Annotated in this window: 49 protein-coding genes and 1 tRNA gene (1 of these 50 running past the window's edge); 26 read left to right on the top strand and 24 right to left on the bottom strand. The window is 63.1% G+C overall.

The genetic code is table 11. The annotated features are described in order from the left end of the window. The 6 genes from NTZ43_04400 to NTZ43_04375 all read left to right on the top strand — a co-directional run. On the top strand, positions 1-72 hold the 3' portion of the coding sequence (locus NTZ43_04400; protein MCX5766452.1) for a molybdopterin-dependent oxidoreductase. It extends 1,860 nt beyond the left edge of the window; only the last 72 of its 1,932 coding nucleotides appear in the window; its start codon lies off the left edge, out of view; it ends in the stop codon at positions 70-72. Then, on the top strand, positions 72-1,952 hold the full coding sequence (locus NTZ43_04395; GenBank protein ID MCX5766451.1) for an NAD(P)H-dependent oxidoreductase subunit E: 1,881 nt from the start codon (positions 72-74) through the stop codon (positions 1,950-1,952). The genes NTZ43_04400 and NTZ43_04395 overlap by 1 nt, the downstream gene beginning before the upstream one ends. Then, positions 1,949-2,929, top strand: coding sequence for a 2Fe-2S iron-sulfur cluster-binding protein (locus NTZ43_04390; protein MCX5766450.1), 981 nt, complete (start codon positions 1,949-1,951; stop codon positions 2,927-2,929). The genes NTZ43_04395 and NTZ43_04390 overlap by 4 nt, the downstream gene beginning before the upstream one ends. Next, a complete protein-coding gene (gene fdhD, locus NTZ43_04385) occupies positions 2,922-3,764 on the top strand; it encodes a formate dehydrogenase accessory sulfurtransferase FdhD (protein ID MCX5766449.1) in 843 nt (280 codons plus the stop codon). Before NTZ43_04390 ends, fdhD begins: the two co-directional genes overlap by 8 nt. Positions 3,765-3,774: 10 nt before the next feature. Beyond that, positions 3,775-5,448, top strand: a complete 1,674-nt coding sequence (locus tag NTZ43_04380) for a formate--tetrahydrofolate ligase (protein ID MCX5766448.1) — start codon at positions 3,775-3,777, stop codon at positions 5,446-5,448. 172 nt (positions 5,449-5,620) lie between these two features. Next, positions 5,621-6,061: an energy transducer TonB gene (locus NTZ43_04375; GenBank protein ID MCX5766447.1), complete on the top strand. Its 441-nt coding sequence runs from the start codon at positions 5,621-5,623 to the stop codon at positions 6,059-6,061. A gap of 117 nt (positions 6,062-6,178) precedes the next feature. Here NTZ43_04375 and NTZ43_04370 read toward each other — a convergent pair whose 3' ends face one another. Beyond that, a complete protein-coding gene (locus NTZ43_04370) occupies positions 6,179-8,920 on the bottom strand; it encodes a prolyl oligopeptidase family serine peptidase (GenBank protein ID MCX5766446.1) in 2,742 nt (913 codons plus the stop codon). A 243-nt stretch (positions 8,921-9,163) separates the two neighbouring features. Between NTZ43_04370 and NTZ43_04365 the strand changes: the two genes are divergently transcribed. Next, positions 9,164-12,226, top strand: coding sequence for a M14 family zinc carboxypeptidase (locus NTZ43_04365; GenBank protein MCX5766445.1), 3,063 nt, complete (start codon positions 9,164-9,166; stop codon positions 12,224-12,226). Between the two features lie 204 nt (positions 12,227-12,430). Further along, the gene (locus NTZ43_04360; protein ID MCX5766444.1) at positions 12,431-12,973 is read left to right on the top strand and encodes a fasciclin domain-containing protein; all 543 of its coding nucleotides are present in this window, start codon (positions 12,431-12,433) and stop codon (positions 12,971-12,973) included. 107 nt (positions 12,974-13,080) lie between these two features. Here the strand turns inward: NTZ43_04360 and NTZ43_04355 are convergent, their stop codons facing one another. After that, on the bottom strand, positions 13,081-16,020 hold the full coding sequence (locus NTZ43_04355) for a M14 family zinc carboxypeptidase (GenBank protein ID MCX5766443.1): 2,940 nt from the start codon (positions 16,018-16,020) through the stop codon (positions 13,081-13,083). 311 nt (positions 16,021-16,331) lie between these two features. Between NTZ43_04355 and NTZ43_04350 the strand changes: the two genes are divergently transcribed. The 3 genes from NTZ43_04350 to NTZ43_04340 all read left to right on the top strand — a co-directional run bounded on the left by NTZ43_04350 (position 16,332) and on the right by NTZ43_04340 (position 19,771). Continuing rightward, positions 16,332-16,967 carry a DUF305 domain-containing protein gene (locus NTZ43_04350; GenBank protein MCX5766442.1) on the top strand — a complete coding sequence of 212 codons (636 nt, stop codon included), beginning with the start codon at positions 16,332-16,334 and terminating at the stop codon, positions 16,965-16,967. A 53-nt stretch (positions 16,968-17,020) separates the two neighbouring features. Continuing rightward, the gene (locus tag NTZ43_04345; protein MCX5766441.1) at positions 17,021-18,952 is read left to right on the top strand and encodes a hypothetical protein; all 1,932 of its coding nucleotides are present in this window, start codon (positions 17,021-17,023) and stop codon (positions 18,950-18,952) included. Positions 18,953-19,141: 189 nt separating this feature from the next. Beyond that, complete coding sequence (locus NTZ43_04340) at positions 19,142-19,771, top strand: outer membrane beta-barrel protein (GenBank protein ID MCX5766440.1); 630 nt, start codon at positions 19,142-19,144, stop codon at positions 19,769-19,771. 64 nt (positions 19,772-19,835) lie between these two features. Here NTZ43_04340 and NTZ43_04335 read toward each other — a convergent pair. The 5 genes from NTZ43_04335 to NTZ43_04315 form a co-directional block, all read right to left on the bottom strand. Next, positions 19,836-19,919 (bottom strand) — tRNA-Leu (locus tag NTZ43_04335). Positions 19,920-20,020: 101 nt separating this feature from the next. Then, positions 20,021-20,989, bottom strand: coding sequence for a hypothetical protein (locus NTZ43_04330; GenBank protein MCX5766439.1), 969 nt, complete (start codon positions 20,987-20,989; stop codon positions 20,021-20,023). Between the two features lie 146 nt (positions 20,990-21,135). After that, positions 21,136-21,627: a hypothetical protein gene (locus NTZ43_04325; GenBank protein ID MCX5766438.1), complete on the bottom strand. Its 492-nt coding sequence runs from the start codon at positions 21,625-21,627 to the stop codon at positions 21,136-21,138. Continuing rightward, entirely contained in the window at positions 21,624-22,232 is a 609-nt protein-coding gene (locus NTZ43_04320) for a zf-HC2 domain-containing protein (GenBank protein MCX5766437.1), read from the bottom strand. Before NTZ43_04320 ends, NTZ43_04325 begins: the two co-directional genes overlap by 4 nt. Continuing rightward, entirely contained in the window at positions 22,222-22,779 is a 558-nt protein-coding gene (locus NTZ43_04315; GenBank protein MCX5766436.1) for an RNA polymerase sigma factor, read from the bottom strand. Before NTZ43_04315 ends, NTZ43_04320 begins: the two co-directional genes overlap by 11 nt. Positions 22,780-22,865: 86 nt before the next feature. On the opposite strand from NTZ43_04315, the gene NTZ43_04310 reads away from it, so the two are divergent. Next, on the top strand, positions 22,866-23,555 hold the full coding sequence (locus NTZ43_04310) for a glycerophosphodiester phosphodiesterase (GenBank protein MCX5766435.1): 690 nt from the start codon (positions 22,866-22,868) through the stop codon (positions 23,553-23,555). A gap of 24 nt (positions 23,556-23,579) precedes the next feature. On the opposite strand, the gene NTZ43_04305 is transcribed toward NTZ43_04310, so the two are convergent. From NTZ43_04305 to rplU, 4 genes are all read right to left on the bottom strand, one after another. Then, a complete protein-coding gene (locus NTZ43_04305; protein MCX5766434.1) occupies positions 23,580-24,098 on the bottom strand; it encodes a hypothetical protein in 519 nt (172 codons plus the stop codon). Between the two features lie 109 nt (positions 24,099-24,207). Next, positions 24,208-24,561, bottom strand: a complete 354-nt coding sequence (locus NTZ43_04300) for a hypothetical protein (protein MCX5766433.1) — start codon at positions 24,559-24,561, stop codon at positions 24,208-24,210. A 156-nt stretch (positions 24,562-24,717) separates the two neighbouring features. Beyond that, positions 24,718-25,002, bottom strand: coding sequence for a 50S ribosomal protein L27 (rpmA, locus tag NTZ43_04295; GenBank protein MCX5766432.1), 285 nt, complete (start codon positions 25,000-25,002; stop codon positions 24,718-24,720). A gap of 26 nt (positions 25,003-25,028) precedes the next feature. Beyond that, the gene (rplU, locus tag NTZ43_04290) at positions 25,029-25,346 is read right to left on the bottom strand and encodes a 50S ribosomal protein L21 (GenBank protein ID MCX5766431.1); all 318 of its coding nucleotides are present in this window, start codon (positions 25,344-25,346) and stop codon (positions 25,029-25,031) included. 188 nt (positions 25,347-25,534) lie between these two features. On the opposite strand from rplU, the gene NTZ43_04285 reads away from it, so the two are divergent. Next, a complete protein-coding gene (locus tag NTZ43_04285; GenBank protein ID MCX5766430.1) occupies positions 25,535-26,296 on the top strand; it encodes a hypothetical protein in 762 nt (253 codons plus the stop codon). A gap of 45 nt (positions 26,297-26,341) precedes the next feature. After that, complete coding sequence (locus tag NTZ43_04280; GenBank protein ID MCX5766429.1) at positions 26,342-27,613, top strand: hypothetical protein; 1,272 nt, start codon at positions 26,342-26,344, stop codon at positions 27,611-27,613. A 109-nt stretch (positions 27,614-27,722) separates the two neighbouring features. Here NTZ43_04280 and NTZ43_04275 read toward each other — a convergent pair whose 3' ends face one another. The 3 genes from NTZ43_04275 to NTZ43_04265 all read right to left on the bottom strand — a co-directional run bounded on the left by NTZ43_04275 (position 27,723) and on the right by NTZ43_04265 (position 33,229). Continuing rightward, a complete protein-coding gene (locus NTZ43_04275) occupies positions 27,723-29,360 on the bottom strand; it encodes an Rne/Rng family ribonuclease (GenBank protein ID MCX5766428.1) in 1,638 nt (545 codons plus the stop codon). 533 nt (positions 29,361-29,893) lie between these two features. Next, positions 29,894-31,117 carry an acyl-CoA dehydrogenase gene (locus tag NTZ43_04270; GenBank protein ID MCX5766427.1) on the bottom strand — a complete coding sequence of 408 codons (1,224 nt, stop codon included), beginning with the start codon at positions 31,115-31,117 and terminating at the stop codon, positions 29,894-29,896. Between the two features lie 72 nt (positions 31,118-31,189). Next, positions 31,190-33,229: an ATP-dependent DNA helicase gene (locus NTZ43_04265; protein ID MCX5766426.1), complete on the bottom strand. Its 2,040-nt coding sequence runs from the start codon at positions 33,227-33,229 to the stop codon at positions 31,190-31,192. A 164-nt stretch (positions 33,230-33,393) separates the two neighbouring features. Here NTZ43_04265 and NTZ43_04260 point away from each other — a divergent pair, with 164 nt between their 5' ends. Beyond that, complete coding sequence (locus NTZ43_04260) at positions 33,394-35,955, top strand: PAS domain S-box protein (protein ID MCX5766425.1); 2,562 nt, start codon at positions 33,394-33,396, stop codon at positions 35,953-35,955. On the opposite strand, the gene NTZ43_04255 is transcribed toward NTZ43_04260, so the two are convergent. Continuing rightward, entirely contained in the window at positions 35,924-38,422 is a 2,499-nt protein-coding gene (locus NTZ43_04255; GenBank protein MCX5766424.1) for a DUF3656 domain-containing protein, read from the bottom strand. The two genes, NTZ43_04260 and NTZ43_04255, sit on opposite strands and share 32 nt — an antisense overlap. Positions 38,423-38,464: 42 nt before the next feature. Continuing rightward, positions 38,465-38,998: a DinB family protein gene (locus tag NTZ43_04250; protein MCX5766423.1), complete on the bottom strand. Its 534-nt coding sequence runs from the start codon at positions 38,996-38,998 to the stop codon at positions 38,465-38,467. A gap of 86 nt (positions 38,999-39,084) precedes the next feature. On the opposite strand from NTZ43_04250, the gene NTZ43_04245 reads away from it, so the two are divergent. The 3 genes from NTZ43_04245 (at position 39,085) to NTZ43_04235 (ending at position 41,181) form a co-directional block, all read left to right on the top strand. Further along, positions 39,085-39,396 carry a hypothetical protein gene (locus NTZ43_04245; protein ID MCX5766422.1) on the top strand — a complete coding sequence of 104 codons (312 nt, stop codon included), beginning with the start codon at positions 39,085-39,087 and terminating at the stop codon, positions 39,394-39,396. Between the two features lie 194 nt (positions 39,397-39,590). Beyond that, positions 39,591-40,298 (top strand): TonB-dependent receptor plug domain-containing protein, encoded by a 708-nt coding sequence (locus NTZ43_04240; GenBank protein ID MCX5766421.1) that lies wholly within the window; start codon positions 39,591-39,593, stop codon positions 40,296-40,298. A gap of 76 nt (positions 40,299-40,374) precedes the next feature. Beyond that, positions 40,375-41,181, top strand: a complete 807-nt coding sequence (locus tag NTZ43_04235) for a carboxypeptidase regulatory-like domain-containing protein (GenBank protein MCX5766420.1) — start codon at positions 40,375-40,377, stop codon at positions 41,179-41,181. A gap of 67 nt (positions 41,182-41,248) precedes the next feature. On the opposite strand, the gene NTZ43_04230 is transcribed toward NTZ43_04235, so the two are convergent. From NTZ43_04230 to NTZ43_04195, 8 genes are all read right to left on the bottom strand, one after another. Next, a complete protein-coding gene (locus NTZ43_04230) occupies positions 41,249-41,425 on the bottom strand; it encodes a hypothetical protein (GenBank protein ID MCX5766419.1) in 177 nt (58 codons plus the stop codon). Beyond that, positions 41,422-42,495, bottom strand: a complete 1,074-nt coding sequence (locus tag NTZ43_04225) for a saccharopine dehydrogenase NADP-binding domain-containing protein (protein MCX5766418.1) — start codon at positions 42,493-42,495, stop codon at positions 41,422-41,424. The genes NTZ43_04230 and NTZ43_04225 overlap by 4 nt, the downstream gene beginning before the upstream one ends. After that, on the bottom strand, positions 42,492-42,851 hold the full coding sequence (locus tag NTZ43_04220; GenBank protein MCX5766417.1) for a hypothetical protein: 360 nt from the start codon (positions 42,849-42,851) through the stop codon (positions 42,492-42,494). The genes NTZ43_04225 and NTZ43_04220 overlap by 4 nt, the downstream gene beginning before the upstream one ends. Continuing rightward, positions 42,848-44,221 (bottom strand): DUF1446 domain-containing protein, encoded by a 1,374-nt coding sequence (locus NTZ43_04215; GenBank protein MCX5766416.1) that lies wholly within the window; start codon positions 44,219-44,221, stop codon positions 42,848-42,850. Before NTZ43_04215 ends, NTZ43_04220 begins: the two co-directional genes overlap by 4 nt. After that, the gene (locus NTZ43_04210; GenBank protein MCX5766415.1) at positions 44,218-45,843 is read right to left on the bottom strand and encodes an acyl-CoA carboxylase subunit beta; all 1,626 of its coding nucleotides are present in this window, start codon (positions 45,841-45,843) and stop codon (positions 44,218-44,220) included. The genes NTZ43_04215 and NTZ43_04210 overlap by 4 nt, the downstream gene beginning before the upstream one ends. Then, the gene (locus NTZ43_04205) at positions 45,840-46,250 is read right to left on the bottom strand and encodes a cobalamin B12-binding domain-containing protein (GenBank protein MCX5766414.1); all 411 of its coding nucleotides are present in this window, start codon (positions 46,248-46,250) and stop codon (positions 45,840-45,842) included. Before NTZ43_04205 ends, NTZ43_04210 begins: the two co-directional genes overlap by 4 nt. Before the next feature lie 78 nt (positions 46,251-46,328). Then, on the bottom strand, positions 46,329-47,693 hold the full coding sequence (locus NTZ43_04200; GenBank protein MCX5766413.1) for a sigma-54 dependent transcriptional regulator: 1,365 nt from the start codon (positions 47,691-47,693) through the stop codon (positions 46,329-46,331). Beyond that, complete coding sequence (locus tag NTZ43_04195; GenBank protein MCX5766412.1) at positions 47,690-49,567, bottom strand: ATP-binding protein; 1,878 nt, start codon at positions 49,565-49,567, stop codon at positions 47,690-47,692. Before NTZ43_04195 ends, NTZ43_04200 begins: the two co-directional genes overlap by 4 nt. 357 nt (positions 49,568-49,924) lie before the next feature. Here NTZ43_04195 and NTZ43_04190 point away from each other — a divergent pair, with 357 nt between their 5' ends. The 8 genes from NTZ43_04190 to nrfD all read left to right on the top strand — a co-directional run bounded on the left by NTZ43_04190 (position 49,925) and on the right by nrfD (position 57,534). Next, positions 49,925-50,491, top strand: a complete 567-nt coding sequence (locus NTZ43_04190; GenBank protein ID MCX5766411.1) for a ubiquinol-cytochrome c reductase iron-sulfur subunit — start codon at positions 49,925-49,927, stop codon at positions 50,489-50,491. 2 nt (positions 50,492-50,493) lie between these two features. Next, positions 50,494-51,978 carry a cytochrome b N-terminal domain-containing protein gene (locus tag NTZ43_04185; protein ID MCX5766410.1) on the top strand — a complete coding sequence of 495 codons (1,485 nt, stop codon included), beginning with the start codon at positions 50,494-50,496 and terminating at the stop codon, positions 51,976-51,978. A 3-nt stretch (positions 51,979-51,981) separates the two neighbouring features. Further along, positions 51,982-52,314, top strand: coding sequence for a c-type cytochrome (locus NTZ43_04180; protein MCX5766409.1), 333 nt, complete (start codon positions 51,982-51,984; stop codon positions 52,312-52,314). A 60-nt stretch (positions 52,315-52,374) separates the two neighbouring features. Further along, complete coding sequence (locus tag NTZ43_04175) at positions 52,375-53,298, top strand: DmsE family decaheme c-type cytochrome (protein MCX5766408.1); 924 nt, start codon at positions 52,375-52,377, stop codon at positions 53,296-53,298. Between the two features lie 24 nt (positions 53,299-53,322). Then, positions 53,323-55,644 carry an MtrB/PioB family outer membrane beta-barrel protein gene (locus NTZ43_04170; protein MCX5766407.1) on the top strand — a complete coding sequence of 774 codons (2,322 nt, stop codon included), beginning with the start codon at positions 53,323-53,325 and terminating at the stop codon, positions 55,642-55,644. A gap of 101 nt (positions 55,645-55,745) precedes the next feature. Continuing rightward, positions 55,746-56,264, top strand: coding sequence for a hypothetical protein (locus NTZ43_04165; GenBank protein ID MCX5766406.1), 519 nt, complete (start codon positions 55,746-55,748; stop codon positions 56,262-56,264). Next, positions 56,261-57,085, top strand: a complete 825-nt coding sequence (locus NTZ43_04160; protein ID MCX5766405.1) for a 4Fe-4S dicluster domain-containing protein — start codon at positions 56,261-56,263, stop codon at positions 57,083-57,085. Before NTZ43_04165 ends, NTZ43_04160 begins: the two co-directional genes overlap by 4 nt. A 2-nt stretch (positions 57,086-57,087) precedes the next feature. Further along, positions 57,088-57,534 carry a polysulfide reductase NrfD gene (nrfD, locus tag NTZ43_04155; protein ID MCX5766404.1) on the top strand — a complete coding sequence of 149 codons (447 nt, stop codon included), beginning with the start codon at positions 57,088-57,090 and terminating at the stop codon, positions 57,532-57,534. Positions 57,535-57,671 lie beyond the last annotated feature (137 nt).

Here is a 57,671-nt window from a genome sequence, read left to right as displayed (position 1 = left end):
TCTGGCACGGCGGAATTTAAAGCCTGTGCGGTTCGCATTGAATCGCTCGTCGTTGCGGCCGGGGCGCGCTGATGGATATCCGACTGCTGGACGCCGTGCCCTCCGAAGCGGAACGCGCTGCCGTTGATGCGGTGCTCGGAGCTCCAGCCTCGGGCTGGGATGGCGGAGCTCGCGTCACGGCGCGAGACTCGCACCTCGCCTACGGTGGGCGTGCCATGCGTGAACGCCGCCACGAACTCGTGCCGGCGCTGCAGGCGCTCCAGGCGCGCGTGGGGTGGATCAGCGAGGGTGGCTTGGGTTATGTGTGCGAGCGACTGCAGGTGCCACCCGCTGAGGCGTGGGGCGTTGCGACGTTCTACGCGTTGCTCGCCACGTCACCGCGCCCTCGGCGCGTAGTGCACATGTGCGACGACGTCGGTTGCCGAGACAAAGGAGGGCGCGAAGTAGAAGCTGCCTTGCTGGCTGCCGGTGGTTCTGCGGTGGCGCATGAGCCGTCGGGTACGCACATGAACCTCGACGCCAACACGCCCGCGTGGATGCATTCTCCGTGCCTTGGTCTGTGCGATCGTGCTCCGGCGGTGCTCGTCACAGACGCTGGTGATCCTGCGGTCGAGCGATTGCTAGGGCACGTGACGCCTGATGTGGCCCGCGCCTTGCTCGCCGGTGCCGCACCTGGCGCAGACGCGCTGGCGAACACGGTGGTACCGCAGGTGGGAGATCCCTCGCTTGTACTGCTCCGGCGTGTTGGGGTCGTAGACCCGACGTCGCTCGATGCGTACCGCGACGCTGGCGGCTACACGGCCCTCGCGCGCGCGCTGCAACTCGGCGCAGAGGGCGTCATCGCTGAGGTGACCGCGTCCAAGCTGGTGGGCCGTGGAGGCGCCGCATTTCCAACGGGACGAAAGTGGGAGGCGGTACGAACGCAGAGCGCGACCCCGCACTATCTGATCTGCAACGCTGATGAGAGTGAGCCGGGCACCTTCAAAGATCGCGTGCTGCTCACGGGCGATCCGTTTGCGATTGTTGAAGCCATGACCATCGCGGCATTCGCCACGGGTTGCGAGCACGGATTCGTCTATCTGCGCGCAGAGTACCCACTGGCCAACGAACGGCTACAGGGAGCGATCGATCACGCGCGGGCGGCAGGCCTGCTCGGCGAGAGTGTTCTCGGTGGCGAATTCCGATTTGACATCGAGATTCGTCGCGGCGCGGGCGCGTACATCTGCGGCGAAGAGACCGCGTTGTTTGAGTCGATTGAAGGCAAGCGCGGCGAGCCGCGGAGCAAACCACCCTTCCCTGTGCAATCCGGTGTATTTGGAAAACCGACGCTGGTCAACAACGTCGAAACACTCGCGAATGTGCTGCCGATTGTGTTACACGGTGGCGCCGCATTTGCTGCTACTGGCACCGAGCAATCCACGGGAACGAGACTCTTTTGCTTGAGCGGAGCCGTGGAGCGGCCGGGCGTGTACGAGGCACCATTTGGAACTTCACTGAAGGCGCTGCTCCACACAGCAGGAGCGTCGCCGCGGATGCGTGCCGTGCTCCTCGGTGGCGCCGCGGGCACATTCCTACCGGCCGCGGATACCGATATTCCGCTGTCGCTTGAAGGCGCTCGAGCGGCAGAGACCACACTCGGTTCCGGTGTGGTGATGGTGTTTGATGACTCGCAGGACCTCGAAGCGGCCGTGCTCCGTATTGCCGCGTTCTTCCGAGATGAATCGTGCGGCCAGTGCGTGCCCTGCCGCGTTGGAACCGTCCGCCAAGAAGAGGCGCTGCACCGTTTGGCGCGCGGCAAGACGCGCGGCGGGACGGAAGCAGAGTTTGCCTTGCTTGAAGAGATCGGCGTGGCCATGCGCGACGCCTCTATTTGCGGCCTCGGCCAGACGGCGTACGCCGCCGTGGAGTCGGCGGTCAAGCGCCTGCATCTGTTTCAGGGAGGCACCGCATGACGACGACGCTGATTTCCATCGAGCGGCCCGCACGAGCGCCCAAGAAACCGGTGGCGTTCACGATCGATGGTCGTTCGGTCACGGTGGAAGAAGGTACCACGATTCTCGCCGCCTGCCGCACGATCGGCATTGAGATTCCGACCCTGTGCTTTCTCGAGACGCTGCGTCCGGTAAACGTTTGCCGACTGTGCGTAGTAGAGGTAGAAGGTGCGCGGGTGTTGGCGCCGAGTTGTTCGCGCGCCGCAGAAGCCGGTATGGTGGTGTACACGAAATCAGCGCGAGTCATCCACGCGCGCCGTCTCGTGCTTGAGTTTCTTGCCTCGAGTGTGGACCTCTCCACGACGCCGGGAATGGCGGAGTTGCTTGCGGAGTACGACTGCAAGCCAGAGCGCTACGGGCCGCCCAAGCCACATGCGCTCTCAGGCGAACGTGATGCCGCGATCGCCGGACACCACGCGGCTCCTGATCCCGACTTCGCAGCCACCGTTGGCCAACCGGTGAAGGTGGACAACGATCTCTATGTGCGCGACTACGCAAAGTGCGTCCTCTGCTACAAGTGCGTAGAGGCCTGTGGCACGGACCACCAAAACACCTTTGCCATTGCGGTGGCGGGGCGCGGTTTCAACGCGCGCATCTCCACCGAGATGGCGGTGTCGCTTCCCGACTCCGCGTGCGTGTACTGCGGCAACTGTATTGCGGTGTGCCCGACCGGTGCGTTGATGGCCAAGCCGGAGTTCGATATGCGCGCGGCGGGTACGTGGAACGCCGACGCGCAAACGACAACCGACACCATCTGCCCGTACTGCGGCGTTGGTTGCACGCTCAGCTTGCATGTGCAGGACAACACGATCGTCAAGGCAACCTCGCCGCTCGAGAACACCATCACACTCGGCAACTTGTGCGTCAAAGGCCGGTTCGGCTGGCAGTACGTGCAGCCTGGCCCGAGCGCGGACAGCGCAACGACGCGTGATGGCTGACGAAATCGCTCTCGGCGCTGACCCTGGCGTGGGCTACGGGGCTCCGACGAGTGCTCGTGCATTCGTGCATGTGGCTAGTGGAGTGAAGCACGATCACCAGGCGACGCTCGCCGAGGAAGTGCCCGTGGCCTTTGTCTATGCGGGGCATTCGCACGCTGTGATGATGTGTACGCCAAGCGACTTAGAAGATTTGGCGATTGGCTTCACGCTCTCGGAAGGGATCGTTGCAACGCGCGAGGAGATTGGCGAGGTGACGGTCACGCGCCACAGCCGCGGCATCGAACTCGGTATCGCTGTCGCGGAATCCGTGCGGAATCAACTCACGGCGCGATCGCGCTCGTTGACCGGTCGCACCGGTTGTGGACTGTGCGGCGTCGAAGCAATTGACGACGCCGTGCGTGCCGTGCCCACCGTGACCGGCACGCAACGGGTGACGGACGCCGCACTCTACCGAGCGGGCGCGTCGCTGGGCGCCTCGCAAACACTGAATCGAGACACGCACAGTGTGCACGCGGCAGCTTGGGTGTCAGCCGACGGCGAGCTGCTCGTGGTGCGGGAGGACGTGGGCCGGCACAACGCGCTCGACAAAGTGCTCGGCGCTCTATGGCGCGCAGACACCGACACCGCGAGCGGCTTCTTGTTGCTCACCAGTCGTCTGAGTTACGAACTCATCCAGAAAGCCGCGGTCGCCGGCGTCTCCATTGTCGCGGCCATCTCACGACCCACCGGACTCGCCGTACGGCTCGGCGACGGCGCCGGCATCACGCTCGTTGGCCTCCTGCGCGGGGAGTCGGCGAATGTGTATTGTCATCCTTCCCGCATTCTCACTTCCTAAACACCACACCATGACGTTCCCGACCGACATTGAAATCGCCCAGGCCGCCAAGCCGCGTCCCATCACGGAAGTCGCCGCTGATCTCGGGCTGACGCCCGACGACATTGACCAGTACGGCAAGTTCAAGGCGAAGCTTCCCCTGGAGTTGTCGCAACGTCCGGCCAAGGGGCGCTTGGTGCTGGTCACCGCCATCAGCCCAACGCCAGCTGGCGAAGGCAAGAGCACCGTCAGCGTTGGTCTCGCGCAGGCGATGCGCCGGATTGGCACCAACGCCGTACTCTGCATTCGCGAGCCATCACTCGGCCCGGTGTTCGGCGTGAAGGGCGGTGCCGCAGGGGGTGGCTACTCGCAGGTGATTCCAATGGAGGATATCAATCTCCATTTCACGGGCGACTTTCACGCGATCTCAAGCGCGCATGCACTGTTGTCGGCGATGATGGACAATCATCTGCAGCAAGGGAACGAGACGAACCTCGACCCGCGACGCATCACCTGGCCGCGCACCATCGACATGAATGATCGCGCGCTCCGGAACGCCGTGATCGGACTCGGCGGTGTGGGCGACGGCGTGGTGCGTGAAGAGCATTGGGTGATCATCCCCGCGAGCGAAGTCATGGCGATCCTGTCGCTGTCGTCGAGCCGCGAGGATCTTGAGGAACGTTTGGGCCGCATTATCATTGGCGCGACGGCGGGCAAGGATCGCAAACCCGTACGTGCGCGCGACATCAAAGCGTCTGGCGCGATGGCGATGTTGCTCAAGGATGCGATTCGCCCGAACCTCGTGCAGACACTCGAAGGAGGCCCTGCCCTCGTTCACGCTGGGCCGTTCGGTAACATTGCGCACGGCTGCAACTCGATCATCGCGACCAAGACCGCATTGGCCCTCGGCGATGTCGTGGTCACGGAAGCCGGGTTTGGCAGCGATCTTGGCGCCGAGAAATTCTTTGACATCAAGTGCCGCTTCGGCGGGTTGAATCCCGAAGCTGCCGTGCTGGTCGCCACGATTCGATCGCTCAAGATGCAGGGCGGACTCGACAAGAAGAATCTGAAGACCGAAGACTTGGGTGCGCTTGAACGCGGCCTGCCGCACCTCGCCCACCATGTGAAAAATGTGCAACAGTTCGGCGTGCCAGTTGTGGTGGCACTCAACCGCATCCTGAGCGACACCGACGCGGAACTCAAGATGGTGCAAGACTACGCCGCCAAGCTCGGCGTGAAGGTGATTCTGACGGAGGTGTGGGCTAAGGGCGGTGCCGGTGGCGAGGAACTGGCCAAGGAAGTGCTGGCGATGCTCGCCGCCAAGACTGGACACTACGCCCCGTTGTACGATGCCAAGTTGCCCATCAAACAGAAGATTGAGACGATCGTGCAGAAGGTGTACGGCGGCGATGGCGTGGACTACGCGCCCGCGGCTGAACGCGCCATCGAATACCTGACCTCCATTGGACTCGGCGAAACGCCGGTGTGCATTGCCAAGACGCAGTACTCGCTCACGGACGAGCCGGCGCGGCTCTGCGTGCCCAAGGGCTTCCGGATCACGATCAATGAGGTGTACGGGTCGGCTGGGGCTGGCTTCGTGGTCGCGAAGGCCGGTGACATCATGACCATGCCTGGGCTCCCCAAGGTGCCGGCGGCAGAGGGGATGTCGATCGACGCCGATGGGGACATCGTCGGGCTCAGCTAGGCTCGTCGGGGAACGGTGGGGCTAGAGCCCCGATTGGCTTCCGGATTACCGGACGCCGATCGGGGCTTTTCACCGACTGAACGCCCGTGAGTAACTAGTGATACTGTTGGCAGGCGGGTATCTGCCTGGATGTATTCCTCACGGTTCTTTCCCATTTGGAGATCGATTCACCATGCGTGTCTGGCACGTGTTCCCCCTCATCGCTGTTCTGGCCACCGCTGCCCGCGCTCAAGCGCCCGCCCTGGCCTCCAGCGACAAGGTGTACGCCGAAGCTCAGGTTGATCGCCCGGCCATGAAGAAGCCGGGGACTCTCTTTCCGCAGTATCCCGAGGCACTCAAGGCCGCCGGTATTCAAGGCGAGGTGTTAGCGCAGTTTGTGGTTGATGTGGACGGCACGCCGATCCTCGACACCTTCAAGGTGATCAAGACGACCAACGTCGAGTTCGCGAATGCCGTCAAGGCGGCATTGCCCGAGATGCGTTTTGCCCCCGCTGAACTCAAGGGACAGAAGGTGCGCCAGTTGTATCAGACCCCATTCGTGTTTGCGATGCCGTCCAAGGCGGCGCCGCACGGCCCGAAGGGCATTCAGAGTGGAACGCCGCGCCACCAGTAAACACGCGTAGCCACACCTCAGCACACCTTGCCCGCTCCAAAGCGAGCGGTACGGAAACGAGAAGCGGCGACGGTCACCTGACCGTCGCCGCTTCTGTCTTACAGGGTTGCTTCGCGCTTACGGAATGATCGGCGTTGCCGGAGCGGCCGGCGGTGCCTTCTTGAGCGCCGGATCGCCCGCGTGCTTCACGTACGTATCGAGCCAAGCGGTCCAACGAGCCCACTGGTCGAGCATGGTCTCCTTGGTGGCCGGCCCGTGATCTTCATATGGATACATGTACAGCGACGCCGTCTTTCCATTGGCGCGCAGCGCCTGCATCATGCGAATCGAGCTCACCGGATCGGTGCCGACGTTCTGATCCTCGAGCGAGTGATACATAAGGATTGCGCCCTGCATTTTGTCGGCGACCAGCATCGGCGACATCTCGAGATACGTCTTCTGGCCGCTCCACAGATCGCGCCGTTCGCTCTGGAACCCCGTCGGTGTCAGCGTGCGGTTGTACATACCGTCACCCGCGATGCCCGCCTTAAAGAACGGCGTGTGGGTCATGGCGTTCATGGTGCTGAAGGCGCCGTACGAATGGCCACCGATGCCGAGTCGCGCCCGATCGATGAATCCCTGCTTGTCGAGTTCGTCGATCACCGCCGAGAGGTTCATCACCAAATCGGAGATGTAGTTGTCGTTCATTCGCCCCGCTTCACCCATGATTGGCGGATCGAAATTCGCGACGGCATAGCCCTGCGTCGCGAGAAATTCAATCGTGCGAGGGCCTGCCACTGGGAAACGGTTCACGTTCTCGGTGCGAAGCGTCCGCTCGTAGCCGGCCTGATCCGTGTACTCATACGGATAGAACCAGAACATCCCCGGAAGCCGTGTGCCGGCCTGATAGTTCGCGGGCAACGTGAGCTTGACGATGAAATGGATGCCATCCGGGCGCGTCACGGTCACGCGCTTGCGCACGAGGTTAGTGAACTCGGGCGAGTAATCCACGTTGTTCGTGAGCTTGGTTCCGGTCCCCGCCTTGACGTCGCGCACATACGCGTCGGCAACAGCGGTCGCGGTTTCACGGGTCACAATGATCTTGGAGAAGTCATCATCGAGCGCCGCACCAACCGCTTCGTAGGCATCCTTGGCCCCTTCGAAAATGCGCGTCTTCGTGCCGGTCTTGATGTCGACCTTGTCGACGAACTCACGCGGTGCACTCGCGAGGTAATCGCGGAAGTACTGCGTGCCCTGCAGGAACACCGCACCGTCCGAGGAGACCATCGCCACGGAGCCGCCCAGTGTGCCGCGGCGGGTAATCATCGCGCCAGGATTCGTAAAGAAGGAAAGCGAGTCGTCGCCTGCGCCGCCGCGCCCACCGGCCGGAGCACCGCCGCCACGTCCACCGCGCCCGCTCAGGAACGACGGCGTAAAGCCACGCTGGCGAATCAGCGAATATTTCTTGGTCGGCTCAGCAAGGTTTACGGCGTACAAATCGCCCGTACCGTTACTGGTCGCGGCGACGAACAGCATTTTTGCGTCGTCCGTGAAACTGAGGTTGGTGATCGGGCCATCGGCCGTGTACATCACTTTGGTGTCCGCCGTGCCGAACGGCGCCGTCCACTGCACCACGCGATCCGGTCGCGCTGCGGCACCCGCCCCCGCTCCACCGCGCCCACCACCGGCGGCACCACGTCCCGCGCCAGCGCCAGCGCCATTTGCCGAATCACCGCGTGCGGCCGGAACACTTTCAATGAAGTAGAGCCCAGGACCGGCGGGCATCCACGCCAACCCGCGCTTGCTCTCGCCGCCCCGTCCGCCGCGACCACCGGCGCCACCGCCCGTTGTGTCGCTGCCGAGGCGGAGCGGGCGCTTCTGAATGGTAGCGAGCAGCTTGCCGCTCGCATCCCAGAGCTCTTCGTTGGTGCCAAAGCTCGTGTACTGCGTCACGTACGAGAACGGCTTCTGCATCGTGGTGACGCGGAAGACCGAGCCGTCCGGCGAGGCGTCGATCGCCGAGATCATCGCCGGTGCGCCGATTTTGCGTGAGGTCTTGGTCTTCACGTCGAGTAACGCAAGCTGACCAGTCGTGTAGTACTCGAGCAGCTCCTGCTCATACGGATCCTGAAGCAGGCTCCAGAAGTTCCGCTCGGGATCCTTGTTGCCATCGGTCCACGTGCGCACGAGCGGGCCCGTCGCAATCTCCGGGCGCTTTGGCTCAGCCTTTCGTCCGTCCGGAAGCTGCACGACGGTAATGCCCTTGCCGTCGGCCGTCCAATCCACGGCGGTCACCAACGTGGCGAGCAGTGGCGTTTTGGAGATCTGTACGGACTTGCCGGTGGTAACGTCAGCGACGAAGACCTGCGTGGCGTCATCAAAGTTCGCGAGGAACGCGATCTGCTTGGAATCCGGTGCCCAGACGGCACCACTCAGCGATGCGCCTTTGGGTGCCGCGATGTCGATGGTCTTTCCCGTGGCCGGATCCACCAGTTGCAAACCCGTGGCGCCGCGGTTGGTGAGGGAGCGATTGCGATTGGCCTTGCCGTCCACCTGTAAGCCGCCAAGGTAATAGTGCTGCTTTCCGAACGTGGTCACGCTCGGCATCCCTTCGCTCTGCTCCTTGAGGAATAGCTTGCGGTTCGGGCTCGCCAACGTCAGCGACACGTTCAGGTGCCGGGGCGCCGTCACGAGCTTGGAAATCAGGTCCGTGGGCGCGGCGTAGGATTCCTTCCCGAGCTGCGCACGATTGGCGGCAAGCCACGCGGGGGTGTTCTGCGCACTATCGCGAGTGGTGGAGGCCTGCGCCCCCAGCGAAGCGGTCAACGTCAACATCGCCAAACCAGCCAGTACGACGACAGGAACAAAACGGTTCCGCATCAGATGATTCCTCGAATCAGAAGACGAATACAGTGCGCTCGGGCGCCATCTATACCATACGTCACAGGCGGCTGATCCGCTGGCGGCCAGCCGGGCGCCACCGCGACGCCCCGCCCCCACCCCGTGGCTGGGCCTCGGAATCCGGACGCCGACCGCGATGGCCGCCGCCATCCGATTTGCCCCCGTCGGATTTCGGCGTAGAATACCAGCACGTTGTTCTTCCGTCTCCCACTGAGGTGCCCTATGCGGCGTCACGCCGTTTCCGCGTTCGCTCTTGCCCTGCTCGTGGCGATGCCTGCTTTCGCCGCTCGCGGCCAGTCCGGCGATCCCGCCGCCGCCAAACCGGGGCGCGCACCGAACCAAGCGATTGACGAGGAGTACACGAAGAAGATCCTCGAGTACACCACCGAGAAGTTCTTTCTCTCTCCGCTCGTGGACTATCTCCCCGCGTCCAAGACCGTCCCCACCCCAAAGGCCGTGCTCGGCGACATCGCCGGCTCGCCCACCAAGCTCCCGTACTCGCATGAGGTGTACGCCTACATGCGGCTGCTCGCCAAGTCGAGTCCGCGTGTGAAGGTGGTTTCCATCGGCACGTCGGAAGAAGGGCGCGAGATGATTGCCGTGGCAATCGCGTCCGAAAAACTCATCAATAATCTTGACGCCAATCGGGCCAAGCTCGCCAAACTTGCCGATCCGCGCACGATCGGCATGAACGACGCCGAGGCGGAAAAGATCGCGAGCGACGCCACGCCGATCTATTACATCACCGGCACGATTCACTCGACGGAAGCCGGCGCACCGACGGCCTTGATGGAACTGGCGTACCGTCTCGCAGTGGACGAGAGCCCGTACGTCCGCAACATCCGCGATCACGTGATCACGCTCATTACGCCCGTGGTCGAGGTCGATGGCCGCGACCGCATGGTGGACTTGTACAACTGGCACGTCAAACATCCGGGTGAGACCGCGCCCGAGCTTGCGTACTGGGGACACTACGTCCGCCACGATAACAATCGCGACGCGATGGGGATGACGCTCAAGCTCACCCAGAACGTGCTGAACACCTACGTGGATTGGAAGGCGCAGGTGCTCCACGATCTGCACGAGTCCGTGGCCTTCCTCTACGACAACACCGTTGGCGACGGCCCGTTCAATGCGTGGGTCGACCCGCTCCTCACCAACGAATGGCAAATGATGGGCTGGAACAACGTGCAGGAGATGACGCGGCTTGGTATGCCCGGCGTGTTCGCGCACGGCACGTTCGACACCTGGTCGCCCGGCTATTTGATGTTCATTGCCGCAACGCACAACGGCATCAGCCGCCTCTACGAGACGTACGGCAACGGCGGCACCGCCGAGACCGTGGATCGCACGCTCTCGTCGAACGAAACCGAACGCACCTGGTACCGGCAGAATCCGCCGTTGCCGCGCGTCAAATGGTCGCTACGGAATAACAACAACTACGAGCAGACGGGGCTCCTTGTCTCGCTGCAGTACTTTGCCAACAATCGTCACCTGTTCCTCACGAACTTCTACGAAAAGAGCAAGCGCTCCATCCTGAAGGCGCGCACCGAAGGCCCGGGCGCGTACGTCTTTTCCGCCAATGATCCGCGCCTCGGCGCACAGGCGGAACTGCTTCGCCTTATGCAGAAGCAGAAAGTGGAGATTTCTCGCGCGACGGCCGCTTTTAGCGTCACCCTGCCGGTGAAGCGTGCCGCGGCGGCGGCTGGCGGCGGTCGCGGTGGCCGCGGTGCGGCGGCCGGCGGCGACACACCAGCCGCTCCGGCTGGCCCCGCGACGGAGACACGGCAGTTCCCCGCCGGATCGTACATCATCCGCATGGATCAACCGTATTCGCGCATCGCGGACGCGCTCCTCGACTACCAGTTTTGGAGCCCGACCGACCCGCAGAAGCGCCCGTACGACGACACCGGCTGGACCTTCCCCGAAGGATTCAACGTGCAGGCCGTGCGCGTCACCGACGCCAAGGTGCTCGATACGCCCATGGAGCGCGTGACGGGAGAGGTGCGTTCGCCAGGTGGAGTAACCGGAACGGGCGGCGTCTACGCGATCAACAACAACAGCGACAACGCGCTCACCACGCTCCGGTATCGGCTCAAGACGGCCGACTTCCAGAGTGCCGAAGAACCGTTCGAAGCGGGCGGTGCAAAGTACGCTCGCGGGTCATACCTCGTACGCGGTGTGGAGCGGAGCGAACTCGAGAAGGCCGCCGTCGACTTGGGTGTCAAGGTGACCGCGCTGTCGGCGGCTCCGAGCGTCAAGACACATCCGGCGCGCGCCGCACGCATTGCCGTCTTGCACGCCTGGTCGAGCAGCACGCAGACGGAGGGCTGGTGGCGTTTTGCGCTCGACTTCAATCAGATTCCGTTTGAGTACATCAGCACGCAGGATGTTGCGAAGGACGCCAACCTCAACGCCAAGTACGACGTCATTCTCTTTCCGCCGACCGCGAGCGGGGCGATCGTCGAAGGCTTGCCGATGTGGCGCAACCCGATGCCGTGGAAGAACACGCCGGAAACGCCAAACATCGGCACGTGGGCCCAGACGGACGACACGCGTCCTGGTCTCGGCTTGACCGGACTCGCCAACCTGCGTGGGTTCGCGGCACGCGGTGGCGTGCTGGTGACGTCGCTCGGCACCTCCGACTTTGCCTTGCAGAATGGCTTTGCCGCTGGCGTCGGAGCGGTATCGCTTCCGCGCGGCAAGGTGGTCGGCTCGCTGCTCAAGTCGCACGTCGTCGATGATGCCAGCCCGCTCACGTACGGCATCAACGACAATCTGGCCGTGTATAGCGACGCCGGCGAAGCGTTCACGGTGAGTAACACCAGCGGCGGCGGCGGTGGTCGCGGCGGCGCTGGCGGTGGTGGCCCTCGTGCGACCGGACGCGGCACCGCCGACGATCCGGACGAAGTGCAAGGACGCCCCGCGCTCGACGCGCGCTTTCAGGCACTGCCCCGGGTGCCGGTGCAGCCGTGGCAAGCCGCGCCGATCACCGACGATCAGCTGCGCAATCCGCTCAACGTCATTCCCCCGGACCAGCGTCCACGCGTGGCGTTCCGGTTCTCGGAGCAGCGTGATTTGTTGGTCAGCGGCCTGCTCGACGGCGGCACCGAAATCGCGCAGCGTCCGATTGTCGTGGATGTGCCAATGCAAAAGGGGCACATCGTGATGTTCGCCATCAATCCGGTGTGGCGCGGCGAGACCATCGGCAGCTACGCAATGGTGTTCAACGCGATCCTCCACTTCGACAACCTGAACGCGGGCCGGAAGCTCGATTCGAAGTAATGTTCACCGCTCTCTCCCTCGTACGAAGCCTGACATAGTTCGTCGGTCCAAACGGGGCGAATGTAGTAACCGGACGCTCGGTTCCTTTTGGAACCGGGCGTCCGGTGTTTCCTGACTGCGGAGCGCCGTCTGATGCCCCATTGTTGCAGGTGACATACCACATTATGCCCCCATCCACCGCACTTCGGAGCCTCCATGTTCCACATGTCATTGTCTCGCGTTTCGCTCTCTCTCGCTGTGCTGGCCGCAGTCGCCTGCACCGCCGCCCCAGCCGACCAAGGAGCCGCCGCTGCCGCTCCCGTGGGCCAGGCGTCCGTGCAGGACAATGAATCCACGCCGGACGTCGTGAAGGTCGCCGTCGGTTCCAAGGATCACACCACGCTCGTGGCAGCACTTCAGGCGGGCGACCTGGTGAACGCGCTCGCTAACGCTGGCCCGTTTACGGTGTTTGCCCCGACGAACGCCGCATTCGAGAAACTCCCGAAGGGCACCGTCGATGATCTGCTCAAGCCAGCCAACAAAGAAACGCTGAAGCTCGTGCTGCAGCACCATGTCACGACGTCGGCGCTCTCTGTGGACGCGCTCTCCGACGGTCAGGTGCTCGGCATGGCCGACAACACCTCCGCGACGATCACCAAGAAAGGCAACGACACGTTCATTGACGGCGCCAAGATTATCGCTTCGGTGAAAGCGTCGAACGGCATGGTCCATGTTGTGGACGCCGTGATCGCTCGCCCGAAGCAGTAAGGATCGCCTTCGTTCATCCGGCCCACCCGCCGGCAACGAAGCCCCCCCAATGCAAAGCGGCCCGCACCAAGTTTCGGTGCGGGCCGCTTTGTATTCCTACTCGAAGATTAGTTACCGCCGGGCGCTGGCGTTGCTGCCTTGCCAGCGTCCAAATCGTTCCAGTTAAGGATGGCGTTGAAGCCGAGGGCGTAGGTACCCTGCGTCTGCCAGCGCCAGAACGGACGAATCGCAAACATCACCACATGTCCCTTTCCGATCGGCGAATCCACCACCTGCGCGCGATTCGCGAGGCCATCGGAGTTGGCGAGCGTTCCAGAGAGTAACATGTCCGCGCTCGTGGACGGGAACTGCAGAATGATGCGCGGCCGATCGCCGAGTGCACCACCTGCCCCGCCGCGTCCGCCGCCACCACCACCACCTGCGCCACGACCGCCGCGTCCGCCAGCAGCGGCACCGGCCGCGGCAGCAGGTTCCGCAGTCGCATCGAACGGAGACAACCGCAGCGGCGTGGCATTCGGCGTCACGTTCTGACTAATCCCCGGCGCGCCGCGGGCACCGCCTCCGAAGCCACCGAGGTCACCACCACCGCCGGCATTCAGCACCGGCGCTTGGCTGAAATACACGGGCAGCGAACGATCCGTGTAGCCGTACGCGATGGGGCTCTTGGCGTCGTTGAACACACCGCGCAGAATCGTGCCGCGCGCAAACAACCCGGCCGGCGTTTCCACCGTCACGCCAGGCGTGAGGTTGTATTCGGGGAACAGCGTGGCCGTCGCCCCTTCCGTGATCAGCGTGCCGCCGTCCTGGACGAACTTGTACAGGTTCATCAACCCTTCCATCCCCATGCCGCCACGAACGTCGGAGGTGGAATCGGGATAGCCCAGCGACGGGAACTTCTCTGAGCGTTGGTACGGGATAGCAGGCCCCGACGTCATAGGCACACCGCTCACCATCGACGCGGCATTGCCGCTCACGTGCGGATAGATGACCACATCGTACTTCGCCTTAAGATTGGTCATCCCCTTCAGTTCTTTGTCACCGACATAGGTGTACGGAACGCCGTAGGTGTCGAACGCCGCACGCACCCAGCCTTCGTCTTGCGTGCGGTTCCAGCTGTGCAGGTACAGAATGCGCGGAATGTCGAGGTCGTGCGCCTTCACCGTCGGCATTGCCGACACGGCCCACGCCGAGAGGCCAGCATCCTTGATGGCGGCATCGAGCTTTGCGCGGTCACCGTTGGCGATGATGAACGCACCCGCCGCAAACTTGTGGCCGCCCGCCTCAAACGCTTCCTCGGCCGCCGCCATCTTCACATCCTTGAACTGATAGCGGAAGCCCGTGAGGGCATTGTCAGCGGCGTTCTCCACGATGATCACACTCCCCGATCCCGTCACACCACCGGCCGCCTTCACCGGTGCCGTCACGAGCGCCATCTTCGCGTCGAGGAGACTCTTGTCGCTCACCGGCGTGATCGTGAGGTTGCGCATCAGCTGGAACGTCCAGCCGGTGTCGTCGTACGGCGACGGATTGCCCGGCGCAAAGTTCTGCAGCGAGAAATACATATCGGCGAGCGTGCGATAGGGCTGGTCGCCACGCACGATGTAATCGCCCGGTTGCACATCCACGGCACCGGCCTTGAATGCGGCCGACGCGATGTGCACTTCGAGTCCCTGCGTTCGCAGATCGTTGATCGCCTCAGCGGTGTTGGCCTTGCGATGCTGCCCTGCGGGAATCACCCAGCCGTACGTCGGACCGTCCTTACCGCGCGCTACGGCGCGTTTGTTCTTGAGCCAGTAGTTCTCGAGATACAGTTCGCGATTGCGCGCCATATGCTGCAGCGAGAACAAAATGGCGGACTCTTGAATGTTCGTGTTGTTACGCGGGCCCCAGTTGATGCGCGCCAGCGGCGGGTTCGGCCGGAACCACTCTTTGCTCGTGGTCGTCGCGGGCGGCGTCACCACGGAGTTCTCGGGGCCGTAACTCTGCACTTCGTAAAAGCGGCCAATGGCGTTGTGTTCGTGCGCAATAAAGAACATGTAGTTCGGCACCCAGCCATCGTAGAACCCGTAGGTCCAGACGCCGGGCACGCCGCGCTTGGTCATTTCCACCACGTCGTTCTCCGCGAACTGCCACCACTCACCCACGACAATCGGATCGAGCTCGTTGTTGTACGGGCCCGTGCCGGTGGACGAGTAGAGATACGTCTGCGCCTCGTGCAGATCGTGCATCATGATCGGCTTCCACTCGAGGAACGTCTTCGTCACGTTCCGCGTGAGGGCGAGGAACTGGCCCATGCCGTCACGGTTGTTGTCGTGCTGCACGTACTTGCCCCAGTACATCAGCGGGAGCGTGCCCGTGCCGGCGGCGCGCGTCTTGTTGTAGTAGTAGTTGTCCACCATCTTCTCGCGCCCGTCCACCTCGATCACCGGCGTGATGAGCGTGAGCACATTCTTGCGGATGTTCTGGATAAAGGGCGTCTCCTCCACCACGAGGCGATACGCCAACTCCATTAGCATCTCGGGGCCACCGCGCTCCGGCGAGTGCATACCGCTGGTGATCCAATATTCTGGCTTGGCCGTCTTGATGAGGGCGCGCGCCTTTTCTTCGGTGGTGGTCCGCGCGTCAGTCAGCGCCGCGGCATCAGCCTTGACCTTGTCGAGGTTCCGGATGGTCTCCTCGTCACCAATCGCGAGCATCACCATGTCGCGCCCTTCTTCGGTCTTGCCAATCTTGAAGAACTTGGCGCGACCGGGCGCGGCCTTGGCGATGGCCTCGAGGTAGCGGTGGATGTCCTTGGCAGAGGTCAACTCGCCGGGCGTGCCGACGATTCTTCCGAGGAACTTGAGCGGCGTCGGCACCGTGTTGGACGCAGGCAGGTGATCCACGAGCTCCGTGCTGATCCGGGGATCCTGCAGATATTCCTTGATTTTCTTGCCGTACTCCTCGTCCTGCTTCTGCTGGGCGAAGGTCGCAACGGGGAGCAAAAAGCCAACTGCGGCGATCGCCCACGTGACGCGACGGGCGGACCTGTTCCAACGGGACATCATGCCTCCTGGCACTCTCGGGTGAGGGCGCCGACGCTACTACCGCCGGCGGGAGTGTGTGGCTCCAAACCACGTACAAACCGGGCGTCTCGGCCTCCTCGGAGGCACGAGACTAAGCCGCAAGAACATACGCGCAAAAGCAGGGCTTCGCTGGCCGCCGGACCTGGCGGCAGTGCCCGATCCAGCGGCTATCCAAAGGCGGCCGTATATGATAGTATCGTGTTTGGCAGTTACGCTTGGCGCGTGGTTCCGCCGCGAGAGATCCCTCGCGGTTGAGGAGCCCGCCCCGCCGCAGTCTCCGGAGACTCTCCACCATGCAGATCCTGTCCTCGCCAACGGGCTGGTCGCGTCGCGTCGCGATTGTCGTGCTTGCTTTGATCACCCAGGCCATCGTGTCGCCGTGGGCGTTGCACGCACAAGCGGCGACCACCCGCGTGCGCTCTGAGGCCGACGTCGAATTCATGTCGGGCATGATTCCCCACCACGCGCAGGCGGTCCTGATCGCAGGCTGGGCGCCGTCGCATGGCGCCCGTCGCGATGTCGCGGTGCTCTGTGAGCGCATTGTCGTGGGGCAACGCGATGAAATCGCGCTAATGCAGCGCTGGCTCCGCGATCGCGGCGAAGAGGTGCCCGCCGCCGATGCCACGCACCACAAGATGAAGATGAACGGCATGGTGCACGACATGCTCATGCCAGGCATGCTCAACGCGGAGCAACTGGCCGCACTCGATAAATCGCGCGGCGCGGACTTCGACCGCCTCTTCCTTGAAGCGATGATCGGCCACCACGCAGGCGCTGTGGCCATGGTGAACGATCTCCTCGGCGCCAAGAACGCCGGAAACGACGATGTCGTGTACCGCTTCGCATCCGATGTGTTCGCCGACCAAACCACCGAGATCGAGCGCATGCAGAAGATGCTCTCCACCGTGCCGCCAACTTCGCGCCACTAGTACGGCCACGCCTTTACGATCACGCACGACCCACACCCACCCGGGAAGCACACATGGCATCAGTACCGAACATCCGGCAGTTCGCGGCCGGCGTTTTGACGGCGACGTTGGCCGTCACGGCGCTGTACGCGTCGGCATGCGCGTCACAGAGCTCTGCCTCCGCTGGCGTAGCTCCGACGCCCGCCGTGAACATGAGCACCGCCGCGCCGAGTCCCGATCCACGTGTCGGACTCAAAGCAGGCACGCTCGCTAAGCTGCCGGCAGACACTACGCGTCGTATGGTCAGCACGCCCGCCGCGGAAGCTTCGTGGAACATGCGTCTCGTGAAGAATGTGCTCCCGGTTGGACCGTTTGTTGGCGTCACGCATTCCGACCTTGCCTTCCGCGGCAACTATGTGGTGCAGGGCAACTACGATGGCTACGAGATTTTTGATATCTCCAATCCTCGTGACCCGAAGCTGTTCCACCAGGAAGTATGCCGCGGATCGCAGAGCGACGTGTCGGTGTACGGCAACCTAATTTTCGTTTCGGGTGAAGCCCCAAGCGGTCGCCTCGACTGCGGCCTCGCCGGCATTCCGGATTCCGTGAGCAAGGATCGCTTTCGCGGCATTCGCATTTTTGATGCGACGGATCTGAAGCACCCGAAGTACATCCAGAGTGTCCAGACGTGCCGCGGCTCGCACACGCACACCGTGGTCGAAGATCTGAACGACAAGGCCAACGTCTACATTTATGTTTCGGGTTCGGCTGGCGTGCGCTCGCCGACGGAACTGCCGGGTTGCTCGGACCTCGACCCCGCGCTGGATCCGAACAGCGAACTGTTCAAAATTGAAATCATTCAAGTGCCGCTCGCGAACCCAGTGGCGGCGCATGTCGTAACCAAGGCTCCGATTCTCGCCGACTTGGGCCGCGCACCACAGAACTCGGGCCGCAGCGCTTCCGATTCCACCGATCGTGCCGCGCAGGCAGCCGCGCGTGGTGGTCGGGCCGGCGGACGCGGTGGCGCAGCGCCCGCCGCGGGTCGCGGTGGTCGTGGTGCGGTTCCGGCGAATCGTGGCCCCGTGCAGTGCCACGATATCACCGTGTATCCCGCGTCAGGATTTGCGGGCGGTGCGTGCGGTGGCTACGGCGTGCTCCTCGACATCCGCGACGCCGCGCATCCGGTACGCCTGTATGCGGCGGCCGACTCCAATATGTCGTTCTGGCATTCCGCGACGTTCAGCAACGACGGCACCAAAGTGCTCTTCAGCGACGAATGGGGCGGCGGTTCCGCGCCGCGCTGCCGCGTGACCGATCACTACGAATGGGGTGCCGACGCGCTGTTTAACATCGTGAACAAGAAGACGCTGGCGTTTACGAGCTACTACAAAATGCCGGCGGCCCAAACGAGCGCCGAGAACTGCGTGGCGCACAACGGATCGCTCGTACCGATTCCGGGACGTGACGTCATGATTCAGGCGTGGTACCAGGGCGGCGTATCGCTACTCGACTGGACCGATAACGCACACCCGAAAGAAATCGCCTTTATGGATCGCGGCCCCATCGATACGTCAAGCGCTGGCGCCAGCGGTGGCTCATGGTCCGTGTACTGGTACAACGGCTACATGTACAGCTCGGAGATTGCCCGTGGGCTCGATGTGTTCGAACTGCAGCCGAGTGCGTTCATTTCGCAAAACGAAATTGACGCCGCCAAGACGGTGAAGTTCGAATACCTCAACGTGCAAGGCCAACAGAAGCTCGTGTGGCCGGCATCTTTTGCACTGTCGCGCTCGTATGTGGACCAACTCGAACGCTCAAAGGGATATTCCGCGGACAAGCTGTCGAGCATTCGCGCTGAACTCTCGGCAGCGGAGAAACTCAGCGGTCAGGCGCGGAAGGACGCGCTCAGCAAGCTCTCCACACAGTTGCACGGCGATGCGCGCGGATCGTCCGATGCACCGAAGGCGCACACCCTCGCCAGCGCGATTGGCGACTTAGCGAAGTAACCAGCAGCGCGTCACGTTTGGCAAATCCCCGTCAGCACTCATGCTGACGGGGATTTGAATTTCCGGACACGGGTTGCTCTTTGTCAGGCGCACCCTCACAGATCGCGTTTCCCGTACCCGACTCCGCCGAGTGCACAACGGCCGTATGTATGAGGCTCGTTCGTTCCACTCAACTCGGAGTCACCATTTATGCGTATGCTACGCCCGCTGCTCCTCGCTGGCGCTTTGCTCGCCGTAACGCAATCCGCCGTTGCACAGTCCGCCGAAGGCCCGTGGATGATTCGCATTCGTGCGCTCTCGCTCACGCCAGCCAATAAGTCTGATGCCATTCCGTCGCTCGGCGTCAAGGCGGACGCCATCACCGTCAGCTCAAAGATTTTCCCGGAAGTCGACATCTCGTATTTCTTCCAGAAGAACTGGGCCGCCGAACTGATCCTGACGTATCCGCAGGAACATGACGTCAAGCTGAATGGCGCCAAGATCGGCAAGTTCTCGCATCTGCCGCCGGTTCTACTGGCCCAGTATCACTTCATGCCGGACGCTGACTTCCGTCCGTATGTTGGCGTCGGCGCCAATCTGACGCTCATCATGAACACCGACATCAACGTCTCCGGCGTTGGTGCGCTCGACCTCGGAAGTTCGTCGGTTGGTGTTGCCGGGCAGATCGGCGCGGACTACAAGCTGTCCGCAGGACGCTTCCTGAACATCGACGCCAAGATGGTGACGATTGGCACTGATGTCACCAAGGGTGGTACAAAGGTGTCGGCCGTGAAGGTTGATCCGATTCTGATCAGCATCGGCTACGGCTTCCGCTTCTAGTCACCGGCGCTCACCTGTACGACAAAGGGCCGGCGAGATCATCGCCGGCCCTTTGCTGTTGCTATGCCGAGAGTGGGAATCGAACCCACATGAGCTTGCGCTCGGCGGATTTTGAGTCCGCTGCGTCTGCCAGTTCCGCCATCCCGGCCCGAGACCGGTGGTGGGCGCCTGCGCTCAACAAAAAGAAGCGCGCCGTCACCAGCGTGAAGCTAGTGACGGCGCGCCTTCCCTTCCAGTCGTACGGCGAGATCAGCCTTCGTTCGGCTTCTTCACCGAGTCTGGGCGGACCGCTGGCGCGGGACGGCGCTGCGGCTGGCCGGCTGCCGGCGGGCCGTTGGGCGGGCCGTTAGGAGCCGTCGGAGCGCACGGCGGCGCACCCATACCGCCTCCCATACGGCCTCCCATACCCGGCTCCATCTGCCCCATGCCACCCATGCGTCCCATCATGGCGCAGTCCATCTGCCCCATGCCCTGATGCATCTGCCCCATGCCACGATCCATCTGCCCCATCATGCCACCCTGGCCATGACCATGGCGAATGCCCTGCCCACCATCCTGTGGCCCACGCCGCATACCCTGCCCACCGCCCTGACCCGGACCACGACGCATCTCCTGGCCGCCGCCCATTCCCATACCGCCACCCATCCCCGTACGACCGCCACCCATCCCGCCGCGGCCACTGCCCATCCCCATACGACCGCCACCCATTCCGCCACGGCCACCGCCCATCATGGCGGCACCGAGCTTCACGCGTTGCAGTGGCGTGAGGAAGCTGGCGAGTTCCTTTTGCTGAGCCTCTTGCATTTCAAAGCGCTGACGGCCCAACTGGGCCTGGCGATCGAGGAGCGTCGTCAACTGAGCCGTGCGAGCAGAATCGGGGCGCAACATCTCGTCGCGAAGCGACATGCGAATGTCGCGCGCCTGCTCTGCCAGCAGCTGCCGCTTTTCACCGTATTTCTTATGGACGCCTTCGAGCTTGGCAATCTGCGCGTCATTGAGACCGAAGCGCGCCTTGAGCCCCTGCGCCATCGCCTGATGCATATCCTGCTGGCGGCGCGCACGTGCGGCGCTATCCATCGGCATTCCGCGACCGGGACCCTGCCCAGCCTGTGCAGGCGGAGCGGGACGCCGCGGAGCCTGAGCCCCGCCGCCCTGCGCGGCGAGCGCGCCAGCGGCCATGGCAAGCATTCCTGCGACCTGCATTACGGTGCGTTTCATAGAGTCATCCTCCAAGAGTTCCGAGTCGCGCCGTCCACCATCTGTGGCGCGTGTCTTCATCGTGATGACCGCTGGGTTTTGAAAAGCGTTAGACCGGCGCGCTCGTCACCCGGTTAGCCGCCTGGTCACCAGCGCGCGCACCGAGCCTAGGGTCTTTCGGGAGGCTTCTGTTGCGCCTGCTCTTGCCGCTGCTCCTGAAGCAGTTCCCGCACACGCCGTTGAAATAGCTCCTGCACGCCGAAGTACTTGGCGCGCTGCATCGGCGACATGAACAGCGCGAGCTCTTTCTGCTCCTGCTCCGGCAGATCGTTCCGCTGCTTTGTGATCTTGATAATGCGATCCAATAACTCCGCCACGCGGACATTCCGGCTCGTATCACCCAAAAGCACCTCGTCGCGGAGCACCTGCCGTACGCGACTCTCTTCCTGATTGAGCGATACCTTTTGCGCTTCGAGACGACTCGTCAGCTCCTGCACCTTTTGCAGCTGTCCGTCGTTGAGCCCCACCTGCGAGCGCAACACGCGCTCCAACTGGGCGCGCACCTGTTCTTCCAGCACGGGACGAACGCCGCGCTGTCCCTGGGCAGCGGCCAGTACGGGCGCGACCAGCATTACGATTGCCACGATACGTCGCATCACGGGCGGTCCTCGGTTGAGTCAGTTTGCACACGCGCTAAATGCGGTGCTTCGGGATCAGCGCAGGGGAGCGCCTTCAGTCCGTCCATTTCCTTAAGCAACAAGCGTAGATGGGCATCGGACAAATGCCTCGCGGCGCCAATCGTGACCGGGGAGGTCGACCGACTGACGGGCGCGAGTCCGGCCACCTGCACACTCTCGTCGGGCACGATCGACGGCATCACCGGCCCGTCGCTGCGGCTTGCAGCGATCGTATTGGCCGAGCGCGCCGCGCTTGACCCACCGTCGAACAGCTGACGCAACGAGGCCAGTGAGACCGCAGCGGCCAGAACGATTGCGGCAGCCGCCGCCAGCCGCCAACGACGCAGACGTGCCGTGCGCGCCATCACCTCGCCGGGGAGCGGCAGAATGGCCACGATACGATCGGTATTGATATGCGGCGTTTCGAATGACGATCGGACGCGATGCAACAGCGTCACTTCAGCCTGACAGTCCGCGCACTGCGCGACGTGCGCGGCCACGGCGCGTGCCGGTGCCGCAGCTAGCGTGCCGTGCACGAGGGCCGGCAACTGGTCGCGCATCTCTCCGTTTTCGCAATCATGCATCATTGAGAAACTCCTTCACTGCCCGCATCGCATTGTGATAATGCACTCGGCACGCCCCTTCGGTGCTGTCGAGCGTTTTCGCGATTTCGGCGTACACCAACCCCTCAGTGACTCGCAACACAAACACTTCTCGTTGCATCGTCGAAAGCCGTTGTACCGCCTGCCGCACCCGCGCCGCCGTCTCGTCAGCCACGAGTGCGTCGAGCGCGTTGTAGCCCTGCACGGCGTGGTCCTCCGCTAACTCCACGGCTCCACCATGACGACGCTCGGCTCGTTGCCGATCCAGCACCAGACGCCGCAGAATCGTAAAGAGCCATGTCCGGAGCGAACTGTCGGCGCGAAACGCATCGAGCGCGTTGAACGCCCGCACAAACGTGTCCTGCACCAGCTCATCAATCCCGTCACGCTCCCCAGAACTCGCAGCAAAACGGGCGAGCGCTGGCGCGTGCCGAGTTACGATCTCGGTCGCCGCCCGCTGGTCGCCTAGTTTCCATCGTTCGATCAGCGCGGCGTCGAGTGCCGCGTCGTCCTGCGTTGTCGGCACTCGCATTGGTTCAAAAATGAGACGCCGCTGGGGGAACGGCGTTAATATAGAGTGGTTACCCCGCCACTCAGTTCTCGGACCCGGAGCCAGCCGTGCGTGCGCCCGAAATCATCGCCCATCGTGGCGCCTCCCGTGAAGCGCCCGAAAACACCCTCGCGGCGTTCCGGCGGGCGCAGCTACTTGGCGCTGACGGTGTTGAGCTTGACGTGCATCTCACGACCGACGGCGTGTTGGTCGTCCACCACGATGCGATCCCGCGTGAGGCTCCGGAACCGGCGCTTATGGGCAAAGCTCTCCACGAACTCTCGTGGGGCGAGGTCTCCCGGTTCCGAGTGAGAGGCGAGCCCATTCCACGCTTGCAGGACGTGTTGGACGCTGTTGGGAGCACCCTCAACGTCTACTGCGAACTCAAAGGCGCCGGCACGACCGCAGCGGCGTGTGCGCTACTCGCGGGCGGCGCCCCCCGTCATGCCGTGCACGCATTCGACCACCGTCAGGTGGCCGAAGCGGAACGACTCGCGGCACCGCTCCCGCGCGGGGTGCTGGAGGTGAGTTACCACGTGCAACCGCTCGCTGGACTGACCAGCGTGCACGCGCGCGACCTCTGGCAACAATGGGAGATGATTGACCAAACCCTCGTCCACGACGCGCACGCATTGGGCGCGCGCATCGTGGCGTGGACGGTCAACGATGCGGCCGCCATGTCGGCACTCGCGGCGCTCGGCGTCGATGCGCTGTGCACCGACGACGTCGCCCTCGCCCGAACACTCTTCCCCCGTTAGCCGCCGCCGAACCGCCGGCGACCGCTACGGCTTTTTCGCCGGAGCCGCTGGGGCCGCCGAAGCCGCGGGGGCCGTCGGTTTCGCGGGAGCAAGCGGAGTCACGTTCATCGCCTGATACATCCCCTTTTCCGTATGGGAGCGACCATCGCTCGCCGGAATCAGGCAGGCCAGCACGAACTTGCCAGGCGGGAGACGGAGCGTCAGAAACGTTTCCGTTTGCTTTTGGATGATCGACGTCGACCCAACCGTCACGGCCCACGCCGGCGGCACACCCTTGGCGTGCATGGCGTCGTAGAATTCCTTGACGGTATGACCGATCCCAATTTCCATCACCGACATCTGGTGCACGTCGGCGCCTGAGTTCAGCAGATGGAAGGTGACGATCCCTTCAGTAATCGACGTGGGAGCCGTGAACTGATAGTCGGCCCCAACCACGCGCACGTACTGCACTTTTTCCGTGGGGGCGTTCTGGGCGCTCACGGCCAACGGCCCGAGAACCGCGACCGTCATGAGCACTGCGCGCACCACTCCGCGACCGAACATCAGGCCTCCTCGCTCTGGGGGGATGACAGACTGACCCTAGAATGGAGGGGGAAAACAAAAAGTGCAATCCGAAATTCCCCCTTTCTTCGGAGGATTTTCGGAAGGCCCATCAGGAGGCCGGTCCGCCTTTGGCCGGGGGATCGCCAGCGGACTGAGGGTTGGGCGCGGAGTCAGGTGCGGCACCCGAGGTCGCCGCCGACTGCGCGGCCAAATCGGCCTCTAGCCGCTTGAGTTCATCCTCGTGCGTGCTCAACGCGTCCGCCAATCGAGCGAACAGCTCCGGCTCCATCGTACGCCCCTCGCGATGCGCTCGATGAACCGCGTAGCCAAGGTCGCGCGCCGCTTTGTCGCAGAGTTGTCCAATGCGAAACAGCTCAAGCCGCACCTTGCCCTCGTCCAACGCACCCTGCGCGGCCCGACCGGCGTTCTTCAGCTCGGCGGACAGCATCGACCAGACACTCATGGTTTCCCCTGGGATAGGTCCCGTGCTCCTTACGCGGCGCACGTACCCAAGGTTTCGGCACGGGGCAGCTGAGGCGCACCGCTCGGTACCGACAAAACGAAAAACGGCTCGACCATTGAGGTCGAGCCGTTCACACGTTCGCAGAAAAAGCGATCGTTAGGCGGTCGCAGCCATCGGCTCGCGCGGTACGAGCGGCACAACCGACACCTTGTAGCGGCGCTTGTTCTTGTGCTCGAACTTCACGTGCCCGTCGATCAGGGCGAAAATCGTGTAGTCCGTGCCAAGGCCGACGTTCGTGCCCGGGTGCCACTTGGTACCGCACTGACGCAGGATGATGTTGCCGGCGCGCACCTGCTCGCCGCCAAACTTCTTGATCCCGCGATACTGCGGGTTGGAATCGCGCCCGTTACGGGAGGAACCAACGCCCTTTTTATGTGCCATGTTACCCTCTCAAAAAACAGCCGGCGTCAGCCGAGCGTGATGTCGTTGATGCGGATTTCAGTGAAAGCCTGACGGTGGCCCTGCTTCTTGGCGTAGTTCTTACGCCGACGAAACTTGAACACGACGATTTTGTCGCCGAGTCCATGCTTGACGATCTCAGCGGTGACCTTGGCCCCCGCGAGCATCGGCACGCCAGCCTTCACGGTGCGCCCGTCGGAACCGAGCAGCACCTCGTTGAACTCGACTTTCGTACCGGCGTCACCCAGCAAGGTGGCGACCCGGAGCGTCTTGCCCGGCTCAGCACGATACTGCTTCCCGCCGGTTTTGATGATTGCGTATGCCATGTGGCGACTCTGTTCCAGATGAGTTAATCGCGAGCCTAAGATTATAGCTGATTGGAGGTTGGAGGTCAAGCGGTAGCGCCAATAAATCGTGCGTCGCCTTTCGAGGCCCCGCTGGCGGCATTCCGTGCCCACGGGCATCTTCACTTCCGTGCGGAGGGGCGGCCGCTTCCTATCCCGGCCGTCGCGCAATGGATCTCTATACTGGCAGCCTAATTCTCGGTACCGCGGGACTCGGCCTGATGGCGCTTGGCGGCGTCGCAGCGAGGGCCGGTGCTACCGGTTCGCACGGTGGACACACCGGCCATAGCGGGCATGCCGGCCATACCGGCCACGTCGGTCCCTCCGGCCATTCTGGGGCTCTGCACGGCCACGGAGGCCCTCCGGGTGGGCACGTCGCCCATTCGGCCAGCAGCGGGCACGCTGGCGCCCCTGACGGCGCCCACGGAGGACACGACCTCGCCTCCGGCGCAGCACAGCTGGTCGCCTCGGCCCAGTCCAAGCTCAGCGATCGACTCGGCGCCCTGCTCTCGCCGCGCCTCTGGTTCAGCGTGCTCGTGGGCTTCGGCACCACTGGCATCATCCTGCGTGGCCTGCTCGGTGCGATTCCCGTGGTGGGGCCGATCGCCGTCCTCGCAGCGGCCGTGGCTGGCGGCGTGCTGTTCGAACTCCTGCTCGTGGGCCCGTTCTGGAACTTTCTCTTCCGCTTTGCCTCTAACCCTGCACTCACGCTCGAGAGTGCGCTGACCGACACGGCCATGGCGGTCACAGGTTTTGACGCGAACGGTCAGGGGCTCATCGCGGTGGATGTTGACGGTCAGGTGGTGCAGGTGCTCGCATCACTTCGCGCGGATGACCGCGGAGAAGCGCGGCGCGTTCGGGCCGGCGAGATGGTGCGTATTGAAGAAGTCGATACCGCGCGCGGCCGTTGTGTGGTGTCGATCGTTCGCTGATCGCAATTGTTGCTCTGCATTGCTTCCCACTCCCCCTCTCCTCCCATGAATCTCAGTCCCGTTTTACTCATTGGGTTTGTGCTCATTGGCGTGTTCGTCGCCATTCCTGCCATCGTCGCCAGCTTTCTTCGCAACGTGGACGCGGGCACCATCCGCATTGTCAGTTGGCTCAACGGCGGAACCGTGATGTACCGCGGGCCGGGCAAGTCTAAAGAAATCCCGCTCCTCACCACGGGCACGACGATCTCGAGCAAGGTGATCAACGTGGACCTCGACATCACCGATCAAACGGCTGATGTCGCCGATAACGGCCAGCCGCAGCCGATCAAGGTGCGCGTGCTCGCGAGCGCGATCGTTTCGGTCGGCGACACGGACACGCTCATCAAGACCGCCGCCAATCGATTCTTTTCGAAATCGACGGATGATCAGCTCAGCACGCTCACCGATTTGCTCTCCAGCTCGGGGCGTCGCGCGGTGAACCTGCTCACGCACGACCAACTCTTTTCTGCCAAGGCGGCCACGCGCTCATTTCCGGGCGGCGAGCCGGCCCCACTGCCAGTCGTTCGCGTGGTGGAGCATACCGCTCTCACCGTTGGGCACGACGAACTCGAGGACGACGACGATCCGTTGGCTGTCATCATTCGCAAGGCGTGCTCGCGCGAGCTGACCGACCTTGGGCTCATCTTCAACTCGCTCAACATCAAGGTGGTGCAGTCGGAAGTCGCGGAGGCGCGTCGCCGCATGTCGGCCGCTGAGGCGCAGGCCAATGCGGATATTGTGTCGGCGCAGCAGTCGCGTCGCGCGAAGGAAGCGCAGCTCGAAGCCGAGCGCGTGATCTCCGACAAGAATCGTGAACTCGAACAAACCAAAGCGTCGAACGCCGCGCTGGTTGCACAGGCGGAAGCCAAACGCCAAGAGGCCATGGGCATTCAGCGCGTGGCGGAACTCGAAGCCACGCAGATCGCGCAGGCCCGCGCCGACGCCGAGCGTGTGCGCATTGAAGCCTCGGCGAGTGCGGACGCCGAAGCGATCAAGATTAAAACCATTGCATCGGCCAACGCCGAGAGCATTCAGAAGGTGAATGAAGCGATCAAGGCCGGCGGCGAGAGCTATTTCCGGTACCGCCAGATTGAGATGCTGCCGCTCATCGCGCCGCAGATTGCAGCCGCGCTGGCGCAGGCGAAGATGATCACGATCTCCGGTGGCGAGGACGGCGGAGCGGCGGGGTCAACCGCATCGAACGTCGCGACAGTTATCCAGACCGTGCTCGCGGCGCAGATGGTGCAGCAAGCGGGGCTGGGCGCCAAGAAAGACTAGCGAACGCTCGAGATAACAGAGCGCCGGAGTGGCGAGTGGCCACTCCGGCGCTTTTGTCTTCCTGTACACCGACGCGCCACGCACACCGTGACGAGCGAAGCACTGAAGGTTATGCCACCGCGTACTGCTGTGTGACGTCGCGGCCGGCGCCCTTGACGACCAGCTTGAACTCGTCGGGGCGAAGGAGCGGATCGTCGCGCATCTCAAGGGTGAAGCCGAGGCCCTTCTCGAGCTTCTTGATGAGGTCACGCTCGTTTTCGAGCACATACATCGCGGTATCGGGGTGCAGCTTGACGACGAGGCTGTCCTTGCGCCCTTCCACGGCAATGCGGCGTACCGACCGCTCCATGCGGCGCACGATCGTCTCGGGCGTAAAGACGCGACCCGTGCCGTTGCAAATGGGGCACGACTCGGTCATCTGCTGGAGATGGCTCTGTCGCACGCGCTGGCGCGTCATCTCAATCAACCCAAGGTCACTGACCGCGAAGGCTTTGGTGCGGGCACGATCGCGACCGAGGTGCGTGCGCAGCTCCTGCAGCACCTTGTCGCGATTGCCCTTGGTGTCCATGTCAATAAAGTCGCAGACGATAATGCCACCCACGTCTCGCAGTCGCAGTTGGCGTGCCACTTCGCGCGCCGCCTCGACATTCGTGCGCAGGCTCGTCTTTTCCGGATCCTTCTTGCCCGTGTAGCGTCCCGAGTTGACGTCGATAGAAACGAGCGCTTCGGTTGGCTCAATGATCAGGTAGCCACCGCTTGGCAGATCACAGCGGCGCTTAAAGAGGTCGCGAATTTCGGTTTCGACCTCCGCTTTGTCGAACAGCGGCACCTGTTCCTCGTAGAGCACCACGCGATCCTGCAACTCTGGCGCGATGGCATTGAGGTACTCGGTGATTTCGTTGTAGACCTGTTTGGAGTCTACGGTGAGCTTGTCGACCTTGGTGCTGAACAGGTCGCGAATGATGCCGCGGGTGAGCGACGTCTCGCGATGCAACAGCTTAGGCGGCGAGCCCACGAACTTGGTCTTCTTCTCGATGCGCTTCCACTGACTGATGAGCGTGGTGATCTCGCGCTCAAACGTCTCGGGGGTGACATCTTCGCCGACGGTGCGTACAATGATGCCGCCGGAGTTCTTGGGGAGGATCTTCTGCACCTGCTCGCGCAGGCGCTGACGCTCGGCGCGTTCGCCGATCTTACGGCTGACGCCGACGCGCGACGCGGCCGGCATGTACACCACGAAGCGCCCCGCCAGCGAGACCTGCGCGGTGACGCGCGGCCCCTTGGTGGAGATGGGCTCCTTGGAGACCTGCACAATGATGGACTGCCCGCGCTTCAGGACATCCTGAATCTGGGGCGGCTCTTTGCGCGGACGACGGCCGCGGCCACGCGGCTTACGCGGCGCAGGCGCTTCGGCTTTGGCGGCGGCTTCGGCGTTCTCGGGTTGCTCGTCGGCGCCTTCGGTGTCATCGGCGTCGTCGGCATCATCGTCTTCATCATCGTCGTCGTCATCTTCATCTTCATCGAAGACGAGGTCGGACGAGTGGAGGAAGGCGCTTTTTTCCGTTCCGATATCAACAAACGCTGCCTGAATACCCGGCAACACGGCGTCGACCTTTCCCCAATAGATGTCGCCGACCATGCGGCGCGCTTCGGGGCGTTCAACCGCCAACTCAACGAGTTGGTCGTCCTCGAGAATAGCCACGCGGATTTCGCGCTGCGTGGCGCTGATCAGAATCTCTCGCTTCATCAAACACCAACTGGAGCATCGCGCGGCCCGACCCGGCAAACGCCGGCGCGATCATCCAGGAGTTGGGAACGTGAGGGGCAGGCAGCCGGCTCGCTGCGCGTACTGCGCGGCGGGCCTGCCGCAGAACCGGAAGACACGGGCTTCCCTGCTCGCTCGTGATCGGACACGATGCGTCCACCCGGTGAACCGCCGCGAGATGCGGAGTGACCGGTCTGGTGTGGCGCGTCGTGCGATCAAATGCGATTGGCATCCTGTCGATTCGTCAGGCGGCACGAGAAGGAAGCGAACAAACCGTCTTTCCAACCGATGGTGCTCCGGCTGGCCGTTTTGTTCATGCTGGCTCCCCACGTCACAGCCGGGTCAGGATGCGCCGGGGGGCTCCATTTGTCGCACAAGGCGACCCTGAGAGCTAACGGAGTGACGGGCGTATTCGCAATGGCCTGTGGGGCCAATTGTGCTGCGATGGAACGGCGGCATACTACTGCCGCGCAACGACTTCCGTCGCGCGGCAGGGCGCAAATCAAGGGCCGGTGCTACAGAACCGAGCCGAGCTCTTTGAGGAGATGACGGGCAATGACGATGCGCTGAATCTCGGAGGTTCCCTCGCCGATCTCGCCAATCTTGGCGTCGCGCATCATTCGCTCCACCGGGTAATCCTTGGTGTAGCCGTAGCCGCCGTGCACCTGAATGGCCTTGATGGTGGTGCGCATGGCCAGCTCGGAAGCGTACAGCTTGGCCATGGCCGCTTCCTTGCCGTACGGACGTCCGGTCTGCGCGAGCCAGGCGGCATGGTACGTGAGATGGCGCGCGGCTTCGAGTTCCGTTGCAAGATCGGAGAGCTGGAACTGCAACCCTTGAAACTCGATGATCGCCTGTCCAAACTGCTTCCGTGTGGCGGCGTAGCGGAGCGCGAGATCAAACGCACCCTGCGCAATGCCGAGCGAAAGGGCGGCGATGCCAATGCGCCCCGTATCGAGCGTGCGCATAAAGTTGATGAACCCCTGCCCTTCAATACCGAGCAGATTTTCTTCGGGCACTTCGACGTCGTCAAAAATCAGTTCACGTGTGTCGGACGCACGCCAGCCGAGTTTGTCTTCCTTGCGCCCCGAGGTAAAGCCCGACAACACGGGGAGTGAACTGTCGTGTCCCACTCCGACCTCGCGCGCGGCTGCGAGGTCGCACGTTTCCTTGGTCAGGATGAACGAGCTGATCCCTTTCGTGCCTTTGGTCGGATCCGTCACGGCGGTCACCACAAAAATCTCGCCGACTCCGGCGTGCGTGATGAATCGCTTGGAACCGTTCAGCAGGTAATGATGCCCCTTCTTGACCGCGGTGGTGCGCGTTCCGCCGGCATCACTGCCAGCGCCGGGCTCTGTGAGTCCGAAGCCGCCGAGCACTTTGCCGGAGGCCAGAAGCGGCACGTAGCGCTTCCGCTGCGCGTCATTGCCGAAGTTGACGATAGGCGAGGTGCCAAGCGTGGTGTGCGCGCTAATCGTGATCGAGTGCGACGCGCAGACGCGCGCGAGCTCCTCGATGGCGATCATGAAGCTCGTAATGTCGAGCCCCGCGCCGCCGAGTTCTTCGGACCACGGAATGCCGAGAAGGCCGAGTTCGCCCATTTTTCGGACGTTCTCCCAGGGGAACTCCTGGCTCTCGTCAAAGCGTGCGGCAACGGGTGCGACTTCTTCGCGGGCGAACGAGCGCACCATATCGCGTACGGCGAGGTGCTGCTCAGAGAAATAAACGCTGTCATCCATAGTGCATCAAATATGACAGGGGGACGCAAAATCGGAATGGCTTTCCACCTTAAAAATGCGCCAACGAAGCAGCTAGTCGCCGCGTACCGCGCCGAGGAATGCCGGCCCGTATTTCTCCATCTTGGCGGGCCCTACCCCGTGCACATCGGCCAAGGCGCCCGGGGTGCGGGGCTTGGCGACGGCCATGGCGCGAAGCGTTTTGTCGGGGAACACCACATACGCCGGGACCCCCTCGCGCTTTGAGATGTCGCGCCGCAGCTCGCGAAGGCGGTCGAGCAATGCCTGATCGTCATCGCTCAGGACGTCGAGCTCCTCGGGAGATTGGCGTTTGGCGCGCGTTTTCTTGACCAGAGCGCGCCCACTCTTTGGCGACGCCTCGACCTCATCGCGCACGGCTTCGTGGCCAAGGTGCAGGCAGTTGTCGCACTGCGCGCAGGTGGCGTTGGCGGGCGGATCGCCGAAGTAGCGCAGCACAAAGGCGCGGCGGCACCGATCGGTATACGCGTACTTCTGCACCATCTCGAGTTGGGAGAGTTCGGCCTGCCGTCGCCGTTCGAGTGACTCCCAATCCACCGGCCACTGGTCAATGGCGTTCGCCGGGTTGTCGAGTACGAGCCCTTCACCCACACGGTCCCACACGAGAAACTGCCGCCGTTCGAGATCGTCGAGTTGTTCGGCAAGGGTTGGCGGATCACCGAGCCCGGGAGGAAGCGCACTGAGATCGACAATCGCACCGTCCGCGATGCGGCCGCGCGAGAGGCGCCAGAGCGCACGGAGCAGATCGCGCTGCAGATTGGCGTCGCCGTCGAGCTCAAGCCGGATGCGCTCGTGCGTGGCCAGCAAGCGCACGCGCGCCAACGACCACGATCCGGCGGAATGATGCATCGCCCCAGCCGTGACGAGCACTCGCACGGCCGACTCGGCCTCACGATCTGATACCTTGCCGCGCGCAGCCGCCGCGAGCGAGGCGAGGTCGCCCTCAACAATGCCACCGGCATCGGCGCGCTGACGCGCGGCGGCGTACACAGCCTCAACCACCGATCGTTCAGGGCTCGCTCCCTTGATAAAGAACTCGTGAGTGAAACGGTCCTGAAAGGCGTGGAGCAGCACGCAGTCCGCCGTTTTGCCGTCGCGTCCGGCTCGACCGGCCTCTTGGTAATAGGCCTCCAGCGAACCGGGCATCGCGTGGTGCACCACCAATCGCACGTTGGATTTATCAATCCCCATGCCGAACGCGTTGGTCGCGACGATGACGCGAAGCCCTTCATTCATAAACGACTCTTGCACCTCGCGCCGTCGACTATCATCGAGCCCCGCGTGGTACGCGGCGGCGCGAATGCCGGCGCGCTCGAGACGCGTCGCCACGCGTTCGACGGTCTTGCGCGTCGCGGCGTAAACGATGGCCGCCCCAGTGTGGCGTTCGAGAAGATGCGCGAGGGTGCCGTCCTTTTCGGCGTCGTTCTTCGTGCGCACCACGTGCCAGCGCAGGTTCGGACGGTCGAACCCAGTGACGATGACGCGCGGTTCGCGGAGCGCGAGAACCCGCGCGATGTCGCGGCGCACTTCCGGGGTCGCCGTAGCGGTCAGGGCGACCGTGGGCGGCTCACCCAATCGCTCTCGGATCGAGCGCACGCGCCGATAGCTCGGCCTGAAGTCATGACCCCACTCGCTAATGCAGTGCGCCTCGTCCACCGCCAAGAGCCGCACACCAACCGCGGCAATCCGCTCCGCCGCCGAGCCCACGTCAAACCGCTCTGGTGCCACATACAAGAGTCGGACTTCGCCGCGCTGCACGCGCGCGAGCCGCGCGCTGATCTCGGCAGCGCCGAGCGAACTATTGATGAACGTGGCGGGGATACCCTTCGCCTCGAGGGCATCCACCTGATCTTTCATGAGGGAGATGAGGGGCGAGAGCACGACAGTGAGCCCGTCGAGCACAAGCGCCGGCACCTGATAGCAGACGGATTTTCCGCCGCCGGTGGGGAGAATGACCAACGTGTCATGCCCCTCGAGCACCGACGCCACGGCCTGTTCCTGACCAGGACGGAACGCCTCGTGACCAAACTGATCACGAAGGACTTGGCGCGCACGAGCAAGGAGTTCGGGGGTCACGCGGAACAATAGCCGATGCGGCACGGTGTGTCAGCACAAATACACGCTTCGTTGAACAATTTACTTCAGTTGCATGTAGCAGGCGGCCGATACTCTGCCTGTAGCCCATCCGGACAATGTGTCTGGGGGTACTGGACGTATCCGTCACCTGAAATCACCGCCGCATGCCTTTTGCCCCGCTTCTCGAGCTCGTCGTTGCCACCGCCTGCGCCCTTGTGTTAGGGACGGCGTGGTTTGGCGGACGCGCGCGAAAGGCTGGCTGGTGGGCGGCGGTCGCTTCATTGGCGGCCGGAGAGGCGCTCGTTCGTACGGTCGCGCATCAGAGTGCTGGGCTGTGGACACTTCGTGTCGCGGGCGTGGTTGTGGCCAGCGCACTCGCGTGGTCCGTGGTGAGTGCGACGATGAATACGCTGCAAACGCGGCGACGACGCCGCGAGCGCGTTGTGCGCGCGGTGCTGACCGCCGCGACCTGTACTATTGCCGCCGCGTGCGTGCCGATTGAAATAGCAGGAACGTGGGTCGCACCTGTGACGCTCCTGCTCCTCGCAGGCGGAACGTCGGCTTGGTGTGCGAAGGCGTTCCGCGAAAGACAGTCGCTGACCGCTGGGCATCAGGTACTGGCGCTGGGCTTTACGGTCCTCGCGTTTGGACAGCTCGCCGGGGGGTTGCAGACGGTGTTGGCGCCATCGTCTCAGGAATGGCTGGGAGCGTTCATTACGGCCACGGCGTGGACCTCCATTGCAGTCGGCGCATTCGCCGCCGCCACAGCGGATGAACGCGCCCCTGACACGGTCCCACTTCCCGCGATGGCCGAGGCCGAGGCCGCGCTCGCCCGCTCGCATGTGGAGCGCGCCGCGATCATGGATGTCAGCGGCGACGCGGTGCACATCGTAGACGACCGACTCCGGCTCGTGGCGTACAACGACACCTTCCGCTCCCGCATGATCCGCAGTGCGGGACACGAACCGCTCGTGGGTCACACCGTCGAGCAGTTTCACGCCTCGCGGGATCTCCCCGCGTGGGAAGCGCGCTATAGCAGCGTGTTGACCGGAAGATCACTGCAACTCGACGCGACCACACCCTTACCCGACGGTGAGTCGCTGATCGAAGCGGTGACCATGTCGCCCGTACGTCACGGCGACCGTGTGATCGGCGTCGCCGTGAGCAGCCGCGACGCCAGTGAGCTACGCCGACTCGCGGAACAGCTCCACGCCCGCGATGAAGAGTTCCGCGCGCTCAGTGAACATGCCACCGACGTGGTGTTCCGTGTGGACCCCGATGGTGCGATCCTGTTCATCACGCCATCCGTGGAGCGACTGCTCGGCTGGAAAAGCGAGGATCTGATCGGGCGCAGCGTATTGATGTTCTGTGCCAGCGATGACACCGAAAGTGTGCGTCGTGTGTTTCACGATGCGCAGTGCGGACCTTCGGTGCCGCGTCCCATGTTGTTTCGCTTCCGCCATCGGGCGGGCGGTCTACGCCTTCTCGACGGCGTGGCGACCCTCGCCATGGGCACGAACGGCGAGCCCACACTTATTCTGAATGCACGTGATGTGACCGAGCGCCATGCCTTGGAGGCCGAACTCCGGCAACGGCAGCGCGGCGCGAGCTTGGGACGGCTCGTGTCGGGCGTTGCGCACGATTTCAATAACGTGCTCACCGCGATCTTTGGCATGGTGTCGCTGGCACGCGTCCGGGATCCGCAGGCCACGGATCTCGCGGAGATCGCGATTGTCGCGGAACGCGGGCGCGGGCTTGTGCGCAAACTGCAGTCATTTGCCGGCGAAACTTCAGGCGAGATGACAGTCTTTGTGCCCGGTGAGCGCGTGTCGGAAGTGGACGTGATGTTGCAACGTTTCTTAGGTGATGACGTGCGCATCCGGACGAGCCTCGACGATCTCGACTGGACGGTGCGCATGGACGCCGGTCAGTTTGAGCAGCTGCTGGTCAATCTGGCCGTGGCCGAGCGTGCGGCAACCGGAGCCGGCGGCACGATCTCCATTGAGACGTCCACGCTTCACGTCGCGATTCCCATGCGCGGCGACGGCCCACCAGTGCCGCCTGGCGACTACGTGACGCTCCGCGTGACCGGGAGTGGTTCGCGCAGCTTGCCCGATGCAGCGGCGCGTGCGGCTGCGGCCGACTCGCGGAGTAATGTGGAGGTCACGCGCGCGATCGTCTCGCGGGCGCAGGGCGTGCTGTGGAGTGCGCCGGCAGCAGGCAACGCGCGCAGCTACAGTGTTTTTCTACCGCGGCATCACGAGGCACCGTCCACCGTCCACCCCTCAGCATCCCTCGCGAATGCACCGGGCGGCACCGAAACGATCATCATCGCCGAAGACGATCCGTCTATCCGCACGGCGGCGGCACGCATGCTGATGGCGAAAGGCTACACGGTGCTGGCGGCCTCGAACGGCGAGGACGCGCTACAACAAGCACGGGCATTCGTCGGGACGATTCACCTCTTGGTCACTGACCTCGTCATGCCGCAGACTAATGGGGCGCAACTCGCGCGTCGCTTACGCGCGCGTCGCCCTGACATGCGCGTGATTCTGATGTCCGGCTACACGTCCGCTATGGCGCATCAAGCAGAAATCGCCGACCTCGCAGCGGGATTTCTCGCGAAGCCGTTCACCCCAGAAGAACTGCTTGGCTCCGTCCGCGCCGCACTCGATGTAACGCCGGGTGGCGAGACTACACCGCTCTCGCGAAGTGGCCACGCGTAAACTCGCCACCGATCGCGGCGCGGACCGTCATCACGTCGGTCCGCTCTCCTGCGGCAACGGCCGATAGCATCGCACGATAGCCCGCGATAACGCCGGTCACATTCTCGCCGGGAATACCGAACACCGCGCGATACGACCGAATACCGGCGCGCCATAAACGCGGCACGTACTCGCCGCCTTCAATCGGCCGCGAATGCAACAACCGGTTCCGGCAATCGCTATCAGTGGCGACCGGAAAGACGTAGCCACTGGGATCGGCCAGCTCGACGTTCGGGTGCTTCTGCACGCACAAATCGCGGCAGGTGGTAGGCTCACGCTCGAACGCGGCCGAGAGGACGCAATGCTCAATGGTCATCCCTTCCGGGCGGCCGTACAGCATGACCTCAAAACCCTTCCCTTCCCACGGCAACACCATCGCACTGAGCTCGTCGACGGTCAGTTCCACCGAGGCTGTGACGCGCCGTGCACCAATGCGGAACAATTCAACCGCCGTCTGCGCGTTGAAGCAGTTGACCGCATAGTCAGCGCTCACTTCGCGCCCCTGCGCCGCCAACTCAGCGACAAGGCCGATATGGCCGCTGAGTATAGGCAAGCCGAGCGCGAGCCACGGCAGGAGCGAACGCCGATCCTCGGGGCGCACAATGGTCGGCGTGCGAATGCGGAAGGTCACGCCGAGCGCGGCGGCCTCGGCCGCCAGCTGCGTGATACTCGTCCGCGAGGGCGCCGGATGCCGAAGGAATGGGTCGAACACAATCTCCGTGGCGCCAGCACTCAGTGCGGCTCGCGCATCGTCGGCGTTCCACACTTCGGCCGACAACACAAAAGCGTTGGAATCCGCGACGGTCTCCGTTTCCGGCCCACGCGCCACGGGCTCCACGTGGGCTGCCGCGGCAATAGCAGCGCGCCGCTCAGCGAGCAGTGCCTGATGCGCCCAATCGCGGCGCACGGTGAGCTCATCGGTGGCACGCTGCCGCAGATGATTGACTTCACTGACCGGAATGAAGAGGCCGTCCGCAAGCCCGCTCGTCTCGAGCGCGCGCAATACGAACGGCGTCTCACCGACGCGCCCGAGTTGCTCACGCAAAACCGTAGCGTCGAGCGCCCGTTTGGTCGCCGGTGCAAGCGCGATTTCCGACGTCACGGTGACTTCTTCTCCGTCCGCCGCGAATAACGCCTTGAGCGGCGCGCCCGCACTACCAAACACACGAACGTCGAGCGCCACTCGGCGCACGCGCGCGGGTCCCTCGAGGGGAGCAAAGCTCTTCCGCGCCCGTTCCAGCAGTTGCACATCGGATGTTTTGAGCACCGTCCAGCCGGCGGGAATATGCGAGCGCGTGGCCAGGGCCTGTCGCACCACCCCGCCCCGCTCCGACACCGTACGCACGGCACTCACCGCGAAGCCGCGCGTTTCATCCGGATTGCCCCCGCGCGCTGGCTCAAAGCCGAGCCCATCGCCTGCAACCACTGGGGTGCGGACGTCGATCAGCAACTCGCCGCGCTCCGAGCCCACCACCACACCGAGTTCAAGGCCGTGATTGTCAGGTTGGGTGCGGGTGATATAGTCGCGACCCGCTCGCCCGCCATACATCCCGCCCGTGAAACCACGGCTGAAGATCTGCACCAACGGTTCGGTCTCGGACTCCGCCGGCTCCACGAACTCGCCGCGCTCTACGCGGTCGAAAAACTCGCGATAGGTGCGCGTCACGGTCGCCACATACTCGGGTTTCTTTTTGCGCCCCTCAACTTTGAGGCAGCCGATCCCAGCGTCTGCCAATTCCTGCAGATGGGACCAGGCCCCAAGGTCTTTGGCCGAGATCAAGTAGCCGCGATCCAACTCCGCGCCGCTGTCGATGTCCGTGAGAACGTAGTCTTTGCGGCACGACTGGGCACAGGAGCCGCGGTTCGCGCTGCGCTCGGAGATCATGCCAGACATGAAGCATTGCCCGGAATACGAGATGCAGAGCGCCCCGTGCACAAAGCTCTCGAGTCCGAGCCCCGGCACCTCGGCCCGAATCGCTCGGATATCATCGAGCGTATTTTCGCGCGCGAGCACGACGCGCTCTACACCGAGTTGCTGCATCACGCGCGCACCGCTGCCGTCGTGCACGGTCATCTGTGTGGAGCCGTGAATCTCAAAGCCTGGGTACGTGCGCTGAATGAGTCGCACCAACCCAATGTCCTGCACAATCGCGGCGTCGATCCCCCGATCAACACACTCGCCCAGATGAAAGAGGGCGTCCTCGATTTCGTCCGGCTTCACGAGGATGTTGAGCGTGAGATACACCCGCGTGCCACGCTCGTGCGCGATCAGGCAGGCCTGCTCAAGATCGTCGAGGGTCAGCTGGGCGCCTTCGTCACGCGCGTTGAACTTCTCGACGCCGAGGTACACGGCGTCGGCGCCATTCGCGACCGCCGCACGAACGGCGTCAAGGGATCCTGCGGGGGCGAGGAGTTCTGGGCGGGGCATCGACCAAAGATAGTACAACCGAGCTCGTGAATCGTGCTCCGGCTACGCGCCCGCGACAATCTCCCGGATTTGATCGAGGTGCCGCGCTTCGTGCTGGCCTAGGAAGAGCACCCATTGGTAGCCGTCGAGTGCCCCAAGAAATGGATGCGGCGCGCTCACACGCGTGATGTCGAGCCCATCGACGGTCGCGACGGCGGCCAACGTCCGCTGGCGGACCTGTTGCAGCGACGCCCAAGCCTCTGCAAAAACCGGCTGCGCTGAGGGCACCAGTCGCTCAGGCGCCGAGAGCGGCGCGTGCCTGCTCTGCACCCGAAAGCGATCGAGCGACGCCATCAGCGAGGCGGTTCCGGCGTCTTCCGGAAGTCCCTCTGCGACGCCCTTGGCAAAGAGCCCTTCGAGTAGCTTGGCGATGGAGCCTTCGGTACGCCCGAGATGCTCGACCACCTGCGTCACCGACCATTTTCCGTCCCCCGGATTGCGCTGGAGTTGCGCGGGGGTGCAGTTGCTCAGGAAGGCGGCCAGTTCGGCGCGCACGGCGGCATTGGCCGCGTTGATTTCGACTAGGCGTGAATGCATGCGGATGAATTTGGCGCATCCGCGTGCCGCGCGACAGGTGAAACCTGCAAGCCACGCCAAGCGTAGAGTGAGGAAACGGAGGTCGTATGTGGGGACTCCTCGGACTGGTCGCGACTCTCGCGGCTTCGTGGTTGAGCTATGGCGCCGCACGACGGTTTGTGCGCGAGCGCTTGCGGTACGTTGAGGCGGCGTTGAAGCCAGCGGCGGCAATCGTCGCGGGCATCGTGGCGCTCGTCGTGGCCTGGCCTGTGGTCGCCCTGCTGCACTGGATTCCGCTGGTGGGCTCCCTCGTAGGGGGCGGAACGGCGCTTGCCGTTGGCCTCAGCGTGGGGCTTGGCGTGAGTGCGGGGGCCCGCGACGTCAAAAGCGGCTATATCCTCGGCCCCGGCCCGAGATAGACTCGGTCGGGCGTCCGTACCAGCCGCTTTTGCGCCAAGTCGCTGACAGGGGGAACCCACGCGGGTATTATGAGGGGTTCCCCTCTGGAGACGTCCCGTTGCGCCGTACTGCCTTTATCGCTGCTTTGCTCGTCGCCGTCACCTGCCCCGCGGTTTTGTCCGCGCAGCAGAAGCTTGCTGTGTTACGAGGCCAGGTGCTCACGGACTCCGCGGAGCTACCAATTCGCGCGGCAGAGGTGTCGCTTCCCCGCCTTCGGATTTCGGCGATGACCGATTCTCTTGGGCATTTTCGCCTGAGCGGCATCCCAGCCGGACGCGAAATCGTCACCGTCCGCCGGGTAGGGTTTCAGCAGATTACGACGCAGCTGAATTTTGCGGCCGGTGACAGCATCGACACCGACTTCCTGATGCTTCGCGCGGCGCAGACCCTACCGGGTGTGCAGGTGAAAGGAAAGAAGTCTTCCGCGCGCATGGCTGACTTCGAGCGCCGGCGTGAAAGCGGGTTTGGGCATTTTCTCACGGAAGCAGACCTCGATAAAGCCGAGGGGCGTGCCATTTCTGACGTGATGAACACGGTGCCCGCGTTGCGCGTCTATCGCTCCAACGTGAGCACGGCGGCCTGGGCCGTAAGCTCCCGCGGCCAGCAATCTGTCGACGGCGTCTTCAAGGTTGAGCAGTACGACCTCAACCGTGGCGCGCCACCGAACCAGTGCTACGCCGCTGTGGTGCTCGACGGCGTGCCGGTGTTCACGGGACGTCCCGGGCAGATGCTATTTGACCTCAACACCTTGAGCCCCAAGAACTTAGCCGGGATCGAGGTCTATGGGGGCAATGCCACGCTCCCCCCTGAACTGAACTTCTCAGGCAATACCTGCGGAGCGATCGTTCTCTGGATGCGTTAGGCCGCGCGAACTCCGGATGTGACGGCGTAACCGCCCGCGTGGTAGACTAAGCATCATCCTTTCGGGAGTTCACGGCATGCGCTTCCCCCGGAGCACAGTTCTGCCGTTCGTCCTGCTGGCCCTCAGCTCCCCCGCTGCGGCGCAGCGCACGAGCACGTTTGTTGGCGTGGTGCGCGTGGATAGCACCAACGTGCCCGTCGTTGGCGCACAGATCGCCATCAATCGCACCCGCATCCAGACGCTCTCCGACTCGGCCGGGCGCTTTCACCTCGGGAACGTGCCGAGTGGCCGCCAGATCGTGACGGTGCGGCGGATTGGCTTTCAGGCCGTCACCACGGTGCTCGACTTCACCCCTGGCGACACGCTCGACGGCGAGATTGGCCTTTCGGTTGCCGCCACGACACTTCCGGAAGTTGACGTCGTTGCACGAGACCTCAGCAAAATCAAGCTCGAAGGTTTCGAGCGCCGCCGCTCCACTGGCTTTGGATCATTTATTGGCCCGGAAGTTTTCGACAAGGGCTCATCGCGCGTGACCGCGGACATCATCATGCAGATTCCGGGGCCGCACTTGGTGCGTTCTACCAACACGGGTGCCACGTGGGTGGCCGGCGGGCGCATGGCCATCAACTCCGGCAACGTCGCGGTGACGTCTGCCGACCGGCGGCGCGGCGCAAGCGACCGCAACTGCTACGCCACGGTGTACCTCGATGGATCGCCGGTCTATTCGGCGCTGCCGGGGGAAATGCTATTTGATATCAACAGCGTGCCAGCCAATCAGTTGGCAGCTATCGAATACTTTGCTGGCTCCGCGCAGGCACCGCCGGAGTATCCGCAGCGGCGTAACACATGTGGCGTGATCATTCTTTGGACGAAGGTGTCGTAGCGCGGCACCCGCGTCGCGATGGTCCCTGCGCAGCCAGCGTCATCGCCTCTGACGCTCCACGATATCGCTACGCGTCGCTGCTCGGCGGCACGTCCTTGATGAACCGCAGGAGCCACGCCACCGCGACGAGCCCTGTGCCGATCCACCGGAGCACGGAACTGTCTGCGCGAACGCCAATCAAAAAGACGGCCACTCCCGCGCCAGCCAACGCGAGCTTCGCGACGGTCGCCGGGCGCATGGTCACCGCGCTGCGGCGGGCACCAGCGTACGCACCGTCCCCGGAATTTCGAGAATAAAATCGGCGCCGAATGCGCGGGATGGTGTTTGGTATCCCGGCACGGCCCCACCCGCGATCACCTTTTGCGCGGCAGCCACCGCGGTGAGCGCCGTTAGCGTGTAGCCATCGGGCGTCTGCAACCGCGCCTGCACCGACGCGCCGCTGGCATTGCGCACCTCACCCCACAAGCGCGCGACGGCCTTCGAGCGTTGTGTGCTGTTGGGGCCTGCCGCGCCGGCGCGAATGCGCGCCTTGAGCCAGCGCTGCATCGGCGCCGTGGCGAGTAGCCACCCGATGTAGCGGGTGAGTCGCATGCCGCGCACGGTGCCGCGCGTTGCTGCGGTAAAGACTTCGATGTCGGGGATGCGGGTGCTATGCCAAGCGGTGGACACATCGCCCCATGGAATGGTGACGGCGTGCCGCACGCGATCGCCAAAGTCGATATCGCGTTCGCGCCACGCCGACGGCACGCGGGTAATCTTGCCTCCGCGACGGACGGCACCGCCCTCCGACACATTCTCGATCATCGTGGTGGCGGTTCCGCGCGAGAGCCCCGTGCCTCCCGTAAACGCGAGCGTCAGCGAGGTGGCATCGGGAAGCGCCGACTTGAGAAAGGCCGCCAGACAATCACTCGGCACCACATCAAAGCCCGCGCCTGGCATCAGCATGACACCCGCTGCGGCAGCTTCCTTGTTCAGCGCCGCCATTCCCTCGAACACCGAGATTTCTCCGGTGATGTCGAGATAATGAGTGCCCGTGCGAAGGCAGGCGTCCGCCATGGCACGCGCGGTGCGCGAGAACGGCCCCGCACAGTGAATCACCACGGCGCATCCCGCCAATGCGCGGTCGAGCGCCGCGGCGTCATCGAGTGAAGCGGGACGTGCGTCCAGCCCATGCGCTGCCGCGAGTGCGTTCACTTCAGCAGCATTACGTCCAGAAAGAATTGGACGTAGCCCCTTTGCAATCGCGTCCTCGACGATCAACCGGCCCGTATAGCCGTTGGCGCCGTAGATCAGCACGTCCCCTGCGACCGTCACGCGCCGAGATACGCGGGCAACTTCAGCGCGCGTGCCTCGGCGTCGGGAATGTCGAGCACGAGACGGAGCATGGCGGTGGAATACACTTTCCCCTGTGCATCCGTCTTGAGCGAAAGCGTACCGCCACCGTCGAGCGCTCCATGCAGCAGAAAGTTCAAGGCATGCAGGTTGGGCAGTTCAAATCGTTCCACGCCGCCATTGATGACGCCGCGAAAATGCTCCACCACGCGATCGAGTGTCACGTGCTGAGCCAAGACGGCATACCACTCCGGCTTCAGAGCGATGAGGCCGACGTTCGCCGTGTCGCCTTTGTCGCCGGAACGTGCGTGCGCGATGTCGAGCAGACGAACCTTCATGAGATCACCTCCACGTGCGTCTGCACGACGGACTTGTCCACCAACGCCGGCCAGTAGGCCACGATCTCTTCAACCTTCGGCCGTCCACCGGCGAACCCCGTCACGCTCGGCGGCCCGTTCAGCACGAGCGGCGCGATTTCACGGGTAAAGCGCTCGACCTTCTTTTTGTCTGCGTCGCGCACACCAATGCGGAATTGCACCTCGGGAGCATCCTTGCCGGCGTCAGGTCCAGCGAGGCGCCCATGCGTCGCGTTGGCGCCAACAAACTCCGTGAGGATGTGTTCAAAGTGCAATCCAAGGCGAATGAGTCGCTCACGCAAAATACGCTCAGCAGCCTGCGCCTTTTCGAGCGCGTCCGGCCACGAATACACCAGCGATCCGACTGCCTTGTAACCCGCGCGGTAGGCGATGGACACCTTGAGTTTATCGGTGGCCGGTCGGCCCACAATGCTATGAACGCGTACGCGGTTCTCACCATCCGCCGAGAGGCGAATCGAGGAAAAGTCCGCGACAACGTCTGGCGTGATGTAGGAATGCGGATCGCCCATTTCATACACGAGCTGTTCTGACACCGTGGGCACCGACACCTTCCCACCAGTGCCCGCGTGCTTGGTCACCACAAAGGTGCCGTCGGCAGTGGCTTCGACAATCGGATAGCCCACGTCTTCGAGGTGTTCAATGGAGCGCCAGTCGTGCAAGCAGTTGCCACCCGAACATTGCGCCCCGCACTCAATGATGTGCCCGGCAATGATGCCGGCCGCAAGCTTATCCCAATCCTCAGCGCCCCATCCAAACTCATGACGCAGCGGCGCCATAGTGAGTGCGGTATCGGTCGAGCGTCCGACGATCACGACGTTCGCGCCCTTGGCGAGTGCCTCGACGATGGGCGTGCTCCCGATGTACGCATTCGCCGCCACCACGCGGTCCCGCACCACGGAGAGTGGTTCGCCCGTATCCATGTTGCGCAGTTCGTGGCCAGAGGCAATGAGCTCGTCAATGCGACTGAGCAGATTGTCGCCGGTAATCACACCGATTTTGAGTTTCCCAGCGGCACCTTTCGCCGCGGCCATCTCGAGCACCGCCGCGGCGCACGCTTCCGGGTTCACGCCACCAGCATTGGCGATCACCTTGACGCCGTTGTTGACCACGGCGTCGAGGACGCTCTCCATGGCGCCGATGAAATCGCGGGCGTACCCCATATTCGGGTCGCGTTCCTTCTGCTTTTGCAGAATGGACATCGTGACTTCGGCGAGGTAGTCGAGCATGAGATAGTCAACGGGGCCGCGTGTGACTTGCTGACGCGGCGCGTCCAGCGAGTCACCCCAAAAGCCCTGTCCTCCAGCAACGCGAACAATCTTTGGCGCGGTCATGCGTCCACCTCGAGTCGTGACGGAAGCACGAAGGGGCCAAGATGCGGGCCGGGATTTTGCAACGTGCTGCGCAGTGCCATGGTCAGTGCGGTGCGAGTGTCTTCGGGATACACGATAGCGTCGATATAGCCACGCGCCCCAGCAAAGCGGGCGTCGAGTTGGTGTTCATAATCCGCGCGCATTTCGGCCATAGAGGCCGCAACCTCGTCGGAGACAGCGGTCCCAGCTTTCTTGGCGGCAGCAATGGCCGGACCGTGCACGGCTTGCACGGCCGACTCGCCCTCCATCACCGCCATGCGTCCGGTCGGCCAGGAAAAAATGAAATCAGGGTCAAAGCCCTGCCCCGCCATGGCGTAGTAGCCGGCGCCAGAGGCGTGATTCACCGTGAGCACAATCTTCGGCACAATCACCGTTGCCATCGCTTCTACAAAACGAGCGCCGGCGCGAATGATGCCTTCGTGCTCCGACTCGGGACCCACCATAAACCCCGAGACGTCCTGCACGAACAACAGCGGGAGTCCCTGCCGATTACAGCGATCAATGTAGAACGCCGCCTTCTCCGCGCTCTCGGCGTACACAATGCCGCCAAAACGCGGCCGTTCGCCTTCACGACCCTTGATGAGGCCGCGTTGATTGGCAATGACACCCACCGAGATGCCATTGATGCGCGCATCACCACAAATGAGTTCCTTGGCGAGCTGCGGCTGAAATTCATCGAGCGCGCCATCGTCCAACACGCACCGAAGGAGTTCATGCATGTCATACGACATGCGGTGATCCTGCGGCAGTAAATCGTAGAGCCGTTCGGGCTCGGTGGTTGGCGCCTTGGCGTTGGAAATGGTCGCTTCCATCGCCGCGACGCGCGCCTTCGGGAGCCGGTCCACCAGCTCGCGCACTTTCCGCAAGCAGTCGGTATCGCTGTCGAGCGCGTAGTGCGCCACACCACTGATCTCGGTGTGGGTCACGGCGCCACCGAGCGTTTCGCCATCGATGGTCTGACCGGTGGCGCCTTTCACGAGATTCGGTCCGCCGAGTCCCATGAAGCTGGTGCCCTTCACCATAAGAATGACGTCGGACAGCGCGGGCAGGTATGCGCCGCCCGCGACGCACTGCCCCATAACGGCGGCTATCTGCGGCACTTTGAGGTAGCGCCGCATGAGTGAGTTGTAATAGAAAATGCGCGAGGCGCCGTACTGCCCTGGAAAGACGCCGCCCTGATATGGGAGGTTGACGCCCGCGGAGTCCACGAGATAGACAATGGGAATGTGGCAACGCATGGCCACTTCCTGCGCGCGGAGAATCTTGGTGATGGTCTCTGGCCACCAGCTTCCGGCTTTGACGGTGGCGTCATTGGCCACCACCACGCATTCACGTCCGGCGACCATGGCGACACCCGTAATGACCCCGGCGCCAGGCGCTTGCCCGTCGTAGCGATCATGCGCGACGAGCAACCCGATTTCGAGAAAATGTGAATCGGCGTCCATCAGCTGCGTCACGCGCTCGCGAGCCGTGAGCTTGCCCTGTTGGTGCTGTTTCGCTGCCTTTTCCGGTCCGCCGCCTAGGCGGAGCGTGGCTTCAAGCGCGCGGGTCGCGTCGCTCAGATCGCGCAGTCGTGTGGTCACACGCCCTGCGGTCGCGCGGCGAACCACCCTCGAATGTATTCCACGAGATCCTGCGTGGAGGTCCCTGGTCCAAACAGGGGGCCAATGCCGAGTGCGGCAAGGGCATCCATGTCTTCCTTGGGAATAATGCCGCCGCCGGTGACGAGGATGTCACTCCGCCCCTGCGCGTCGAGCAGTGTTTTCACGCGGGGAAAGAGCGTCATGTGCGCGCCAGAGAGAATCGACAGGCCAACCACATCCACATCCTCTTGGACGGCCGCACTGGCAATCATTTCCGGCGTCTGATGCAGGCCGGTATAGATGACTTCCATGCCCGCGTCACGGAGGGCCGCGGCGACAACTTTGGCGCCGCGGTCGTGGCCGTCAAGACCGGGCTTGGCAACGAGTACTCGAATTGGGCGTTCCATATGTATACAAATAAGTCGTCGCCACGCACTCAGGCAATGGAAGTACTGCCAAGGAGTGGACCCATCGGTTCGTGGCGGTTATTGGATACCAAACTTCTCAAGGCGGTAGCGCATGGTATCACGGGTGAGGCCTAGCAGACGGGCGGCGGCTGTCTTGTTTCCGCCCGCCCGGGCCATGGACTGCACAATCAGCTCCCGCTCGGTTTCGTCGAGATCGAGCCCCTCGGCGGGAAGCACCAACGCGTTCGGTCTCGTAGGCGCCACCCCTGCGATCGTGGGAGGCAGGTGCTCGAGGCGCACCATCGTGTCGTCCTCGATGAGGAGGATGCGCTCGAGCACATTCCGCAGTTCCCGCGCATTTCCCGGCCAGGAGTACCGGTCAAAGGCGCGCGCCACTTCAGGAGCGAGCTCGCGCACCGGCTGTCCCAGTTCGCGGGCGAGCACCCCGCCAAAGTGCGTGGCGAGCGGCTGAATGTCCTCCGGCCGTTCGCGGAGCGGCGGCATCATGATTGGGAGCACGTTGAGGCGGTAGAACAAATCCTCACGAAAGTCCCCTGCTTTTTGCGCTGCCTCAAGGTCCCGATTGGTCGCCGTGATCACGTGCACATCCACTTCGATATCGCGCACGCCGCCGATGCGGCGGAACCGATGCGTCTCGAGTACCTGCAGCAGCTTGGCCTGCAGCGCGCGCGGCATATCGCCGATTTCGTCGAGGAACAGCGTGCCGCGGTCCGCGAGTTCGAACAGCCCTTTTTTGGCTTCCTTGGCGTCCGTGTACGCGCCCGCTTCGTGGCCAAAGAGTTCGCTCTCCACAAGATGCTCGGGCATCGCCGTGCAATTCACACTAATAAAAGGCTGCGAACGTCGAGGGCCGCGCGCGTGAATGGCGCGCGCCACAACGTCCTTGCCCGTCCCACTCTCACCGCGAATGAGAATGTTGACCGCACTTCCCTTGCTCCCGACCCGCGCGATGGTCTCCGCAATGCGGCGGAGCGCGGGCGAGCGACCGACGAGCGCGACATCGGCGAACTGCCAACTATTGGTTTCACGGTACCGGTCTACGTCGGAGCGAAGGCGTCGCGTTTCCAGCGCCTGCTCGAGCAACAACGTGAGTTCGGGGAGAGCGATGGGTTTTTCGAGAAAATGAAACGCCCCGGCACGGACCGCTGCCACGGCCGTTTCTACCTCGCCGTACGCCGACATCATGATCACCGGCAAGGTGGCGTCCATGGCCTTGAGTTTGGGCAACAACTCAAGCCCCGTCTCACCGGGCAAGCGAAGGTCGAGCAAGACGAGGTCTGCCGGCTCACGCGAAAACGCCGCCAACAACTCCTTGCCGTTTTCTACTGTTTCCGTGTTGTACCCCGCCTCGGCGAGATGCTCGCCGAGCCAGAGTCGAATGAGCATTTCGTCATCGCAAATGAGGACGCGCGGCTTAATCATGTACGGGTCGCCTCTGGGGGAGCGGAGTCGTCAATGCGTTTGGGAAGCCGAATGTGCACGGTTGTGCCAACCCCTTCGGCGCTTTCAATCGTGAGGGTGCCGCCGTGGCGCTCGATGATACCGCGTGTAATCGAGAGACCGAGTCCGGTGCCCTTGTGTCGTGTGGTGAAGAACGGACGGAACACCTGCTGGAGATCGGCCGCGGCAATGCCTTTGCCCGTGTCGGCGATGTCAATGAGCACATCACGTCCGTCGATGCGCGTCGCAATACGAATCGAGCCGTCTGCCGGAGTGGCCTGCATGGCGTTCATCAGGAGATTCACGAGGGCTTGATACACCATCCCTTCATCGGCCTGCAACTGCGGATCGTCCGCCTCCGCCTCTACGACCATGCGCACACCGGCCTGCTCTGCGGCGGGTTGCGTGAGCAACACAGCGCGAGCCACCACGGCATTGGCGTTCACCTGTCCGAGCCGCGGCGCCGCTGGGCGCGCGAAGGCCAAGAGATCGTGTACGGTGGCCTCAATACGATGCAACTGCTTCCCCATTTCATCGAAGATTGGCTGGAGCCCGGGGTCGTCGCCGTGCCGGCGCCGCACGAGGTCCAATCCGTTCGTGACGCTGACGACGGGATTCTTGATTTCGTGCGCGAGACCGCTGGCGAGTTCGCCGACCGTCGCGAGCTGCGAGGCGCGCTCAATTTCGCGTTGGTGCATTTCGGCCACACGTTCCGTGGCGTCGGCGAGGGCTCTCGTCATTTCATTGAACGCGTGTCCAAGTTCCGACACTTCGTCGTGGCCGCGCACAGGGATGCGCACCGCAAGATCGCCAGCAGCCACACGGCGTGCCGCTACCGCCAACCGTTGCACCGGGGCGACAATCTCGCGCGCCACAACGACGGCCGTCGCAATGAGCACCACAGCGAGGAGCACTTCGAGCAGCAGCGAGAGCCCACCGAGGCGACGCAGCGGTGCAAGGGCATCTTCCGCCGAAACCTCGGCAACAAAGAACCAAGACGATTGCGGAATGTCCGAGACCGCGGCAATCCGTTGACGGCCGTTGCCGTCGTAATAGCGACTCACCGCCTCGGATGACGGCGTCAGTGCGGGGTGAAACACCGTGGAGCGTTCGGCAACATTGGCGTGCGGCATCGTTGAAATCATCGAATGCCCTTCGGCATCAAAAATAATTCCTTCGATACCGCTGGTTCGATAGTCAGGAAGTTGGAGAAACGCTGCGGCGGAACTCCGTCGGACCGACGCCACGAGATAGCCAACGGGGAGCGAGTCGTCGCGCAAAATCGGCACGATAAGCCGGAGCACGAGCGTTCCCGGGGCGTCATCTCCCCCTTGCACGAACTCGGCGAATCCGCTGCGCACATGCGCGACGGGTGGCGCTCCCCACACAATTAGTGAATCGGTCGCCGCCACCATGCGTCCGTCCACGGCAAAGAGGGCGAGCGCATCAAAGGCGCGCATCTCTTGCCGAGCCCGTACGAGGTAGCGCTGTACGGCGTCTGGGGACGCCGCGAGCGCAGAGATTCCACCGGTGGACGCGCGACCTCCGTTGCCGCTGACGTTCATCACGCCGGCGAGCAACGTCTCATTGCCAGACGCCATCGCGCGCAGCGTTTTGAGGCGCTCCTGAATGCGGTCCCCAACGTGCTGTGCCTCGAGGCGCGCATAGGCCACCAAAAAGCGCTCCACGATCAAGGTGATGATGGTCGCGCTGCGGCCGTAGCCGACCGCGTTGGTGCCGAGGACCGGAAGGAGCGAGAACAGCAGGAACCACGCGAGCAGCCGCCGATTGAGGCGACCGTACACACGATGCACCCACGACGTGGGGCGTGGTGCCGGCTGTTGCGACAACGCCATCGAGTCTCCGGGATACGGAGTGACCTGCGATTGTGAGCGCGAAGAAGAGCTACTGCAAGATGAGAGCCTCGCACCGCAAAGCCTGTATCGCGCTGATTACAAAGGAGTTGCGTGTATCGGCACGCCACCGCCGCATGGTGATATGCCCCACAAATATTAGCACAACACCGCTAAAGATGGGGGATTTCCCCCATTTGGCTTCTCGCGTTACGTGTCAAGCAATGAGCTCTAACAAGTTGCTGTAGCTCAACTTACGTAGAAATACCGAGTTCGGCTCGCACCTTGCACATACAAAGATTGCGCCGACCAGTGAATCGGAGCGAATGCCACACCCTCTACAGGATTGACGCTACCTATATGGACGAGCCCACTCCCACCCAGAAGCTCCAACCCGAAGGCGAGGCGCCGGACACCGGCACCATCGATCGTCGCGGGTTCCTGCACAAGGTGAGCACCGTGAGCGCCGGCCTGACCGCCTTGGCGGTTGGTGTTCCGGCGGCAGGGGCCTTTGTCTCTCCCGCGCTTCCGAAGAAGGCGACTGACGATTGGATCAAAGTGGCGGATGACGTCGCATTGATTGACGTCGGCGAGCCCGTGCGCGTGAACTTTGTGAAAACGGACCAGGACGCGTGGATTGAGACGCGTACGCTGAACGGTGTATGGCTCTTCACCGAAGATGGCGAAAAATTCAAAGCGTACAACGCCAAGTGCACGCACCTCGGTTGCTCCTACGTCCACGACAAGGAAAAGAAAGCGTTCTACTGCCCGTGCCATCGCGGCCAGTTTGACATCAAGACCGGCAAGGTGATGGACGGCCCGCCGCCGCGCCCGCTGGATGAGCTGGAAGTTGAAGTGCGCGAGAGCGCCGTGTATGTGCGGTACCGCGACTTCCGCCTCGGCATTGCCGAGCGGGTGGTGTCGTAATCATGGCCTCCCCATTCAAATGGATCGACGAGCGGGTGGACCTCGTTGGCGTGCGCAAGGCGTTGCTCGACCGCAAGATGCCCGGCGGACTGACCTGGTTCCACACGCTCGGCAGCGCATCGTTGACGGTGTTCGCGGTGCAAGTGGTGACCGGGATTGTGCTGGCGATGTACTACTCGCCGTCGCCCGACCACGCGTACGACAGCATCCGGTATTTGCAGGATCAGGTCGTGAGCGGGAGCACGCTCCGTGGCATTCACCACTGGGGCGCGTCGGCGATGGTGGTGTTGGTGCTGGCGCACATGACCCGCGTGTTCGTGATGGGCGCGTACAAGTATCCGCGCGAGATCAACTGGCTGATTGGTGTGGTGTTGCTCTTCATCGTCCTCGGCTTCGGCTTTACTGGCTATCTGCTGCCGTGGGACCAGAAGGCGTACTGGGCGACACAGGTGGGCACGAACATCGCCGGCACCGCGCCGATTGTCGGCGGGATTATGGTGCGTTTGCTCCGCGGTGGCAGCCAACTCGGCGCCGCCACGTTGGCGCGGTTCTACGCACTCCACGTGCTGTTGCTTCCGCTGATGCTCTTCATTGCCGTGCTCCTGCACCTGGCTATCATCGTGCGCCAGGGCATTGCGCCGCGCACGAAGGCGCTCGACGCCGATGCGCCGACGCGTACCAGCGATGCCGAGTATTCCGCCTTCTATAAGAAGGCGTACGAGCGCAGCAAGGGCGCTGGCGTCCCGTTCTGGCCCGACATCACGACGAAAGATGTGGTCATGGGTGCGGCGATCGTGCTGATCCTGCTGCAACTGGCCCGCAGCTTTGGTGCGGGACTCGAGCCGCCGGCCGATCCTACGGACAGCTCGTATGTGCCGCGTCCCGAATGGTATTTCCTACCGTTCTTCCAGTTGCTGAAACTGGTCCCCGGTTCGATGGAAAGCTTTGTCGCGGTGGGCATCCCCGCGGTGCTGGTGATCGTGCTCGTGCTGCTGCCGTTCTTCGATCGCAAGAGCACGCGATCGTTCTCGAAGCGTCCGTTGGCCCGCGCCTCACTGCTGGCGATTGCGGGCAGCTGCGTGTTGCTCGTCGGCGCTTCCATGGCTGAAGACAGTGCGGAAGCAGTGGCAGCAGAAACGGGACGTCCGTTGAGCAATGTACAACGAGCCGGCCGCGCGCTGTATTCGGCGCAAGGCTGCGGGAGTTGTCACGCGATTGGCGGCAAGGGTGGCGGAACCAAGGAAGACGCGCCGCCGCTCACCGAAGTTGGCTTGAAGCACTCGGGCGCTTGGCTCCACTCGTTCCTCGAGAACCCGCTGCGGTTCCACCCGGAAACGAAGATGCCGAGCTTTGGCCCGCCGACGTTGTCCCACCAGGAGATCGAGGAGATGACGCGCTATCTCGTGACGTTGCGCGGTCCCAATGGCGATCTCAAGAAGCCCGAGTTTGTTGACACGTTTCCACCTGCGCCCAAATCCAAGGAGTAACCCATGCGTGCTTTCCTGATGGTTGGCATCCTCGCCACGGCTCTCACAACCAGCGCGGCCGCGCAGGCCCCCGACGGCAAGGCGCTTTACGACGAGTTTTGCAAGAAGTGCCACGGGGTAATCGGATCGCCGCCGCAGACGATGATCAAGAAGTTCGAAAAGATCAAAAAGTTTGACGCGGAATTTATGGCCAAGCGGACCGAGGATTCCGTGGTGAAGGTGCTGCAGAAGGGGAAGAGCGAAGACATGAAGTCGTTCAAGGACAAGATGAAGCCAGAGGAAATGGCCGCTGTGTCGAAGTACGTGCACGAGCTCGCCGCGAAGGCCAAGCCGTAATTCTGGCTATTACCCTACCCCGACGCGCCGCCCCAACCGTGGGCGGCCAGAGGAAGTGAAATGACAGCGATACAACATCTGTTCCGTGGCGTGGCGATTGCGGTGACCGCATTGGCGGTCGCCGTGTTGCCGTCGGCGGCGCACGCGCAAAAGCCGGCGGCGGGCTATGCCGGCAACGAATCGTGCATTGAGTGCCACAAGAAAATGGCCACACCGTTTCTCGAGTCTGGCAAAGGGCAGCTCTTGATGGGTCGCCCCCGCACCGAGCATGAGAAGAAGGGCTGCGAATCGTGCCACGGCCCGAGCAAGACGCACGCGAACTCCGGCGGCGAAGAAAAGGGTGAGATGATCACCTACAGCCGCAAGACCACGACCACGGTTGCCGATCGCAACGCCGTGTGTCTGCAGTGCCATGAGAAGACCGCGCGGACGCTGTGGAAAGGCAGCGCGCACGAAGCGCGGAACGTGGCGTGCACGGATTGTCACGCCGTGATGCATCACGAGTCGGAGCGTGGCGCACTCAAGAAGTCGACCGTCGCGGCCACCTGCGGCACCTGTCACGCGCAGAAGAAGGCGGCCATCGCCAAGTATTCGCACATGCCGCTCGGCGAAAAGAAAATGGAATGCACCAGCTGCCACAATCCGCATGGCTCCGCCAATGACAAGCTCTTGAATGGCGTGACCGTGGCGGAAACGTGCTTCAGCTGTCACCAGGAGAAGCGTGGTCCGTTCCTCTGGGAGCACACGCCGGTGATTGAGAGCTGTGCCAACTGTCACGACTCGCACGGCAGCAACAAGGAAAAGATGCTCAAGGTGTCGCGTCCTCGTCTGTGCCAGCAGTGCCATCCCACCGCGCACGGCGGCTCACTCGCAAAGGCGACCGATCAGGCCACGTCCCGCTTCGCCTACAACAAAGGTTGCAGCAACTGCCACCTGAACATCCACGGTTCGAATCATCCCGCCGGCGCCTTCTTCACTCGCTGACGCTACTCGCAAAGGAAACCAACGATGCGTCATTTTCAGACATTGACCGCGTGCGTCGTCGCCTGCGGAGTGGTCCTGGGGATTCCCTCGACAGGCTCCGGACAGGCGTCGCCCAAGAGCGGGAGCGTTTCAGCCGCAGCCGAGGTGGGCGTACGAACGTTCACCACGGAACCGTCGGCTTTAGATCGAGGCAAGTTCGAGGAGTATCGCTCGCTACCCGCGGGCATGCTCTTAGAGCGCCTCAAACTCATCTATACGCCAGCCGACAGTTTCGGCACGTATCAACTCACCTACCGGCGCCCCGGCGACACCGACCAGAACCTCTGGTTGCAAGCCAAGCGCCCGGGCCTTTACGATTTTGACCTGAGCTGGAGCCGCTTCCAGCACCTGTATTCGTCGGACGCCCGTTCGCCAGGCGCCGAGAACGTTGTCCCCGGCTTCAATACCCTGCCGGTCCCGCGTCCCGATTCGACCGCGTGGCGCAATGCGCCGTACATCGGGAACGTCCGCTCGGTGTGGGATCCCATGAAGATGTCGCTTGGAATTACGCCGACGTCCGCTCTCGACTTCAAGGCTGAGTACATCCACACGGCCAAGAAGGGCGGCATCCCGCAATCGATCAGCTTCAATGGCTCCAGCGGGCCGCAGCGCGAGTTTGTTTCGCCAATTGACCAGACCACGAGCGACATTCGCCTCGCGCAGTCGTTCACCTCTGCCAAGGGGCCAGACGGCATCCTCGGCAAGGTGATCAAGAGCTATCAGTTCACCGTCTCATACGACTACTCGCGGTTCCAGAACGCGGTGAAGTCGGTGATGGTAGACAACCCGATGCAGGCCCTGAGTTCGCCGACCCTCGGCGCGGCCAGCTCACTCGTATCACTTGCGCCAGACAACACGGCGCATGCGGCCACGATCGTGGGTGCTATCTCGCTCCCGTACAAAACGCGCGTCACGGGGTCGGTGTCGGGGAGCTGGCAGTACCAGAACGATCCGTTCTTTGCCCAGACCAACAACGACTCGTTGAAGTCCAACGTGAACTATGGCTTGGTCTCGAACGCCCGAGCGAGCCTCGACGGCAAGGTGAAGCAGTCCACCGTCAACTTCTCGGCGACGAGCCGGCCGTTTGCGGGCCTGACGTTGGCGGCACGGTACCGGAACCACAGCTACGACAACTCCACCGCCCAGTTCCATATCAAGGCGATGGTCGTGAGCGATCGCAGCATTGCGCTCGGAGACTCGCTGTACACCGAAGTCGTGCCGTACAACAAGATCAACACGGAAGTGAGCGCCACGTACGAGTTGGTACGGTCGCTCGCGTTGGCCGTTGGGTACTCGGTGGAAGACTGGAACCGGAGCGTGGAAGAGCGCAATGCGCAGACAACGCGTGAAAAAACACCGCGCATCAGCCTTGACTACAACGGTTTGGATTGGATCTCGCTGCACGCGAGCTACTCGGCTGGCGAGCGCCGGTACGGGTGGTATACGGAATCCGGCACGGAAATCCTGGGCTTTCGCCGCTTCGACATCTCCAACCGTGACCGCAAGCGCCTCAACTTCTTGGCGACGGTGACACCGATTGACGAGCTTACGGTTGCGCTCACCTACCAGACGGGTGACGATCAGTTCCCCGGCGCGCAGTACGGCACGGCGAGCGACAAGAGCACGATGACGGGCGTGGATGTCGACTGGACCCCCAACAAACGCGTCGGCGTGAGCGTGGGATACTCCAATGAAAACATCGACAACATCCTGAACATGCGCCTCCGCACGGGCGCGGTGGGCTCTGCCACGTATGACAACCCCACGTACAAGTGGACGAACACGAACAGCGACAAGAGCACGACGTCGTTCGTCAGCGTCAACGCGGTGTTGATTCCGGACGTGTTGGACATGACCGCCAGCGCGTCGAGCACGGAAGGACACTTCTGGGTGTACAACCGCAATGCGGCGGCACCCACGGGTGGCACGGCCGCGCAGAACCTGACTGCCACGGCCGAGGATTGGCCGGAGGTTACCCAGAAGCTCCAGCCGATGGCCCTCGCCCTCCGTTACCGGATGGATGAGAACTGGGCGTTCACGCTGCGCTATCAGGGTGAGACCTACAAGCAGAACGACTTCCGCACGTTGGCGCCGGTCTTTACGACGACGACGCTTGCCGGTGGTCCCGTGGCCACGAACTTCTCGGGGAACCTGCCCGGCAACATTGGCGCCACCTCTGGCACCAACACCGGTCAGTACCACTTCCTCGGAAACAACTACAACCCGTATACCGCAAACTGGCTGACGTTCACGGTCAGCTGGCACCCGTCGGCACTCCCGCTCGAAACTGGGCGACCGACGTTCTGATGTGGTAATCGGGGAGAGGCGGCGATGGAGTCACTGGCTCCATCGCCGTCGCTTTTCCCTGATCTGCCAAATTGCGGCCACCTTTCTGCCAGGGGCAGTTCATGGGGCACGCACGACACTTTGTTCGACTCTTCGGACTCGTCGCGATCGTCGTGATCGCGTTTCTCGGCGCCCGCGCGCAAGTGGTGCCCAAAGACTTTGGTACGCAAGGGCCCTTCCGGGCTTCCGCGATTCCTGAAGCCGCCAAGCGCGAACCGCGCCACCTCGGCAGCGAAGCCTGCTCCGACTGCCACGCCAAAATCAATGACGCCTGGGCCAAAGGCAAGCATCATACGCCGCAGTGCGAGAACTGCCACGGCCCTGGCCTGCTCCACGTGAAAGTCATGAGCGAAGACTCCGTGGACGCCTATCCAGACGTAATCAAAAAGAATCCCAAAGCACTCCGCGTCACCAGCGGCATGCAAGAGTGCGAGTGGTGTCACCTCAAAACATTTGAGCGGCCCAGCACGCTCAAGAGCATCAAGAACGTCGAGCGGCACATCATCGAGACCGGCGGCAAATATACGGCCGCGTCCAAGTGCACCGACTGCCACAATCCACACACGACGGTGGTCAAATGACACAACCGTTGAGCGACGGCGACCTGACCCGCCGCTCCTTTCTCGAGAAAGTCGCTACGACGGGCGCCCAAACCTTTGTATTCGGCGGACTCTTCGTCACCACAGCGTTGATGCGTCTGCCGCAGGATGCCACCCCTGGCACAACGCCTGCCAAACGCAAGAAGCGTGCGCCCGAGGTGATCTACGGCTTCGTGGTGGACACCACCAAATGCATCGGCTGCGGCTCGTGCGTTCGCGCCTGCAAGGCGGAGAACAACGTCCCGGACGGATTTTGCCGCACGTGGGTGGAGGAGTACACGTTCTACCCGAACGGCGAAGTCGTCGTGAACTCCCCCAAAGGCGGTGAGAACGGCTTCCCCGACGACGCTCCGGATCGCAACCAACCGGCAGAGATTGGCCAACTGCCCTCCCGCGGGTTCTTTGTTCCGAAGCTGTGCAATCACTGCATCGACACTCCGTGCATACAGGTGTGTCCGGTCGGCGCGTCGTACAAGACACCCGAGGGCGTGGTGCTTGTGGATCCGCAGCGCTGCGTGGGATGCGGGTACTGCGTGCAGGCCTGTCCCTTTGGGTCGCGCTTTCTCAACCCAGAGACCAACACGGCCGACAAGTGCACCTGGTGCTATCACCGCATAACGAAGGGGCTCAAGCCGGCCTGTGTGGAGTGCTGCCCCGCTGAAGCGCGCATCTTTGGCAATGTAAACGATCCGAACAGTGAGATCAGCCGGATTCTCGCCACGAACCGCGTGCAAGTGCTCAAGTCGTATCTCGGAACCAATCCGCGCACGCGTTACATCGGCCTCGACTCGGATGTGATCTAGCTATGCATCACTACATCACCGAAGGCTACGTGCTGCCGAATCAGGCGCACATCTATTGGACGACGATGATCGTGCTGTATCCATATATCACGGGCATCGTCGCCGGCGCGTTTATTATCTCCTCGCTGTACCATGTGTTCGGAAAGGAGGAACTGAAGCCGGTCAGTCGCTTTGCGATGCTCATGGCACTGGCCTTCCTGCTCTTTGCTACACTCCCCTTGCTCACGCACCTCGGGCACCCAGAGCGAGCGCTGAACATCATGTTTACCCCCAATCTGACGTCGGCGATGGCGGGATTCGGGTTTATCTACACGACGTACATGTTCATTCTCGCGGTGGAGATTTGGCTGCTCTACCGTACCGACATCGTCTATCTGTCCACCAACGCCAAGTCCGCTCCCATGCGGACGCTGTATTGGATGCTTGCACTGGGTGTGATGGATGTTTGAGATGCACTGGGTTCGGTAGACAGGGAGTTAAGCTACTGCCGCCCGCTCGAAGTTGATCGGGCTCTTGTTGCCGAGGGTCGAGTGCCTCCGGGTGGGATTGTAGAAGCGCTCGATGTAGTCGAAGATGTCGGCCCGCG

Source organism: Gemmatimonadota bacterium (assembly GCA_026387915.1).
Classification (GTDB): Bacteria; Gemmatimonadota; Gemmatimonadetes; order Gemmatimonadales; family Gemmatimonadaceae; genus Fen-1231.
The sequence above is the reverse complement of the archived record's forward strand: the minus strand, read 5'-3'. Positions and strand labels throughout refer to the sequence as shown.

Coding starts and splice junctions, on each gene's coding strand:
- NTZ43_04395 (MCX5766451.1), top strand. CDS start 72: ATGGATATCCGACTGCTGGACGCCGTGCCCTCCGAAGCGGAACGCGCT.
- NTZ43_04390 (MCX5766450.1), top strand. CDS start 1,949: ATGACGACGACGCTGATTTCCATCGAGCGGCCCGCACGAGCGCCCAAG.
- fdhD (MCX5766449.1), top strand. CDS start 2,922: ATGGCTGACGAAATCGCTCTCGGCGCTGACCCTGGCGTGGGCTACGGG.
- NTZ43_04380 (MCX5766448.1), top strand. CDS start 3,775: ATGACGTTCCCGACCGACATTGAAATCGCCCAGGCCGCCAAGCCGCGT.
- NTZ43_04375 (MCX5766447.1), top strand. CDS start 5,621: ATGCGTGTCTGGCACGTGTTCCCCCTCATCGCTGTTCTGGCCACCGCT.
- NTZ43_04370 (MCX5766446.1), bottom strand. CDS start 8,920: ATGCGGAACCGTTTTGTTCCTGTCGTCGTACTGGCTGGTTTGGCGATG.
- NTZ43_04365 (MCX5766445.1), top strand. CDS start 9,164: ATGCGGCGTCACGCCGTTTCCGCGTTCGCTCTTGCCCTGCTCGTGGCG.
- NTZ43_04360 (MCX5766444.1), top strand. CDS start 12,431: ATGTCATTGTCTCGCGTTTCGCTCTCTCTCGCTGTGCTGGCCGCAGTC.
- NTZ43_04355 (MCX5766443.1), bottom strand. CDS start 16,020: ATGATGTCCCGTTGGAACAGGTCCGCCCGTCGCGTCACGTGGGCGATC.
- NTZ43_04350 (MCX5766442.1), top strand. CDS start 16,332: ATGCAGATCCTGTCCTCGCCAACGGGCTGGTCGCGTCGCGTCGCGATT.
- NTZ43_04345 (MCX5766441.1), top strand. CDS start 17,021: ATGGCATCAGTACCGAACATCCGGCAGTTCGCGGCCGGCGTTTTGACG.
- NTZ43_04340 (MCX5766440.1), top strand. CDS start 19,142: ATGCGTATGCTACGCCCGCTGCTCCTCGCTGGCGCTTTGCTCGCCGTA.
- NTZ43_04330 (MCX5766439.1), bottom strand. CDS start 20,989: ATGAAACGCACCGTAATGCAGGTCGCAGGAATGCTTGCCATGGCCGCT.
- NTZ43_04320 (MCX5766437.1), bottom strand. CDS start 22,232: ATGATGCATGATTGCGAAAACGGAGAGATGCGCGACCAGTTGCCGGCC.
- NTZ43_04315 (MCX5766436.1), bottom strand. CDS start 22,779: ATGCGAGTGCCGACAACGCAGGACGACGCGGCACTCGACGCCGCGCTG.
- NTZ43_04305 (MCX5766434.1), bottom strand. CDS start 24,098: ATGTTCGGTCGCGGAGTGGTGCGCGCAGTGCTCATGACGGTCGCGGTT.
- NTZ43_04300 (MCX5766433.1), bottom strand. CDS start 24,561: ATGAGTGTCTGGTCGATGCTGTCCGCCGAGCTGAAGAACGCCGGTCGG.
- rpmA (MCX5766432.1), bottom strand. CDS start 25,002: ATGGCACATAAAAAGGGCGTTGGTTCCTCCCGTAACGGGCGCGATTCC.
- rplU (MCX5766431.1), bottom strand. CDS start 25,346: ATGGCATACGCAATCATCAAAACCGGCGGGAAGCAGTATCGTGCTGAG.
- NTZ43_04285 (MCX5766430.1), top strand. CDS start 25,535: ATGGATCTCTATACTGGCAGCCTAATTCTCGGTACCGCGGGACTCGGC.
- NTZ43_04280 (MCX5766429.1), top strand. CDS start 26,342: ATGAATCTCAGTCCCGTTTTACTCATTGGGTTTGTGCTCATTGGCGTG.
- NTZ43_04275 (MCX5766428.1), bottom strand. CDS start 29,360: ATGAAGCGAGAGATTCTGATCAGCGCCACGCAGCGCGAAATCCGCGTG.
- NTZ43_04270 (MCX5766427.1), bottom strand. CDS start 31,117: ATGGATGACAGCGTTTATTTCTCTGAGCAGCACCTCGCCGTACGCGAT.
- NTZ43_04260 (MCX5766425.1), top strand. CDS start 33,394: ATGCCTTTTGCCCCGCTTCTCGAGCTCGTCGTTGCCACCGCCTGCGCC.
- NTZ43_04255 (MCX5766424.1), bottom strand. CDS start 38,422: ATGCCCCGCCCAGAACTCCTCGCCCCCGCAGGATCCCTTGACGCCGTT.
- NTZ43_04250 (MCX5766423.1), bottom strand. CDS start 38,998: ATGCATTCACGCCTAGTCGAAATCAACGCGGCCAATGCCGCCGTGCGC.
- NTZ43_04245 (MCX5766422.1), top strand. CDS start 39,085: ATGTGGGGACTCCTCGGACTGGTCGCGACTCTCGCGGCTTCGTGGTTG.
- NTZ43_04235 (MCX5766420.1), top strand. CDS start 40,375: ATGCGCTTCCCCCGGAGCACAGTTCTGCCGTTCGTCCTGCTGGCCCTC.
- NTZ43_04220 (MCX5766417.1), bottom strand. CDS start 42,851: ATGAAGGTTCGTCTGCTCGACATCGCGCACGCACGTTCCGGCGACAAA.
- NTZ43_04215 (MCX5766416.1), bottom strand. CDS start 44,221: ATGACCGCGCCAAAGATTGTTCGCGTTGCTGGAGGACAGGGCTTTTGG.
- NTZ43_04205 (MCX5766414.1), bottom strand. CDS start 46,250: ATGGAACGCCCAATTCGAGTACTCGTTGCCAAGCCCGGTCTTGACGGC.
- NTZ43_04200 (MCX5766413.1), bottom strand. CDS start 47,693: ATGATTAAGCCGCGCGTCCTCATTTGCGATGACGAAATGCTCATTCGA.
- NTZ43_04195 (MCX5766412.1), bottom strand. CDS start 49,567: ATGGCGTTGTCGCAACAGCCGGCACCACGCCCCACGTCGTGGGTGCAT.
- NTZ43_04190 (MCX5766411.1), top strand. CDS start 49,925: ATGGACGAGCCCACTCCCACCCAGAAGCTCCAACCCGAAGGCGAGGCG.
- NTZ43_04185 (MCX5766410.1), top strand. CDS start 50,494: ATGGCCTCCCCATTCAAATGGATCGACGAGCGGGTGGACCTCGTTGGC.
- NTZ43_04180 (MCX5766409.1), top strand. CDS start 51,982: ATGCGTGCTTTCCTGATGGTTGGCATCCTCGCCACGGCTCTCACAACC.
- NTZ43_04175 (MCX5766408.1), top strand. CDS start 52,375: ATGACAGCGATACAACATCTGTTCCGTGGCGTGGCGATTGCGGTGACC.
- NTZ43_04170 (MCX5766407.1), top strand. CDS start 53,323: ATGCGTCATTTTCAGACATTGACCGCGTGCGTCGTCGCCTGCGGAGTG.
- NTZ43_04165 (MCX5766406.1), top strand. CDS start 55,746: ATGGGGCACGCACGACACTTTGTTCGACTCTTCGGACTCGTCGCGATC.
- NTZ43_04160 (MCX5766405.1), top strand. CDS start 56,261: ATGACACAACCGTTGAGCGACGGCGACCTGACCCGCCGCTCCTTTCTC.
- nrfD (MCX5766404.1), top strand. CDS start 57,088: ATGCATCACTACATCACCGAAGGCTACGTGCTGCCGAATCAGGCGCAC.